At 58.7% G+C, this 43,489-nt stretch carries 39 protein-coding genes and 1 tRNA gene (1 of these 40 only partly in view); 29 read left to right on the forward strand and 11 right to left on the reverse strand.

The features are described 5' to 3' along the window. Nucleotides 1-455 carry the 3' portion of a protein-L-isoaspartate(D-aspartate) O-methyltransferase gene (locus L598_RS10905; protein WP_144862419.1) on the forward strand. The gene continues 199 nt to the left of window position 1, outside the view, so the window shows 455 of its 654 coding nt (coding positions 200-654); the start codon falls outside the window, past its left edge; it ends in the stop codon at nt 453-455. Between the two features lie 166 nt (nt 456-621). Next, nucleotides 622-2,181, forward strand: a complete 1,560-nt coding sequence (locus L598_RS10910) for a LysM peptidoglycan-binding domain-containing protein (protein WP_144862421.1) — start codon at nt 622-624, stop codon at nt 2,179-2,181. 124 nt (nt 2,182-2,305) lie between these two features. On the opposite strand, the gene L598_RS10915 is transcribed toward L598_RS10910, so the two are convergent. Continuing rightward, a complete protein-coding gene (locus L598_RS10915) occupies nt 2,306-3,184 on the reverse strand; it encodes an ATP-binding protein (protein WP_144862423.1) in 879 nt (292 codons plus the stop codon). A gap of 179 nt (nt 3,185-3,363) precedes the next feature. On the opposite strand from L598_RS10915, the gene yajC reads away from it, so the two are divergent. Genes yajC through L598_RS10940 form a run of 5 tightly spaced genes read left to right on the forward strand, consistent with a single transcriptional unit; the run spans nt 3,364 to nt 9,297 of the window. Next, on the forward strand, nt 3,364-3,705 hold the full coding sequence (gene yajC / locus L598_RS10920) for a preprotein translocase subunit YajC (RefSeq protein WP_144862425.1): 342 nt from the start codon (nt 3,364-3,366) through the stop codon (nt 3,703-3,705). 42 nt (nt 3,706-3,747) lie between these two features. Further along, the gene (secDF, locus tag L598_RS10925) at nt 3,748-6,303 is read left to right on the forward strand and encodes a protein translocase subunit SecDF (protein ID WP_144862427.1); all 2,556 of its coding nucleotides are present in this window, start codon (nt 3,748-3,750) and stop codon (nt 6,301-6,303) included. A gap of 3 nt (nt 6,304-6,306) precedes the next feature. Next, nucleotides 6,307-6,714, forward strand: a complete 408-nt coding sequence (locus tag L598_RS10930) for an Mth938-like domain-containing protein (RefSeq protein WP_246658711.1) — start codon at nt 6,307-6,309, stop codon at nt 6,712-6,714. Between the two features lies 1 nt (nt 6,715). After that, nucleotides 6,716-7,558, forward strand: a complete 843-nt coding sequence (locus tag L598_RS10935) for a phytoene/squalene synthase family protein (RefSeq protein ID WP_246658712.1) — start codon at nt 6,716-6,718, stop codon at nt 7,556-7,558. Then, a complete protein-coding gene (locus L598_RS10940; RefSeq protein ID WP_144862429.1) occupies nt 7,555-9,297 on the forward strand; it encodes a DUF4153 domain-containing protein in 1,743 nt (580 codons plus the stop codon). The genes L598_RS10935 and L598_RS10940 overlap by 4 nt, the downstream gene beginning before the upstream one ends. Before the next feature lie 39 nt (nt 9,298-9,336). Here L598_RS10940 and pqqB read toward each other — a convergent pair whose 3' ends face one another. The 3 genes from pqqB to L598_RS10955 all read right to left on the reverse strand — a co-directional run bounded on the left by pqqB (nt 9,337) and on the right by L598_RS10955 (nt 12,215). Next, entirely contained in the window at nt 9,337-10,248 is a 912-nt protein-coding gene (gene pqqB, locus L598_RS10945; RefSeq protein WP_144862431.1) for a pyrroloquinoline quinone biosynthesis protein PqqB, read from the reverse strand. Between the two features lie 227 nt (nt 10,249-10,475). Next, a complete protein-coding gene (gene trmFO, locus L598_RS10950; protein WP_144862433.1) occupies nt 10,476-11,885 on the reverse strand; it encodes a methylenetetrahydrofolate--tRNA-(uracil(54)-C(5))-methyltransferase (FADH(2)-oxidizing) TrmFO in 1,410 nt (469 codons plus the stop codon). Nucleotides 11,886-12,074: 189 nt separating this feature from the next. Further along, nucleotides 12,075-12,215 (reverse strand): DUF1127 domain-containing protein, encoded by a 141-nt coding sequence (locus tag L598_RS10955; RefSeq protein ID WP_144862435.1) that lies wholly within the window; start codon nt 12,213-12,215, stop codon nt 12,075-12,077. Between the two features lie 331 nt (nt 12,216-12,546). Between L598_RS10955 and L598_RS10960 the strand changes: the two genes are divergently transcribed. Further along, nucleotides 12,547-12,631, forward strand: a tRNA-Leu gene (locus L598_RS10960). 90 nt (nt 12,632-12,721) lie between these two features. Beyond that, nucleotides 12,722-14,185: a trigger factor gene (gene tig, locus L598_RS10965; RefSeq protein WP_144862437.1), complete on the forward strand. Its 1,464-nt coding sequence runs from the start codon at nt 12,722-12,724 to the stop codon at nt 14,183-14,185. 51 nt (nt 14,186-14,236) lie between these two features. On the opposite strand, the gene radC is transcribed toward tig, so the two are convergent. From radC to L598_RS10985, 4 genes are read right to left on the reverse strand one after another with little or no spacing between them, the layout of a single operon-like run. Continuing rightward, complete coding sequence (gene radC / locus L598_RS10970) at nt 14,237-14,986, reverse strand: DNA repair protein RadC (RefSeq protein WP_144862439.1); 750 nt, start codon at nt 14,984-14,986, stop codon at nt 14,237-14,239. 52 nt (nt 14,987-15,038) lie between these two features. Beyond that, nucleotides 15,039-15,866, reverse strand: a complete 828-nt coding sequence (map, locus tag L598_RS10975) for a type I methionyl aminopeptidase (RefSeq protein ID WP_144862441.1) — start codon at nt 15,864-15,866, stop codon at nt 15,039-15,041. Beyond that, nucleotides 15,863-16,576 carry a DNA/RNA nuclease SfsA gene (gene sfsA, locus L598_RS10980; RefSeq protein ID WP_144862443.1) on the reverse strand — a complete coding sequence of 238 codons (714 nt, stop codon included), beginning with the start codon at nt 16,574-16,576 and terminating at the stop codon, nt 15,863-15,865. Before sfsA ends, map begins: the two co-directional genes overlap by 4 nt. A gap of 13 nt (nt 16,577-16,589) precedes the next feature. Next, nucleotides 16,590-17,534 carry a hypothetical protein gene (locus L598_RS10985; protein WP_144862446.1) on the reverse strand — a complete coding sequence of 315 codons (945 nt, stop codon included), beginning with the start codon at nt 17,532-17,534 and terminating at the stop codon, nt 16,590-16,592. Between the two features lie 198 nt (nt 17,535-17,732). Between L598_RS10985 and kdsA the strand changes: the two genes are divergently transcribed. The 11 genes from kdsA to L598_RS11040 all read left to right on the forward strand — a co-directional run bounded on the left by kdsA (nt 17,733) and on the right by L598_RS11040 (nt 28,543). After that, nucleotides 17,733-18,563, forward strand: a complete 831-nt coding sequence (gene kdsA, locus L598_RS10990) for a 3-deoxy-8-phosphooctulonate synthase (protein WP_144862448.1) — start codon at nt 17,733-17,735, stop codon at nt 18,561-18,563. 76 nt (nt 18,564-18,639) lie between these two features. Continuing rightward, the gene (gene eno, locus L598_RS10995) at nt 18,640-19,914 is read left to right on the forward strand and encodes a phosphopyruvate hydratase (protein WP_144862450.1); all 1,275 of its coding nucleotides are present in this window, start codon (nt 18,640-18,642) and stop codon (nt 19,912-19,914) included. Nucleotides 19,915-20,018: 104 nt separating this feature from the next. Beyond that, complete coding sequence (locus L598_RS11000) at nt 20,019-20,345, forward strand: septum formation initiator family protein (protein WP_144862452.1); 327 nt, start codon at nt 20,019-20,021, stop codon at nt 20,343-20,345. 172 nt (nt 20,346-20,517) lie between these two features. Next, nucleotides 20,518-21,564: a pyruvate dehydrogenase (acetyl-transferring) E1 component subunit alpha gene (pdhA, locus tag L598_RS11005; protein ID WP_144862454.1), complete on the forward strand. Its 1,047-nt coding sequence runs from the start codon at nt 20,518-20,520 to the stop codon at nt 21,562-21,564. Between the two features lie 15 nt (nt 21,565-21,579). Beyond that, a complete protein-coding gene (locus L598_RS11010) occupies nt 21,580-23,022 on the forward strand; it encodes a pyruvate dehydrogenase complex E1 component subunit beta (RefSeq protein ID WP_144862456.1) in 1,443 nt (480 codons plus the stop codon). Nucleotides 23,023-23,033: 11 nt separating this feature from the next. Continuing rightward, nucleotides 23,034-24,431, forward strand: a complete 1,398-nt coding sequence (locus L598_RS11015) for a pyruvate dehydrogenase complex dihydrolipoamide acetyltransferase (protein ID WP_144862458.1) — start codon at nt 23,034-23,036, stop codon at nt 24,429-24,431. A 66-nt stretch (nt 24,432-24,497) separates the two neighbouring features. Beyond that, nucleotides 24,498-25,136 (forward strand): SGNH/GDSL hydrolase family protein, encoded by a 639-nt coding sequence (locus L598_RS11020; RefSeq protein WP_144862460.1) that lies wholly within the window; start codon nt 24,498-24,500, stop codon nt 25,134-25,136. 15 nt (nt 25,137-25,151) lie between these two features. After that, on the forward strand, nt 25,152-26,597 hold the full coding sequence (gene lpdA, locus L598_RS11025) for a dihydrolipoyl dehydrogenase (RefSeq protein ID WP_144862462.1): 1,446 nt from the start codon (nt 25,152-25,154) through the stop codon (nt 26,595-26,597). 126 nt (nt 26,598-26,723) lie between these two features. Then, the gene (locus L598_RS11030; protein ID WP_144862464.1) at nt 26,724-26,978 is read left to right on the forward strand and encodes a GlsB/YeaQ/YmgE family stress response membrane protein; all 255 of its coding nucleotides are present in this window, start codon (nt 26,724-26,726) and stop codon (nt 26,976-26,978) included. A 124-nt stretch (nt 26,979-27,102) separates the two neighbouring features. Next, nucleotides 27,103-28,068: a lipoyl synthase gene (lipA, locus tag L598_RS11035; protein ID WP_144862466.1), complete on the forward strand. Its 966-nt coding sequence runs from the start codon at nt 27,103-27,105 to the stop codon at nt 28,066-28,068. Between the two features lie 13 nt (nt 28,069-28,081). Next, nucleotides 28,082-28,543 (forward strand): type II toxin-antitoxin system RatA family toxin, encoded by a 462-nt coding sequence (locus tag L598_RS11040; RefSeq protein ID WP_144862468.1) that lies wholly within the window; start codon nt 28,082-28,084, stop codon nt 28,541-28,543. A gap of 7 nt (nt 28,544-28,550) precedes the next feature. Here L598_RS11040 and L598_RS11045 read toward each other — a convergent pair whose 3' ends face one another. Beyond that, nucleotides 28,551-29,036, reverse strand: a complete 486-nt coding sequence (locus tag L598_RS11045; RefSeq protein ID WP_144862470.1) for a CinA family protein — start codon at nt 29,034-29,036, stop codon at nt 28,551-28,553. Continuing rightward, nucleotides 29,033-30,253: a bifunctional 2-C-methyl-D-erythritol 4-phosphate cytidylyltransferase/2-C-methyl-D-erythritol 2,4-cyclodiphosphate synthase gene (locus L598_RS11050; protein ID WP_246658713.1), complete on the reverse strand. Its 1,221-nt coding sequence runs from the start codon at nt 30,251-30,253 to the stop codon at nt 29,033-29,035. Before L598_RS11050 ends, L598_RS11045 begins: the two co-directional genes overlap by 4 nt. A 231-nt stretch (nt 30,254-30,484) precedes the next feature. Between L598_RS11050 and dusB the strand changes: the two genes are divergently transcribed. The 9 genes from dusB to hflX all read left to right on the forward strand — a co-directional run bounded on the left by dusB (nt 30,485) and on the right by hflX (nt 41,851). Further along, a complete protein-coding gene (gene dusB, locus L598_RS11055; RefSeq protein WP_144862474.1) occupies nt 30,485-31,432 on the forward strand; it encodes a tRNA dihydrouridine synthase DusB in 948 nt (315 codons plus the stop codon). After that, nucleotides 31,429-32,568: a nitrogen regulation protein NR(II) gene (locus L598_RS11060; RefSeq protein WP_144862476.1), complete on the forward strand. Its 1,140-nt coding sequence runs from the start codon at nt 31,429-31,431 to the stop codon at nt 32,566-32,568. Before dusB ends, L598_RS11060 begins: the two co-directional genes overlap by 4 nt. After that, on the forward strand, nt 32,565-34,016 hold the full coding sequence (gene ntrC, locus L598_RS11065; RefSeq protein WP_144862478.1) for a nitrogen regulation protein NR(I): 1,452 nt from the start codon (nt 32,565-32,567) through the stop codon (nt 34,014-34,016). Before L598_RS11060 ends, ntrC begins: the two co-directional genes overlap by 4 nt. Before the next feature lie 101 nt (nt 34,017-34,117). Further along, on the forward strand, nt 34,118-36,406 hold the full coding sequence (locus tag L598_RS11070; protein WP_144862480.1) for a PAS domain-containing sensor histidine kinase: 2,289 nt from the start codon (nt 34,118-34,120) through the stop codon (nt 36,404-36,406). Further along, nucleotides 36,396-37,757 (forward strand): sigma-54 dependent transcriptional regulator, encoded by a 1,362-nt coding sequence (locus L598_RS11075; RefSeq protein WP_144862482.1) that lies wholly within the window; start codon nt 36,396-36,398, stop codon nt 37,755-37,757. Before L598_RS11070 ends, L598_RS11075 begins: the two co-directional genes overlap by 11 nt. Before the next feature lie 22 nt (nt 37,758-37,779). Then, a complete protein-coding gene (trkA, locus tag L598_RS11080) occupies nt 37,780-39,156 on the forward strand; it encodes a Trk system potassium transporter TrkA (RefSeq protein ID WP_144862485.1) in 1,377 nt (458 codons plus the stop codon). A gap of 49 nt (nt 39,157-39,205) precedes the next feature. Further along, nucleotides 39,206-40,072, forward strand: a complete 867-nt coding sequence (locus L598_RS11085; protein WP_144862487.1) for a D-amino-acid transaminase — start codon at nt 39,206-39,208, stop codon at nt 40,070-40,072. A gap of 144 nt (nt 40,073-40,216) precedes the next feature. Further along, the gene (hfq, locus tag L598_RS11090; RefSeq protein ID WP_144862489.1) at nt 40,217-40,465 is read left to right on the forward strand and encodes an RNA chaperone Hfq; all 249 of its coding nucleotides are present in this window, start codon (nt 40,217-40,219) and stop codon (nt 40,463-40,465) included. Between the two features lie 84 nt (nt 40,466-40,549). Next, a complete protein-coding gene (gene hflX / locus L598_RS11095; RefSeq protein WP_246658715.1) occupies nt 40,550-41,851 on the forward strand; it encodes a GTPase HflX in 1,302 nt (433 codons plus the stop codon). A gap of 6 nt (nt 41,852-41,857) precedes the next feature. Here hflX and mazG read toward each other — a convergent pair whose 3' ends face one another. Continuing rightward, the gene (gene mazG, locus L598_RS11100) at nt 41,858-42,676 is read right to left on the reverse strand and encodes a nucleoside triphosphate pyrophosphohydrolase (RefSeq protein ID WP_144862493.1); all 819 of its coding nucleotides are present in this window, start codon (nt 42,674-42,676) and stop codon (nt 41,858-41,860) included. Between the last annotated feature and the right edge of the window lie 813 nt (nt 42,677-43,489).

Consider the following 43,489-nt stretch of genomic DNA (forward strand, 5'->3'; position numbering starts at 1 on the left):
ATCTCCAGGCTTTGATGATTGATGCTCTGGAATTGAACGCAGGCCATCGTGTGCTCGAGGTCGGCACCGGCTCCGGCTACACTGCAGCCATTATTGGCCGGTTGGCTGGCCGCGTCCTGAGCCTTGAGCGTTTCCGGACGCTTACGGAACTGGCTCGGCAGCGCCTTGAAGGCTTGGGGATGGAAAACGTCGTCATCCGGCAGGCAGACGGTTCCAACGGCGCGCCTGCTGAGGGACCCTTCGATCGAATCATCGTCTGGGCGGCATTCGAGAGCATGCCGCGTAATTTTGCCGAGCAGTTGTCCAGCGGTGGCATCCTCATTGCTCCGATCGGTCCGGAGGAGGGGGTGCAGACCGTTGCGAAGCTGGTGAAGACCGGCAGCCGTTTCGAGCGTACTGACTTCGAGCATGTGAGGCTGCAGCCGCTCGGCAAGGGTATCGCCGCCGCGATCTAAGATCGGATACACAGTGCCGGGGTGCCAGGATCGGTGCGCATTTAGGGCGACGGCGTCTTCAGGTCAGAAATTTCTTTCCTTTTCTGCTCCGGGCTTAACCGACAAGTAAGATTAACGCGATTTAATCCATACCAGTTCGAGTAACGGGTATGCGCGGGTAGATGACATGCGTTTCAGTGTCCTGAAGCAGTTCAATCGTAAGCTGACGCGCGGAGCGGCAATCGCGTTGGTCGGGGGGCTGGCAGCCGGTTGCAGTTCGGATGTCACGCGCTTCCAGGACAGCATCTTCACCGGTTCGACCAATAGTGGCGGGCAATCCTATCAGAGCGCATCCCTTGATGGCACCTATACGGGTTCTGTCGACCGCGGCGTCCGTCCGAACGGGATGGTTGGCGGCGGGGCTGCTCCGAACGGACAATCGGTTTCCCCGGTCCAGACCGCTACCGCAGCGCCGCTGTCGGATGTCCAGCGTCAGCCCATCGGACAATCCAGTCAGCCGGCTCCAGCGCTTGCGCCGGTTGCCTCCGCTTCACCTGCTGTCGATTCGGGCATAACGAATACTGCGACCCAGCAGCGGCAGGTCCAGACGGCCTCGCTGCCGAGCGGGCAGGAGAGCCAAGCCGGCGGGGGCGGCTCCGGTTCAACCGTGACCATAAGTTCGGGCGAGACGGTCTATAGCCTTTCGCGGCGTTATGGTGTGCCGGTGGATGCGATACTCAAGGCCAACGGCATGAGCGACGCGTCGGGTCTGCAGGCAGGGCAGAAGATTACCATTCCAGCCTATGCTTATTCACGCGAGACGCCTGTATCCACGCCAGACAGCGATCCAAAGGTCGCCAGCGTTCAATCCTTGCCTACCGACACCAAGCTGCCGGCCCAGGATGCGCCTCAGCCGAGCCAGGGACCTGCCGAGCGCATGGCCGTCATTCCCCAAGCTCCGCGCATGGACGAGCGCAAGACGACGATTGCTGCCGGCCAGGACCCCGCCGCGACTAAGTCGACGCAGGACGGCTCCTATACCGTTGCGTCAGGCGACACGCTTTACGCCATAGCCAGGAAGACGGGCGTAAGCGCCGACCGTATCAAATCAGCCAACGGGCTCTCTGACGGCTATCTGCAGGTCGGTCAGAAACTTCAGATTCCTGCCGGGGCCGCGACTGCTTATACACAGGTCTCCAGCGCACAGCCGAAAGCGCCGGATCCTATAGTCACCGATACGGCCAAGCCGGTGCAGGAGCCAAAACCTGCAATCGAAAAGGTTTCCTACACACCGCCTTCCCAGTCCGATAGCACCAATATCGCAGAAGAAGCAGAGCAGGTGGCCGCGCTCCCCCCGGATTCTACCGGCATAGGCCGCCTTCGCTGGCCGGTCCGTGGCCGCGTTGTCTCCAGCTTCGGATCGGGCGTTGGTTCAGCCTCCAATGACGGCATAGATATCGGTGTACCGGAGGGTACGCCTGTCAAGGCGGCAGAGAACGGCGTAGTCATCTATGCCGGCGACGGCTTGAAGGAGTTCGGCAAAACCGTGCTCGTCCGCCATGACGACGGACTGGTGACAGTCTATGGTCATGCCAGCGATATCAAGGTTAAGCGAGGCGACACGGTTCGGAGAGGGCAGGAGATTGCTCTTTCCGGCATGAGCGGAAACGCCGATCGGCCTAAGCTTCATTTCGAGGTGCGAAAGGACTCTGCTCCCGTCGACCCCGTCCAGTTCCTGGAAAAGTAAGAATTTAACGGATTCTCCTAACAAGTTAATAATAAACAAGAAATGCGGCGATCCATCTGACCTCCAGCCGGATCGTCTTTCCTTGCCCGCCATTGCTGGCGGGTTTTCTTCTTTCGAATCCTCGTCAGTCCTTCAATGGTTTGCCAAGCCGGCCCGCCAGATCCTGGATGAATTGCCACGCAACCCGGCCGGAGCGGCTTCCGCGCGTCGTTGCCCATTCGAGGGCCTCGGCGCGCAGGATTTCGGGATCGACGTCGAGTTCGTGATAGCGGACATAGCCGTCGATCATTTCCAGAAATTCGTCCTGTGAGCATTTGTGGAAGCCGAGCCAAAGGCCGAAACGATCCGACAGCGACACCTTTTCCTCGACCGCTTCGGAAGGATTGATGGCTGTCGAGCGCTCGTTCTCGATCATATCCCGGGGCAGGAGGTGGCGTCTGTTTGAGGTCGCATAGAGAATGACATTCTCCGGCCTGCCTTCCACTCCGCCTTCGAGCGCGGCCTTGAGCGACTTGTAAGATGCGTCGTTCTGGTCGAAGGACAGGTCGTCGCTGAACAGGATGAAGCGATATGGTGCCTTCTTCACCAATGTCATCAGCTTCGGCAGCGTCTCGATGTCCTCGCGATGGATCTCGATCAGTTTCAGTGGTGGTCTGCTGTCGTCCTTGGTAGCGTTTACTTTGGCATGCACGGCCTTCACCAGCGAAGATTTTCCCATGCCGCGCGCGCCCCACAAGAGCACGTTGTTGGCCGGCAGACCGGCTGCGAAACGCGCCGTGTTGTCAAGCAGGATATCGCGGACGCGGTCAACGCCACGGATAAGGCTGATATCGACCCTATTGACCTTTTCCACCGGATCGAGCGTGCCGGTATCATCGTTCCAGACAAAGCAATCGGCTACATCGAAGCGCGGCGGGTTGGGCTCGCGCGGCGAAAGCCTGGACACCGCGGCGATGAGAAGATCCAGCTTCTCGTTCAGCACTTCGATTGATTTGTCGGTCATTTTAGCCTTTGCCTTTGTGCGAAACAGTGCGGGCGAGGCTCTAACATGACTGTCAAGCTGCGAAAAGCGGCCGCAGGCAGCCGCCCGCAGTTGCAAACACGATCCGAGCGTCTATATTCCGCGCACCTTTGACGGGGGCCGGGCAGCGGCCTTTTTGCGCATATCGCAGGAGTATCTCGATGTTTGTGACACCGGCTTACGCCCAGGCGGCTACCGGCACCGCGCCGGACATGCTTATCAGCATTTTGCCATTTGTCCTGATCTTTGTGATCATGTATTTCCTGATCATCCGTCCGCAGCGCCAGCAGGCAAAGAAGCGTGGCGAGATGCTGGCCGCCATCAGGCGCGGAGATACGGTTGTTACGGGCGGTGGGCTCGTCGGTAAGGTGACCAAGGTCATCAACGACAATGAAATCGAGGTCGATCTCGGCGGCGGTACCAAGGTTACGGCAATCAGGAACATGATCGCCGATGTGCGCGTCAAGGGTGAACCGGTCGCCAACCAGAACACCCAGAAATAGCGCGCTTACGGCAACCGGCCGCCGCCCTAGGACAGGCACGAAATGTTATACTTCTCTCGCTGGAAAACCATCTCGATCTGGCTGGTCGTGGTGGCTGCCGTAATATTCGCCGCACCCAATCTATTCTCGCAGCAAACGCTTTCCTCGCTTCCGGACTGGCTTCCCAAGCGGCAGATGACGTTGGGCCTCGATCTTCAGGGCGGTTCGCATATTCTTCTGCAGATCGACCGCCAAGACATGATCGAGCAGCGCCTGCAGACGGCCCGTGATGATGTCCGCACGGCGTTGCGTGATGCACGTATCGGTTATACCGGATTGTCCGACATCGAACGCGGCGTTCAGGTGCGCATACGCGACGCCAGTGAGCTGGATGCAGCCCGCGCCGCGTTGGAGCCGCTTACGCAGCCCGTATCTGCCAGCCTTCTTGGAGGAGGCTCGATCTCTGAACTGGAACTAAGCGAGCCGCAGCCCGGTTTGCTGCGTTTGACGCTGACTGATGCGGGCATCAGTTACCGTGTCAGTTCCGCCGTCAGCCAGTCCATCGAAGTTATCGGCCGCCGCGTCAATGAACTCGGCACGACAGAACCGATCATCCAGCGGCAGGGGGATGACCGCATCCTTGTCCAGGTGCCCGGCTTGCAGGATCCTGAACGCTTCAAGGACATTCTCGGCCAGACCGCAAAGCTGACCTTCCAGATGGTTGATCAGTCGGTCCCCGTGCAGGAAGCCATTGAGGGCCGTCCCCCTCCGGGCACAACGGTCATGTATTCGACCGACAATCCGCCGGTGCCTTATCTGATCGAAAACCGAATAATTGTCTCGGGAGAGAATCTCGTCGATGCGCAGGCGACCTTCGACCAGAGGACGAATGAGCCTGTGGTATCTTTCCGTTTCGACGGTAGGGGTGCGACACGTTTCGGCCAGGCGACACAGCAGAATGTTGGCCGGCTGTTCGCCATCATCCTCGACAATCAGGTCATCTCTGCTCCGCAGATTCGGGAGCCCATATTGGGTGGTACAGGGCAGATTTCGGGCAATTTTACCGTCCAGAGTGCCAATGACCTTGCGGTTCTGTTGCGTGCTGGTGCGTTGCCCGCTGATCTGACGATCGTCGAGGAGCGCACTGTCGGGCCAAGCCTTGGTGCCGACTCTATTGCGGCTGGTCAGATTGCCTCGATGGTGGGCGCCGTGCTTGTGGTCGTGACGATGCTTCTCATCTACGGCAAGCTCGGTCTCATTGCCAATATCGCACTGATGGCCAACGTCGCGATGATCATCGCCGTTCTGACGCTGCTCGGCGCGACCCTGACATTGCCCGGCATTGCCGGTATCGTGCTCACCATGGGCATGGCGGTCGATTCGAATGTCATCATATTCGAGCGTGTACGTGAAGAGAGAGCGCAGGGCCGGTCTCTTGTCCAGTCGCTCGATTCCGGCTTCCGACGAGCGCTGGCCGCGGTGGTCGATGCCAATCTGACCACCTTTATCGCCGCGGCGATCCTTTTCTATATGGGCACGGGACCAGTGCGCGGCTTCGCCGTCACCCTTGGGATAGGCATCATCACCACGGTCTTCACCGCCTATACGCTTACCCGCTGGATGATCGCGTGGTGGCTGCGTCGTGAGAGGCCGACCGAATTCCCTTCCGGCTTTGTTCATTATCTGCCGCTCCAGCCGCGCATCCCATTCATGAAAATGCGCAATATCGGCTTTGCATTGTCGGGTGTGGTTTCGCTCATCATTGTCGTGATGATGTTCACGGTCGACTTCAACTATGGCATCGACTTCAAGGGCGGCTCCCTGATCGAAGTGCAGGCCAAGCAGGGAGAGGCGGATCCCGGCCACGTACGCGCACGCCTGAGCGAGTTGAATCTCGGCGATATCCAGGTGCAAACGATCGGGAACGACCGCGAATTGATGATCCGCGTTCAAGGGCAGGAAGGCGACACCGCCGACCAGGCGGCGGTCAACCAGGTTCGTGACGCGCTGGAAGCTGACTATGATTTCAGACGCATCGAAGTCGTCGGCCCAACCGTTTCTAGCGAATTGGCCCGAACGGGAACGATCGGTATCATCCTCTCGCTGGTCGCGATGCTGATCTATATCTGGTTCCGCTTCGAGTGGCAGTTCGGCGTTGGTGCCATCATCTCTACTGCTCACGATATACTCGTGATCGTTGGAGTTTATCTGCTCTTTGGGCTCGAATTCAATCTGCAGAGTATCGCAGCCATCCTCACCGTGGTCGGCTATTCGATCAACGATACGGTCGTCATTTACGACCGCATTCGCGAGACTTTGCGGCGGTACAAGAGGATGCCGCTCGATGAGCTGATAGACCTTGCGTTGAATCAGACCTTTTCACGGACGATCCTCACAGGTCTGACGACGCTGATGGCCTTATGTGCGCTCTATTTCTTCGGTGGGGAAGTCATCGCGTCCTTCGTCTTAGCCATCATTGTCGGTGTTCTTATTGGCACCTATTCTTCGGTGTTCATCGCGGGCCCGATGCTCATCCTCTTCAAGCTCCGGCCGGACATGTTCGATTCCGAAGAGGAAAAGAAGGTGAGCACGCAGGTCGGTGCTGCCGGAAAGGCTTGAGGATTGGCCGTAGGCAAGCGTGGCGAGCACGGGATCGTCATTCGCGCGGCCCATTTCCCGGGCCGTGCGCCCATCGACGCCTATGGCAACGGTGGCTTCCGTTTCGCTGACATGTCTCACAAGGGATCCATCCTCTGCCTGCCATCGGGAATCTATGGCTGGGAACCCGCAAATCCGGCCGCGGTTGCAGCGGAGGATCTCAGCCGTGTCCTGTCCGAGGCCGGGGAAATCGAGCTTCTCCTGATCGGTACCGGGACTATTCTCCGCCCGCCATCCGCGGTGCTGCGCGGGACCTTGAAACAAGCAGGCGTCACCGTTGAACCAATGGCTACGGGACCGGCGGTGCGTACCTTTAACGTGCTTTTGGCGGAGGACCGGGCAGTCGCGGCGGCACTGATTGCGGTCGATTGACATGGACGCCGCACAGCGTCACGCCATGGAGGTCGTGCGGTCCGCCGACCGGGATCGCTATCTCGCGGTGCTTTACGCTCCGGAGGAAAAACGCGGTCATCTCTTTGCTCTCTATGCGTTCAATGCCGAGATCGCGGCGATCCGTGATCGGATAAGGGATCCGCTGGCGGGCGAGATGCGGCTGCAATGGTGGCGCGACGTGCTTTCGTCGAATGGCGAGGCTGCGGCCGGCAATCCGCTGGCCGAGGCGCTTTTGCAGACGATCGAGAAGAACCGCCTGCCGGTCCGATCCTTGCTCGACTATCTGGATGCAAGGGTCTTCGATCTTTATGACGACCCCATGCCCGGCCGCACCGACCTTGAAGGATATTGCGGCGAAACGGCTTCGGCGATCATCCAACTCGCCGCGATCATACTCGATGCTGCGAAAGCGCCCTCAATGGCGAGCCTGGCGGGCCATGCCGGCTGCGCCCAGGCAATTACCGGATTGCTCCGGCTGTTGCCGCTGCATCGGTCGCGCGGGCAGTGCTACGTACCCGCAGACCTCCTCGCCGCTGCCGGGACTTCGAGGGACGCATTCCTTTCCGATGAGGGCGAGGGGGCGGGTGCTGCAGTGGCAGCTATGCTCGCTCTGGCGTACGAGCATCTTGCCGCCTTTGAAGCAGAGGCGGGTGCTATAACAGAAAGCCTTCGCTCCGCTTTCCTGCCCGTTGCACTTGTCCCGGCCTATCTCTTAAAAGTTGCAAGGATCGATCCGCTGCGAGAAATTGCGGACATTTCCGCGCCGCGACGGCACTGGCTCTTGTTGCGCCACGCGATGCGGGGCTGGAGTAGCGCCGGATGACAATTGAACAGGATCACCACAGGGCCACCGGCTGGCGTGCCGTGGCGCTGGAGATGATGGAAGGCACGCGCGAGGCTATCATACGCCTGCCGGTCACCGCGCTTTTCCTGCTGCTGATGACGTTGAATGCCAGCCTCCTCATCGCAGACCGGGGCCTGTTCTCAATTGGCGGCGAGAAGGATTTCGTTCTTCCTTTCCTTGCCGCCGCGCTCGCCTCGCTGGCCGTCGGTCTCCTCTGTGAATCGCGCAATGCCGGACCCTGGCTGCGTCATGGCTGCGGTATTGTTGCCGGCACGATGGCATTCTGTCTGATATGGCTGCACGATGCGACCTATTCCTTGCGCTGGACACTGGTTGTGGCACTGGCTGGCCTTGTCGTCGTGTCACCCTACACGGCGCGCGGAACGGGAGCCGCATTGTGGCTTTTTGCCGTCCGGTTGGCTTTTGCCATCATCCTAGCCGCACTTGCCCTGTTTCTGTTCGCCGGCGGTATTTCGGCGATATTCGCCAGCCTGACCTATCTGTTCGGCATTGAGGTGCCGAATAACCTCTATCTGCATGTCTGGGCGGTCACAGGACTGCTTGCGGCCCCGCTTTTCGGTCTCGGCCAAATCCCCCGCGAATTTGCAGCCGAGCCGGATGCGACTGCCGCCGGCTTCATGGAGCGGGGGATGCGGGCGCTCGGGGATTTTGTCGCTGCGCCGCTGCTCATTGTCTACGCCCTCATCCTGCACCTCTATGGGCTGAAGATATTGGTCACGGGTGAGGTGCCGCAGGGTCAAATCGGCTGGCTGGTTCTGGCCTTCGGCTTCTGCGTCTTCGGCTCCCTGATCGTGATCCACCCGTTTCTCAGCGCGGCAAGGGCGCCGACTAGGCTCCTGCTGCGCCTGTGGCCGTTCATGCTGCCGGTGCCGCTTCTCCTTCTCTTCTACGCCCTTGCGTTGAGGGTCGGACAATATGGGGTGACACCTGAACGGTTCCTGCTCGGGCTTTTTGGCATCGTCGCAGCGATCCTCCTGACGCTGCAGATTCTTCCGCGGACGCGAGGGGATATCCGCTACATGACAGCGCTACCGGTTATCGCTCTGGCGCTTGCGAGTTTCGGCCCTCAGGGAGCGGTGGCGACTGCTTTGCGCAGCCAGAGCGTGCGCTTCCTGACGATCGTCAACAATCCGCCGGTCGAGGGTGAACGTCACGACGAGGCTTTGTCGGCGCTGCGCTATCTCTCGAGCGAGAATGCAGCGCGACGTGTTGCCCCTGATGGATTTGACGATCGCAACGCTGGTGGGAGCGAGTATCGCGCCGTGGCTTTGGCCTGGGGGCTCGATCCCGATCGACCCCGTTTCGACAATGGCGAATACTTTACATTGAACTACCCGCAGTCAGGCGCCCTGGAAGTAGGCGACTTTGATCTGATGGTGCCGAATATCAGCGTATACGGAGGGAACGCTCAGCCGGGAGCCTTGAAACTGCCGGGCGGAGCTGCACTTGGCATTCGTCTGGACGAGAACGCGGTGGTGATTGCGAAAGGCGGATCCGAAACCCGCTTTGTGTTTAGCGCCGACGAGATACGTGGTCTGGTCGATAAGGGCCAGACCGAGACGCCCACCATTGTTCTCGAATCCGATGGCCGCAAGATTCTGCTCGTGCCTACCTTCATCAGCGGACGAGTGCGATCTGACCCGCAACTTACGGGCCTCAGCGGAACCTTGCTCCTGCGTGCACGCGACTGGCGGTAAACCGTGCCTTCGGTTCGCCTTGCATATATTCAGGCAAGCTTAGACCATGATTTCCATGCCGTCTTGCCCGACTTCAAAGCCGGCGCGTTCAACGGCTTCCCGCTCCGGGCCGGGTCGCCAGATCGGATTTGTGTTGTTTATATGGATATAGAGCTTACGCCCGATATCCAGGGAAGCGAGCGCTTGCAGACTACCGTCCGGCCCGTCGATCGGCATATGCCCCATGCGACGTCCCGTCTTTTCGCCGGTGCCGGTGAGGCGCATTTCGTCGTCGGTGAAGAGCGTTCCGTCGAAAAGGACGAGATTCGCGCCGCGGATGCGGTCCGCCAGGGCCTCGGTCATCGCTCCGCAACCGGGAATATAATAGGCGCGGCGTTTCCCGCATATCAGCTCGACGCCCACGGTCTGCTCGCCTTCCTTTCCGACTTCGGGCTCTCCTTCCTCCATGAAAAGGGGAACCTTTCCCGGCACCGGGAACAACAGCGCTTGCATGTCAGGTAGAAGCGAAAAGGGCTCGTTAAGGTGGACAGTTTGTCTTTGAACCAATTCACCATCGAGCACCCGGAAAACCGGGTTGTCATCGATGATCTCCGCCAGAGCCGGTGTCATATAGATATCGAAGGGTTGTTTTTCCCGCAGCGTCAGCAGACCAGCGATATGGTCAATGTCGCCATTGGTCAGTAGTACGCTCCTGATCGGGCTGTTGCGCAAGCGCCGGGGATGGAGTTGCGCGTTAGCGCTAACCTGCTGACGAATGTCGGGTGAGGCGTTGAGGATCGCCCAGGTTTCACCATCGGAGCTGACTGCCACCGAGGACTGGGTCTGCGGAGAAATGCCGGAACCGGCTTTGCGGGCCGCCGCGCAATTCACGCAGCCGCAGTTCCATTGCGGAAGGCCGCCACCGGCTGCTGCTCCTAGAATCAGTACCCGCATGGAAGAAGTGTTCGGCACGCGTCGTCAAAACCTCAAAACAGGATTGCACTATAGCCAGCCGGCGTGAGGCAGTTTACTTCCATGCGACAGCTTACATCGACAAATTTTGGGCACGCGCCCAGCCATGCTCTGCTCCTGCCGGTTAATATCGAACCATAGCGTCCGGCATCTTAGGGAAGGTTCGGTGGCGCCTCAATGCCATATTGGAGGCTGCCCATAACCGGATTCCACACCGAGTAGGGGCTCTATGCGGCTTCCTCGACGTTTCCGCCAAGGCCGAGCCAGCGGCGGCAATCCGCCAGCGCGCGGGCCGTCATGGCGCGTTTCCTGGCTTGCGACTTTTCCTTGCCTCGCAGTCGGCGTCCTTCCGTTTTCGGTGCCTCCACTGGAGGGAAGAGCCCGAAATTGATGTTCATCGGCTGAAATGACCGTTTGCCGCTTTCCTCGTCGGCAAGGATATGACCGCCGGTGATGTGGTTGAGCAGTGCCCCGAAAGCGGTGGTGACAGGAGGCGGTGACACAGGCAAGCCGAGACGCTCGGCTGCAGCGAACCGCCCCGCCAGCAGGCCCATGGAAGCGCTCTCGACATAACCTTCACACCCGGTGATCTGTCCGGCAAAGCGCAAGCCACGGCGTGACTTCAGTTGCAGCGTCCCGTCGAGCAAAGCTGGGGAGTTGAGATAGGTATTGCGGTGCAGTCCGCCTAGCCGGGCGAATTCCGCATTCTCCAACCCCGGAATCATCCGGAAAATGCGGGTCTGCTCCCCATATTTCAGCTTCGTCTGAAAGCCGACCATGTTGTAGAGCGTGCCAAGCGCATTGTCCTGTCGAAGCTGGACGACCGCATAAGGCTTTTCGGAGGGTTTATGTGCATTTGTCAGGCCCATCGGCTTCATCGGGCCATGACGCAGCGTCTCGGGGCCGCGCTCGGCCATAACTTCGATTGGAAGGCATCCGTCGAAATAAGGCGTGCCTTCCCATTCCTTGAAGGCGGTTTTGTCACCTTCGATCAGTGCGGCGACAAATGCCTCATACTGCGCCTTGTCCATCGGACAGTTGATATAGTCCTTGCCTGTGCCTCCAGGGCCGACCTTGTCGTAGCGTGACTGGAACCAGCACACATCCATGTCGACCGTGTCGAAATGCACGATCGGCGCGATGGCATCGAAGAAGGCGAGCGCGTCTGCCCCGGTCTCGGTGGCAATTGCTTCGGCAAGCGACGGCGCGGTCAACGGGCCGGTGGCGATGATTGCCTGGTCCCAATCGGCCGGCGGAAGGGCGGATATCTCCTCCCGCACGATCTCGATGAGCGGATGGGCTTCGATCTCTCGCGTTACCGCAGCGGAGAAGCCTTCGCGATCGACGGCAAGGGCGCCGCCCGCCGGAACCTGGTTCGTATCCCCGGCGCGCATGATCAGAGATCCCGCAAGGCGTAACTCTGCATGGAGCAAACCGACGGCGTTGAGCTCCGCGTCGTCGGACCGGAAGGAATTCGAGCAAACCAGTTCGGCCAGCCCGTCGGTCTTGTGCGCATCGGTGCCGCGAAGCGGCCGCATCTCATGCAGGATGACGGGGACGCCAGCCTGGGCGATTTGCCAGGCTGCTTCGGAGCCGGCCAAACCGCCGCCGATGACGTGAACGGGCTTTGTACTCATGGAGAAAGGAGATAGTCCGCCGGATGAGCGAATGCAACGCGCGGTTTACGGATGCACGTGCAGAAAAAACAACACCCGCCGGGGGAGGAGGTCCGGCGGGTGTCGTTTTGGCCGACTGACAATCGGGAGGAGGAGAATGCCAGCCGTATCCGTCGAGGTTTGGGAGGAGGAAAACCCCGACGAAATTCCTTAAAGAGACTTGCGAGCGACGAAGGGAATGTCGCCGCGATTGATGCCGAGATCGTTCAGCTCCCGGTTCGAAAGGCGGCTCAGCTCATTCACGGTTTCCCGGTAGCGCCGCCAGTTGCGATAGTTGCGGATCAGGTTCATTGCAGTGCTCGTTTCTTTGTTTTGTTCGTGCCGACCAATGTCGTTGCGACCGTGAGATATGAGGCTTCAGAGCTTTTTTGAAGTGATGATGTTGCATGGCAGCAATGCGTTTTGTGCATTGCAACATTAACAATATGTGTCCCGGTATGAGGGGCTCGATTCGAGTGTAAAGAGCCGAGGAGCGGAAGCTCGCCGACTTCCTGTCGGCCACGGCAAGTTGCAGCATTCGTTATTCGACCAAAAAACGCCGAATTTGTTGGCATTTTCGCTTTGATCCACTAGGTCCTAATGATATAGAACGCCGCGCTTTCGGGGGCCTGAGGCTTTCGAAGCGGGTGTGGTGGAACTGGTAGACACGCAGGATTTAGGTTCCTGTGGCGCAAGCCGTGGGGGTTCAAGTCCCTCCACCCGCACCAGGAAAGCCATTCCCGGCAAGACATTCCCGGCAGGCTGAGCGGTGATGCGGCCGTCCAGGAGGACGGCCCAAGTGAACAAAGGTTTTATTGATGCAGGTAACCGAGACGCTTAATTCAGGGCTCAAACGCGAGATCAAGGTCACCGTTCCAGCCAAAGACATGGAAGCCCGCCTTATGCAGCGGCTGGACGAAGCCAAGGGCAAGGTGCGCCTCAATGGCTTCCGTCCCGGCAAGGTGCCTGTGCAGCATCTGCGCAAGATCTACGGCAAGTCCTTCATGGCCGAGGTCGTGAACGAGATCCTTTCCGATTCTTCCTCTTCGATCCTCAGCGATCGCGGCGAAAAGCCGGCCATGCAGCCGGAAGTCAAGATGACGGAGGATGAGAAGGAAGCCGAGAAGATCCTCGCCGGCAATGCCGATTTCGAGTTCTCACTCTCCTATGAAGTCATTCCTCCTATCGAGCTGAAGGACTTCTCTGGCATCAAGATCAATCGTCCAGTCTATGACGTACCGGATACGGAAATCGAAGAGCAGGTGCGCCGCGTCACTGCCGATGCGCGCGAATACGAGCCAAAGAAGGGCAAGGCCGAGCTGTGGGACAAGGTGGCGATCGACTATGTCGGCAAGGTCGATGGAGAGCCTTTCGAAGGCGGTTCGGCAGAGGATTCGAACCTCATCCTGGGCTCTGGACAGTTCATTCCCGGCTTTGAGGATCAATTGGTCGGCGTAAAGGCAGGTGAGGAAAAGACCGTCACCGTGACCTTCCCCGAAACCTATCCGGCGGCGCATCTGGCCGGCAAGGAAGCGACCTTCGATGTGAAGGTGAAGGAAGTTTCCAAGCCGGACGGCGTCGAGGTCAACGATGACGTCGCCAAGAAGCTTGGACTGGAATCCGCCGACCAGTTGCGCGAAATCATCCGGGGACAGCTCGAAAGCCAGTTTGGCAGCATTACCCGTCAGAAGGCGAAGCGACAGCTTCTCGACGCGCTTGACGAGGAATACAAGTTCGAGACCCCCTCCAGGCTGGTGGAGGCAGAGTTCGAGAATATCTGGGGTCAGGTAACGCGTGACCTTGAGCAGGCTGGACGCAGCTTCGAGGACGAGGACACGACTGAGGAGGAGGCCCGCGGGGAATATCGTCGGCTGGCCGAACGTCGTGTGCGGCTCGGGCTGGTACTGGCCGAAATTGGTGAGCAAGCCGGCATTCAGGTCACCGACGAAGAGATGCAGCGCGCGCTTTTCGACGCGATCCGTCGCTATCCGCAAAACCAGCAGCAGGAGATCTACGAGTTCTATCGTAGCAATCCCCAGGCGCTCGCCAGCATCCGCGCGCCGATCTTCGAGGAGAAGGTGGTAGATCATCTGCTGGAGAAGGCCTCGGTCACCGACACCAAGGTGACACGCGAGGAACTGATGGCCGACGACGAGGAAGAAACCGAGGCCAAGCCGGCAAAAAAAGCCAAGTCAACCGCAAAGAAGACTGAGGCCGAACCCAAGAGGAAGACTGCACCAAAGAAGAAAGCAGCCGAGAAGAAAGAGGAAGCCGGCGAATGACCGGCTAACGCTCTGATGTCAAAAGGCCGCTCCACCGAGCGGCCTTTTTCGTTAGATCAGGAGCAGGCCCTTCATGCTCACATGGCCGCTCTTGCCGATGATCACATGGTCATGCACCGAAATGCCAAGCGGCTTCGCTGTGTCGATAATCGTTTTCGTCATCTCGATGTCGGCGCGGGAAGGGGTAGGGTCGCCGGAAGGATGGTTGTGGACCAAAATGACCGCTGAAGCCGACAACTCGAGCGCACGGCGGACCACTTCACGCGGATAGACCGGCGTATGGTCGACAGTTCCAGTCTGCTGCACCTCGTCGGCGATCAACGTATTCTTCTTGTCGAGGAACAGGATGCGGAACTGCTCGCGCGTTTCGAACGCCATCGCAGCCCGGCAGTAGTCGACGACGGCACTCCAGGAGGAAAGCACCTGTTTCCGATGCACTTGGCTTTTCAGCATGCGCTGTGCCGCTGCGGCGACGATCTTGAGGTCAAGGGCCGCCGTCTTTCCGATGCCGGGGACCTCTGTCAGAAGATGTTCAGGCGCGCCGAGGACCTCGGCAAAAGAACCAAACCGCTTGATGAGAGCCTTGGCCATGCCCTTGGTGTCCGCTCGGGGAATGGAGCGGAAAAGCAGGAGTTCCAGCATCTCATAATCGGTGAGGGAATCGCTGCCTGATTCTGCAAACCGGTTGCGCAAGCGTTCCCGATGGCCATGATAGTGAGGTTTTTCGGGAGTCTTCGTTTTCTTATGCAGAGCCGGAAAGGGCGCCTCGCCGAAAAATCCACGCTCGTCATCGCTATTCATCGCCCCTCCCGCTGTTGTCAGCGAGGTCCCAACCGCTCACCGTAAGCGAATATTAAGTAGGAAGGCCCGGCCGGTCGAGCCCTGCGAGTGAAAGCGTAAAGATTTCGCAGCCCGTTTCAGTCACACCCACCGTATGCTCGTATTGCGCCGAGAGAGAGCGGTCGCGGGTAACTGCCGTCCAGCCATCGGAAAGCACCTTCACATGCGGGCGGCCAAGATTGATCATGGGCTCTATTGTGAAGATCATGCCGGGGCGCATTTCGATGCCCTCATTCCGGCTGCCGTAATGCAGGATGTTCGGCGCGTCATGAAACAGCAGACCGACACCGTGCCCGCAGAAATCGCGTACGACGGAACAGCGCTCGCCTTCCGCATAGGTCTGGATCGCTGCGCCGATGGCGCCGGTGCGCGCACCGGGCTTTACGGCGGCCACACCGCGCATCAGACATTCATAGGTGACTTCCAGCAACCGTTCAGCGGCGCGTTTGATCGTGCCGACCGGATACATGCGGCTCGAATCACCATGCCAGCCGTCGAGAATATAGGTGACGTCGATATTGACGATATCCCCATCCCTGAGCGGCTTGTCGTCAGGGATGCCGTGGCAAACCACGTGATTGATCGAAGTGCAGGTGGACTTGGTGTAGCCGCGATAGTTGAGTGTCGCGGGCAGGGCGCCATGGTCCATTCCGAATTCGAAGACGAAACGGTCGATGGCGTTGGTCGTCACTCCCGGAGCGACCAGCCCCGCCAATTCGTCGAGGCAGCGGGCGGTAAGCTGACAGGCCTTGCGCATACCCTCGAAAGCCTCCTCGCCATAGAGCCGTATCTGACCGGTATTGCGAAGAGGGGCTGTTTCGGCATCGAGATAAGTGGTCATGGACTGGTCCAGGGTTCGATCTCTATGAGGCACTCGGGCGTGATGGCGCGGCTACTGATTTGGCATCGTATAGCATAAGCTTCAACCCCGAGGGCCCTGGCGCGCTCGAAGGCAACAGCATAGGCGGGATCGAGGTCGCCGCAAAGTCCGAAGCGGTCGCAATCGCCGCGCTGGATGATGAACAGCATGACGGCGCGGAAACCAGCCTGCCGCATGCGTCCGAGCTCGTCGAGGTGGCGTGCGCCGCGAACGGTCACGGAATCCGGGAACTCCGCCAGACCCGTGGAGCGTATGAAATGGACATTCTTCACCTCGATATAAGCGGGCGGGCGTTCCGGATGCTCCAGCAGGAGGTCGATGCGTGAGCGTTCCCCATAGCGTTGCTCGCGCCGAAGCAGAGGATATTCGGCGAGATCAGCCACCAGCCCTTTCAGAATCGCTTCCTCGGCGAGCCGGTTGGGCAGGCCGGTATTGATACCCACCAGCGTGCCGTCTGCCTCAACGATTTCCAGCGTGTGGCGGTATTTCCGCTTCGGGTTGGCCGACAGTGACAGAAAAACGCGTGAGCCTGGGGCGGTCAGACCGAGCATGGAGCCGGTATTCGGGACCGCGACCGTCTCCTCACTACCATCAGGAAGGATCACATCGGCCAGGAAGCGCTTGTAGCGGCGCACGAGCCGGGCTTCGATTAAAGGGGAGGCAAAATCCATTGCAGCACGATCTTTATCGACGAAGACTGACGGGAGTGCCCGGCCTGTAGAAGCGATGAAGAAGAACCGGCGTCAGATACATAGGGATCTGATAGCAGCCGATGAACAGAAGCAGCGGGTCGGTCACGGTCACCGGCAATGCTGCCAGGAAAAGTGCCATGTTGCGGTTTCCCGCCACGACGGCGAAAGGCACCGCGACGTGATCTTCCCCAACGCGGCGCAGCAGGCTAGCAGTTGCGATTTGAAGGGCGAAGTTGGTGGCGAAAACGACCGCCAGATTGAGCGCAAGCTCGCCTGGCGCTTCGAATAGAGTCGGTCCGACAGCAGACATCAGCCCGATTACGACCACCCCCATCAAAATCGCCGACAGGCCGTCGATGGATTGGACGGCGGATGGTTGCAAGTCGCGCAGAAAAAGAACGCGGATTGCAAAGGCCAAAGCGACGGAGAGTGCGATGACGCCCAGCAGGCGCGCCGCGGCGGCAAGAACATCAGAGCCGCTTCCGAGCGCAGGCACCAGCCAAAATACCGGCAGGACGGTCAGCGGAAGCAAGGCGGTTCCCAGAGTCAACAATCTGAGTGCGGGAGCGGGGTCATGACCCGCCATGATCGCCAGATTGGGGCTCCCCGAAATCGGAGCGGCAGCAGCCATGAGCACAAGAGCGGTGGGCAATATGCCGGTCCATCCGAAGCCTAGGAAAGCCAGAGCCAGCAGCACAGGCAGCAGCAATTGGAATATCAGCACGCCTGCCACCGTATGGCTTATGTCGCGCGCCACGCCGACCATCTGTTGTGGTCCTATGCGCAAGGCGGAGAGGAACAGCAGGGCGGCAATCATCTCCTGGATCCAGGGCTTTGCCGCGACAGCCAGATCGGGACTGAAAATACCGAGAACGAGGCCGAGTATCAGAAGAATCCGACCATATGCCGCTGCCGCGCCCAGCAATCCGGTCAGCATTTCCCCCAAATGAACCATTCTTCTTGAAAGACCTTCGGATGTGTCGATGACGACGAGATATCCTGCCGTAGCCCTTCGCTACCGTCGCTTCAAGCTTTGCCTGCTCTTGAAGCAGCGACGGTTTTGGGGCACATGCCGCGGATGAAAGCTTGGCGCGCCAACCCGCAGGATCGTGCCCCCCAGGAGAAGTGATTGTCGATGAAGCCAAATTCTCATGTCACGGTCGGTTCGGTCACATTCGACAACAGTGCACCGCTCTCCCTGATCGCAGGTCCGTGCCAGCTTGAATCGCGTGATCATGCCTTCGATATGGCAGGCGCCTTGAAGGAGCTTACGGCTTCGCTGGGCATCGGCTTCGTCTACAAGTCCAGCTTCGACAAGGCGAACAGGACTTCCCTCTCCGGCAAACGAGGCGCCGGATTGGATGCGGCGCTGCCGATCTTCGCCGATCTCAGGCGGGAACTCGATATACCGGTGCTGACGGATGTCCATACGGAGGAGCAGTGCCGTATGGTCGCTGATGTGGTCGATGTGTTGCAGATTCCGGCTTTTCTCTCCCGCCAGACCGATCTTTTGATTGCCGCAGCGAAGACGGGCCGCGCCGTGAACGTCAAGAAGGGGCAGTTCCTGGCGCCCTGGGACATGCGCAATGTGCTTGCCAAGGTCGTCGACTCCGGCAATCCCAACGTGCTTTTGACAGAGCGCGGCGCCTCATTCGGTTACAATACGCTGGTGTCGGACATGCGTTCATTGCCCATTATGGCCGAGACGGGCGCTCCCGTGATCTTCGACGCGACTCATTCGGTGCAGCAACCGGGCGGGCAGGGGAGTTCGACCGGTGGTGATCGGCGTTTCGTCGAAACGCTTTCGCGTGCTGCCGTCGCGGTCGGCGTCGCCGGTGTTTTCATAGAGACGCATCAGGACCCGGACAATGCGCCGTCGGACGGCCCGAACATGGTACCCCTCAAGGACATGCGCGCTCTGCTCGAATGCCTTATAGCCCTTGATAAGGTCGCCAAGAAAAGCTGATCGCCGTCGTCATTGTCTTTTCTCGCGCTTTCGTTAAGACGGGCGCGGTTTCCACAACGAATGACAGGATGCACCCATGACCGCTATCATCGATATCGTCGGACGCGAAATCCTCGACAGCCGCGGCAATCCGACCGTGGAGGTCGACGTAACGCTGGAAGACGGGTCGATGGGCCGCGCGGCGGTCCCGTCCGGTGCCTCCACCGGCGCTCATGAGGCTGTCGAACTGCGGGACGGTGGCAAGCGCTATCTCGGCAAAGGTGTCACCAAGGCCGTCGACGCGGTCAATGGCGAGATCTTCGAGGCGATCGGCGGGATGGAGGCCGAGAACCAGATCCATATCGACCGGACCATGATCGAACTCGACGGCACGCCTAACAAGAACCGGCTCSGCGCCAATGCCATTCTCGGCGTATCACTTGCGGTCGCCAAGGCKGCGGCGGAAGCCTCAGGTCTGCCCCTCTACCGCTATGTCGGCGGCGCTTCCGCCCATGTGCTTCCCGTTCCGATGATGAATATCATCAATGGCGGCGCTCATGCGGATAACCCGATCGACTTCCAGGAATTCATGATCATGCCGGTCGGCGCCGAAACTTTGCGCGACGCCGTGCGCTGGGGTTCGGAAATCTTCCACACGCTCAAGAAGAGCCTCAAGGAAGCTGGCCACAACACAAATGTGGGCGACGAGGGAGGTTTTGCGCCTGATCTGAAGAACGCTCAGGCGGCGCTTGATTTCATCATGACTTCAATCGAGAAAGCGGGCTACAAGCCTGGTGACGATGTCGCGATCGCTCTCGACTGTGCGGCGACGGAATTCTTCAGGGACGGTTCCTATGTCTATGAAGGCGAAAGGAAAACGCGCAACGGCAAGGCACAGGCGAAATATCTGGCCAAGCTCGTTGCCGACTATCCTATTATCTCCATCGAAGACGGCATGGCCGAGGATGATTGGGACGGCTGGAAAGCCCTGACCGACCTTTGCGGCGACAAGGCACAGCTTGTCGGCGACGACCTGTTCGTCACCAATTCGGCCCGCCTGCGAGACGGCATCAAGATGGGTGTCGGCAACTCAATCCTCGTCAAGGTCAATCAGATCGGCACACTGACGGAAACCATGGAGGCCGTGGATATGGCGCATCGCGCGCGCTATACTGCCGTCATGTCGCACCGCTCCGGAGAGACCGAGGACTCGACCATCGCTGATCTGGCGGTCGCAACCAATTGCGGGCAGATCAAGACGGGTTCGCTCGCCCGTTCGGACCGGCTTGCCAAGTACAACCAGCTTATCCGCATCGAGGAAGAGCTGGGCACGCAGGCACGCTACGCGGGAAAAGCGATCTTGCGCGCTTAAGAGAAGCGCCAGAACTGAGACCGAGGGCGGGGCGGCAGATTGACTTGCTGTCCTAACCGTCCATTAAGCATGATATGGTCACATTGGCGGAAAGGAATTTCGCCATGTGGACACGCCAGTACAAGAGACGCAATACCGGCCGTCTGATCGTGCCTGCGATCACGGCCATCTTCCTCGCCTATTTCGGTTTTCACGCCTATCACGGCGAATACGGCATCTATTCCAAATACAGGCTTGAGGATCGTGCGAAGGATCTGCAGGCTCAACTCGATGCCCTGAAGGACAGGCGTGCTCATTTGGAGCATCGGTTGCAGCTTCTTCATGATGGAACGCTCGAGAAGGACATGCTTGACGAACAGGCCAGACGCGCTCTCAATCTGGCCCACAAAGACGAGGTAATAATCTATCGATCGATGCAGAAGTCAAATTAACTTAATTCTAGTTAATAACTGATATAGACAATATTTTCAGTAATTTATGCGCGTACGGACTATGCATTTTTCGCATGGTCGAACGTGCTGACCCGTGCTAGCTTCGTAGTGAAATTGGAAGGGCAGTATCTTCTTCCAACATCCACCATAAAGAGGCAGCAGGGAGTGAGGCATGGCGACTGCCGCCAGAAAATCTCCGTCATCCAGAACCCGATCGACCAGCAAATCCACCAGTTCCGTGAAGACGCCGCCCCCGGCGAAATTCACCAAGGACGAAGAGCTTGCCGCCTATCGCGACATGCTCCTGATCCGCCGTTTCGAGGAGAAGGCCGGCCAGCTTTACGGCATGGGCTTCATTGGCGGCTTCTGCCATCTCTATATAGGCCAAGAAGCTGTTGTCGTCGGCATGCAGATGGCTCTCAAGGAAGGCGATCAGATCATCACCGGCTATCGTGACCACGGCCACATGCTAGCGACCGGCATGTCCGCGCGCGGCGTGATGGCCGAACTCACCGGTCGGCGTGGTGGCTATTCCAAGGGTAAGGGTGGCTCCATGCACATGTTCTCGAAGGAGAAGAACTTCTTTGGCGGGCATGGCATCGTTGGCGCCCAGGTTCCGATAGGTACCGGGCTGGCACTCTCCAACCGCTATCGCGGCAACGACAACATTTCGCTGACCTATTTCGGCGACGGTGCGGCCAATCAGGGTCAGGTCTATGAGAGCTTCAACATGGCTTCGCTATGGAAGCTGCCCGTTGTCTACATCATCGAGAACAATCGCTACGCTATGGGCACGTCCGTGGCGCGGTCGTCGGCGGAAACTGATTTCTCCCATCGCGGCCTTTCATTTCGAATCCCCGGCATCCAGGTCGACGGCATGGATGTCCGCGCCGTCAAGGCGGCGGGCGACATGGCGGCCGAATGGTGCCGCGGCGGCAACGGGCCAATTATCCTGGAGATGCAGACCTACCGCTATCGCGGCCATTCCATGTCGGATCCGGCGAAATACCGAAGCAAGGACGAGGTGCAGAAGATGCGCTCCGAGCACGACCCGATAGAGCAGGTGAAAAAACGACTTGTGGAAAAGAAGTGGGCCAACGAGGACGACCTGAAAGCGATCGACAAGGAAGTGCGCGACATCGTGGCTGATGCAGCTGATTTCGCACAGACCGATCCCGAGCCCGACGTTTCGGAGCTCTATACGGACATCGTGCACTGAGAGGGCCCATAGAACATGCCGACAGAAATACTCATGCCGGCCCTCTCGCCGACAATGGAAGAGGGCAATCTTTCCAAATGGCTGAAGAAAGAAGGCGACACGGTTACCGCGGGTGACGTGATCGCCGAGATCGAGACCGACAAGGCGACAATGGAAGTCGAAGCCGTGGACGAAGGCACGCTCGGCAAGATTCTCGTCGCCGAGGGTACCGAGGGAGTAAAGGTCAATACGCCCATCGCGCTCCTGTTGGGCGATGGCGAGAGCGTTGACGATATAAAGGAGAGCGCCGCACCCAAGTCGGCCAAATCCGAAACGACGGCTGATGAGGCCGACAAGGGCGGAAAGCGCGCCGATGCAAGCGAGGAGGGCAGCAAGTCCGTTGCCCAGGATCAGGGCGAAAGTTCCAGTTCCAAAGCCCCCGCGGCTCCGAAAGCGGAAATCGCTGCCGACCCCGACATTCCGGAAGGCGCCGAGATGGTGCAGATGACTGTGCGCGAGGCTTTGCGCGACGCCATGGCCGAAGAGATGCGCCGTGACGAAGATGTCTTCATCATGGGCGAGGAGGTGGCCGAATATCAGGGCGCTTACAAGGTCACGCAAGGCTTGCTGCAGGAATTCGGCGACAAACGCGTGGTGGATACGCCCATCACCGAGCATGGTTTCGCGGGCGTTGGTGTTGGTGCAGCCTTTGCCGGTCTGAAACCTATTGTGGAGTTCATGACCTTCAATTTCGCCATGCAGGCGATCGACCAGATCGTCAATTCGGCGGCGAAGACGCTCTACATGTCTGGTGGTCAGATGGGCGCTCCGATCGTCTTCCGCGGCCCCAACGGCGCCGCGGCGCGCGTGGCGGCCCAGCACAGTCAGGATTATGCTGCCTGGTACAGCCATATTCCCGGACTGAAGGTGGTCATGCCCTATACGGCTGCCGACGCGAAAGGTCTGCTCAAGGCAGCAATCCGCGACCCGAATCCGGTGATTTTTCTCGAAAACGAGATCCTTTACGGTCACACCTTCGATGTGCCGAAGCTCGACGATTTCGTGCTGCCGATCGGCAAGGCGCGCATCCACAAGCAGGGCAAGGACGCCACCATCGTCTCCTTTGGCATCGGCATGACCTATGCAGTCAAGGCCGAGGAGGAATTGCGCGGAATGGGCATTGACGCAGAGATCATCGATTTAAGGACCATCCGTCCGATGGATCTCGATACCGTGATCCAATCGGTCAAGAAGACCAACCGGCTGGTAACGGTTGAGGAAGGTTTCCCTCAGTCGTCGGTGGGCGACCATATAACAAGCCAAGTGATGCAACGTGCTTTCGATTGGCTCGACGCGCCTGTGATAACCGTGACCGGCCGCGATGTGCCGATGCCTTATGCGGCCAATCTCGAAAAGCTTGCGCTGCCCAGCGTGGCTGATGTGGTGGATGCCGTGAAGGCCGTCACCTATCGCGACTGAGGAGGGACGTCATGCCGATAAACATCACCATGCCGGCCCTGTCGCCCACGATGGAGGAAGGCAATCTCGCCAAGTGGCTTGTCAAGGAAGGTGACAAGGTTTCCCCGGGTGACGTCATTGCCGAGATCGAAACTGACAAGGCGACCATGGAGGTCGAGGCCGTTGACGAGGGCACGATGGCCAAAATTGTGGTTCCCGAAGGAACCGAAGGCGTCAAGGTCAATGCGCTGATAGCTGTCCTCGCCGAAGAGGGCGAGGATGCAGCCGCGGCAGCGAAAGCTGCCGGCAGKGATGGAGGCGCGAAGGAGGCAAAGGCCGAAACCTCGGTGAAAAAGGAAGAGGCGGCAGAACCACCAGAGGAATCCAAACCAGCCGAAAGGCCGGCCGTGCAATCCAGCGGTAATGGCGCCGCAAAAGCGGATGCTGTCGGCACAGCGGACACTGCACCGAAAGAGGACGGCGCGCGCCTCTTCGCCTCTCCACTTGCCCGCCGCATCGCCAAGGATGCGGGCATCGACCTGGCGCAGCTCAGCGGTTCTGGTCCTCATGGTCGTGTCGTGAAGGCTGATGTGGAAGCGGCGGCAAAAGCCGGCATGCGGGGGCAGGCTTCAACGGAACAGGCTGCAATGGCGGCTGCTTCCACGCCTTCGGTAAAGCCGATGTCGGATGACGCGATTCTCAAGCTCTTCGAAGAAGGTTCCTACGAACTCGCGCCGCATGACGGCATGCGCAAGACAATCGCGCGCCGGCTGGTTGAGGCCAAATCGACCATTCCTCATTTCTATCTCACGCTCGATTGCCAGATCGACGCGTTGCTGGAGCTGCGCAAACAGCTCAATGCCGCCGCGCCCATGGTCAAGACCGAAAATGGCGAGGCTCCCGCCTACAAGCTTTCGGTCAACGACATGATTATAAAGGCAATGGCGGCCGCGTTGATGGCGGTTCCGGAGGCAAATGTCTCCTGGACGGAGGCCAACATGGTCAAGCATAAACATGCCGATGTCGGAGTTGCGGTTTCCATACCGGGCGGGCTGATTACGCCAATCGTGCGCAAGGCGGACCAGAAGACGCTTTCGGTTATCTCAAACGAGATGAAGGATCTCGCCTCGCGGGCACGAAGTCGGAAGCTCAAGCCCGAGGAATATCAGGGCGGTACGACGGCCGTTTCCAATCTTGGCATGTTCGGCATCAAGGACTTCGCCGCGGTTATCAATCCGCCCCACGCTACCATTCTTGCGATCGGTGCGGGTGAGGAGAGGGCTGTTGTGAGGAACGGTCAGATCGAAGTCGCCAATATGATGACCGTGACGCTTTCGACGGATCATCGTGCCGTGGACGGCGCACTCGGGGCCGAACTTCTTGCTGCCTTCAAGCGCGTGATCGAAAACCCGATGAGCATGCTGGTCTGATATTGCTCTTCCAACAGGCAGACATCGCTTCCGGCTGCACAGCCCCTGAACCGAACGGCAAGAAATATGAAGACCATCCTCTGCTACGGAGATTCGCTGACCTGGGGATACAACGCTGAAGGCCCTGGCCGTCACGCCTATGCGGATCGTTGGCCGAGTGTACTGCAGCAGGCGTTGGGCGAGAATATCCGTGTCATCGCGGAAGGGCTGAACGGACGGACCACGGCATTTGATGACTATGCAGCCGGTGCTGACCGCAACGGCGCCCGCCTCCTGCCGACGATCCTGATGAGCCATGCTCCGCTCGACATGGTTATCGTCATGCTCGGCACGAATGACATGAAACCGTTTATCTGCGGCCATGCGATCGGCGCGAAACAGGGCATGCGGCGGCTTGTCGACATCATCCGTGGGCATGATTACCCGGTTGAACAGGCCAAGCCGCAGATCATTCTCGTTTCGCCCCCGGTAATTTGCGAAACCGGAAATCCCGATTTCTCGGCATTGTTCGGCGGCGGCATAGCGGAATCGCGAAAGCTCGCCGGCCTCTATGCCAGCTTGGCGGAGGAGATCGGTTGCGGCTTCTTCGACGCAGGCTCGGTCGCTCAGACGACATCGCTCGACGGTGTGCATCTCGATGCGACCAATACCCGTGCCATTGGAGAAGCGCTGGCACCGATCCTGCGCGGCAGTCTAGGACTTTGAGTGAAGGAGAGCAGTGTGGCTGAAAATTACGACGTCATCATCGTCGGCTCCGGTCCCGGGGGTTATGTGACGGCCGTGCGCTCCGCACAACTTGGTTTCAAGACCGCGATTGTGGAACGCGAGCATCTGGGCGGCATCTGCCTCAACTGGGGTTGTATCCCGACGAAGGCACTGCTGCGTAGCGCCGAAATCATGCACTATGCTGAACACGCCAAGGATTATGGCCTGAAGATCGAGGGCAAGGTCAGTGTCGATACGGCTGCCGTGGTTGATCGCTCACGCAAGGTTTCAGGACGGCTGAACAGCGGCGTCGGTTTCCTCATGAAGAAGAACAAGGTTGACGTGATTTGGGGTGAAGCAAAGCTGACGAAGCCCGGCGAGATTGCTGTCTCGAAATCCTCCAAGAAACCGATGGACCCTCAGCACCCCGAGCCGAAGGATGCAAAAAGCGATGGCACCTATACCGCAAAGCACATCATACTGGCCACGGGCGCGCGCCCGCGTGTGCTGCCGGGGATCGAGCCGGATGGCAAGCTCATATGGACTTATTTCGAAGCGATGGTGCCGAAGGAAATGCCGAAATCGCTGATTGTCATCGGCTCAGGGGCCATCGGCATCGAATTCGCCAGCTTCTACCGCACAATGGGCGCGGACGTGACTGTGGTCGAAATGCTGCCGAACATCCTGCCGGTAGAAGATGCCGAAGTCTCCAAATTTGCCAAAAGACAGTTAGAGAAGCAGGGTATCAGGTTTCACGTCGAGGCCAAGGTCTCCAAAGTGGAAAAGTCTGCGAATTCAGTGATGGCCCATGTGGAGACAAAGGGCGGCAAGGTCGAGAAGATCACCGCTGACCGTCTGATCTCTGCGGTAGGAGTGCAGGGAAACATCGAAAATCTCGGGCTCGACGCCTTGGGCGTGAAGACGGAGCGCGGCTGCGTCGTCGTGGACGGTTACGGCAGGACCAATGTCGCTGGCGTCTATGCCATAGGTGACGTTGCTGGCCCACCTATGCTGGCACACAAGGCCGAGCACGAAGGCGTGATCTGCGTGGAAAAGATAGCAGGTGTGCCCGGCGTCCATGCCTTGGACAAAGGTAAGATTCCCGGCTGCACCTATTGCCAGCCGCAGGTGGCATCGGTTGGCCTGACAGAGGAAAAGGCCAAAGAGGCCGGTCGTGATATCCGCGTCGGCCGCTTCCAGTTTGGCGCCAACGGCAAGGCTATTGCTCTTGGGGAAGACCAGGGCTTCATCAAGACGATCTTCGACAGGAAGACCGGAGAGCTTTTGGGTGCTCACATGATCGGCGCTGAGGTGACGGAGCTGATCCATGGTTTCGTCGTTGCGATGAATCTGGAAACAACCGAGGAAGAGCTTATGCATACGGTCTTTCCTCATCCGACGCTTTCGGAGATGATGAAGGAGAGCGTTCTGGATGCGTATGGCCGGGCGCTGAATGCATAAGCGGCCAGATGTCAGCGCATTCATCCGTCCTCAAGGCGCAACCATCGGTAGTGTTGTGCATTGAGCATGCAGTGCGTGGCGGTATTTTATGCCATGTATCAATTCTGATTGGAGAAGGAGGTAGGAATGACAGGCGTTGGTTGGATAATGACGATCATTCTCGGCGGGCTCGCCGGATGGATTGCCGAAAAGATCATGAAGGCCGATATGGGCCTCTTGGCGAATATCGTCGTCGGTATTCTGGGGGCAGTCATACTCAATGCAATTCTTGGCCTGCTCGGCGTCATCCCGCCCGGCGGATGGCTCTGGCAATCGATTATCGCCATTATCGGTGCCTGCCTCCTGATCTGGATCTATCGGCTGGTTCGCGGGCGGACCTGAGCCAAGCCATTCGACAGATGCAGCCCGGGCGTGCAGGCGGCCGGGCTGTTTTTGTGAGCCAGAACCTATATATGCAGAAGTGGCCGGGCTCGATAATCCCGGTCAGATTCGAGGAAACCCGCCAGTGGTAACCGTTCTCGACAACGTTTCCCGGCCTCCGCGGCCGCGGCATCCGGAGAAGGCACATCGGCCCGATCAGGAAGTCCTGCGCAAACCGGACTGGATCAGGGTCAAAGCCCCAACCTCGCGGGGCTATCTCGAGACCCGAGAGATCGTGAAGTCGAATCGCCTGGTTACGGTCTGCGAGGAGGCCGGCTGCCCCAATATCGGCGAGTGCTGGGACAAGAAACACGCCACCTTCATGATCATGGGCGAGATCTGTACGCGTGCCTGCGCCTTTTGCAATGTGGCGACCGGCATACCCGGTCCTCTGGACGAGGAAGAGCCGGCTAATGTGGCGAAAGCCGTGCGGCAGATGGGGCTAAATCATGTCGTCATTACGTCGGTGGACCGTGATGATCTTGCCGATGGCGGCGCGGAGCACTTCGCCAGGGTGATCCGTGCGATTCGAGAGACTTCGCCCGATACCACGATCGAGATTCTCACGCCCGACTTCCTGCGCAAGGAAGGAGCGCTCGAAGTGGTGGTGGCGGCAAAACCTGACGTCTTCAACCACAATCTGGAAACAGTACCGTCCAAGTATCTGACGGTGCGGCCGGGAGCCCGCTATTTCCATTCCATGCGGCTCTTGCAGCGGGTCAAGGAACTCGACCCCTCCATGTTCACCAAATCCGGCATTATGGTCGGCCTGGGCGAGGAGCGGAACGAGGTTCTGCAACTCATGGACGACCTGCGCTCGGCCGATGTGGATTTCATGACTATCGGCCAGTATTTGCAGCCGACACGAAAGCATCATCCGGTGAAGAGATTTGTGACCCCCGAGGAATTCAAATCCTATGAAACGATCGCTTACACCAAAGGCTTTCTGATGGTTTCATCCAGTCCACTCACACGCTCTTCCCATCATGCGGGCGAAGATTTTGCGCGGCTCAAAGCTGCGCGCGAAGCGCGCCTGAAGCTTTCCGCTTAACCGGCTGAGTTTCATGCCCAAATACGAAACCGTTCGCCATGTTCGCCACTCGGCCGAAAGGATGTTCGAGCTGGTCGCGGACGTGGAAAAGTACCCGGAATTCCTTCCCATGTGCGAGGCGTTGACGGTCCGTTCGCGCAAGGAACGTGACAGTGTCACATTCCTGGTGGCTGATATGACCGTTGGCTACAAGGCGATCCGCGAGGCCTTCACAAGCCAGGTGATCCTCAAGCCGGCGGAAAACGTCATAGATGTGCGTTACGTTGATGGCCCTTTCAAGCGCATGGAAAACCGCTGGCGCTTCGATCCGACGGGTGAGGGCGGGTGCGACATCCACTTTTTCATCGATTACGAATTCAAGAGCCGGATATTAGGCGCCCTAATGGGGGCAATGTTCGATCGCGCCTTCCGCATGTTTTCGGAGGCTTTCGAAAAACGAGCCGATACAGTCTACGGCTCGAGTGCCGCTGTCTGATCGATCGCTATTCCAGCATCTCTATGCCAAGCTGCAAGGCAGTCCTGACCGTTTCCCGCCGTACATAGTCACGTCCGCGGTTTTCAAAAAGACGCCTCTCGGCGAGAGGCGGTCTGCCTGTACAGGCCAAGCCAAACCATACGAGCCCCACAGGTTTTTCGGCGCTACCACCATCTGGCCCTGCAATGCCGGTGACGGAGAGAGCAATTCCGGCTTTCGACCGTTCCAAAGCACCTGTTGCCATTTCAAGGGCCGTCTCCTTCGATACCGCCCCGTATAGGGAAAGCGTCTTCTCTTTGACGCCTAACATGGTCATCTTGGCGTCATTGGAATAGGTGATGAAGCCGCAATCGACCATAGACGAAGAGCCGGGAATATCCGTCAGAAGGGCGATAATCATGCCGCCCGTGCAGGATTCGGCAGTCGCCGCGAGAATTTCGCGGCCTCTGCAGGCCTTCAAAAATCTGTCAGCCAATTCCGGCAATTCGCTCATTCCGGTACCTCTCCGGGGAAAATGACCGTTGCGGTTGCAATTCCGGCAATGCCTTCCTTGCGTCCTACAAAACCGAGCTTTTCATTGGTTGTTGCCTTTACCGAAACCCTGTCAGGAGAAATGCCGAGCATGGCCGCTACTGCCGCGCACATCGCTTCCCGATGAGCCCCGATGCGCGGCGACTCGCAGATCAGCGTGATGTCGGCATTGGCAATCCTGCCGCCGCGTTCCCGCACCAGTCCTGCCGCATATTCAACGAAGATGCGTGATTCTGCGCCTTTCCATCGCGGGTCGGAAGGCGGGAAATGCGTACCTATATCGCCTGCTCCGCAGGTCGCGAGCAATGCATCGGTGAGGGCATGCAGGCCGACATCTGCATCCGAATGGCCCGCAAGACGTTTGTCATGGGGAATCCTGACACCGCAGAGCATGACGTGATCGCCTTCAACGAAGGAGTGTACGTCATATCCATTGCCAGTCCGCACGTCCGGATACGCAACTCCGGTAAAGCCAAGCCGTTCATTGACAAGTGCGATATCGCGGGCCCAGGTGAGCTTCACATTGTCCGGAGAGCCCTCGACGATCCTTACCGGGATGCTGGCCCATTCGGCGATCGCGGCATCGTCCGTGAAGTCCGTACGGCCTTCGGCATATGCCTTTTCATGCGCATTGAGGATCGGGGCAAAGGGAAAGCCTTGGGGCGTTTGCGCGGCAAAGAGTCCATGGCGCTGCATGGTAGTCTCGATCATGCTGTCGGAACGCACTCTTTTCAACGTGTCGGAGACTGGCAGGGCAGGCAGCACCCCTGTTCGGCCATCGATGGCGTCGATAACGCGATCGATCAGAGCATGATCGACAAATGGCCGCACAGCGTCATGGATGAGGACAGTGGCCGGCGCGTATTCGCTAAGCGCGAGAAGACCGAGGCGCGTCGAAACCTGGCGTGAAGGGCCACCATGGACGGCCCTCACGCGGTCACCCAGACCCGCAGCAGCTTTCGCGAAAAGCGCTTCGTCTTCCGGATGGATCGCTACGACGATGTGGGAAATCCGGGGATGAGCCAACAGGGCATCAAGGGTGCGGCGAATGACCGGCCTGCCGCCAATCCGGCGATATTGCTTCGGTCCTTCGGCGGCCTGGCCAGCCCGTTCACCCCGACCCGCCGCGACGACCACAGCGCCGACCGGCGCATGCGCCGGAATATCCCGTGAATCCATATCTTCCTTCATCCGGGGAGGCTTACTTGCCGTCGGTTGCAAATACCAGTGGAATCCTGATGGCTTCCCATCTGTGACAGAATCGCTGTTGCCTGTTCACGAAAAAATGTCTAATGATTGGGCAAAAGCAGCGAGTGCTTTGTTTTTGTGCATACACCAATCTTGAAACAGCTTGCCAAGCCTCTCGCCATAGGACCGGTTTCGTTACGGAATCGGGTCCTTCTGGCACCTATGTCCGGCGTGACGGACGAAGCTTTCCGCATGCGGGCCTATGCTCATGGAGCAGGGCTCGTCGTATCCGAAATGGTGGCAAGCGGCGAGTTGGCGCGCGGTCGCACGGATTCAAACAGACGAATACGCCGTCCGACGGTTGATGTCCATATGGTCCAGCTTGCCGGGCGTGAGGCTCGTTGTATGGCGGAAGCCGCACGCATCGCGGTAGGCGAGGGGGCCGATATCGTGGATATCAATATGGGTTGCCCTGCCAAAAAGGTGACGGGCGGCTATTCCGGCTCTGCCTTGATGCGGGATCCTGACCATGCCTTGTCGCTCGTTTCGGCGGTGGTTGCCGCGGTCGATGTTCCGGTTACCGTCAAGATGCGCCTGGGCTGGGACGAAACCATGCTCAATGCGCCGCTGATTGCGAAGAAGGCTGAGGATGCGGGCGTGCGCATGGTGACGATTCATGGCCGCACGCGCTGTCAATTCTATAAGGGCAAAGCCGACTGGAGAGCAATTTCGCAGGTCAAGCAGGCTGTCTCCATACCAGTAGTGGCGAATGGTGACGTCTTTGATGCCCATGACGCGGCGACGATCCTGGAACAATCGGGCGCTGACGCAGTGATGATCGGCCGCGCTCATTATGGTGCCCCCTGGCTGGTAGGGTCGATCGCCAGGACGGCAGCCGGTTTTGTGACAGACACGCCGGAACCGGGTGGAGAACTCGCCGACTATGTGACAGCGCATTACGAAGACATGTTGAGCCTCTACGGCATGGGACCGGGCGTTCGTCATGCCCGGAAACATCTCGGATGGTATCTTGATCTCCATGCTCCCGAGACGCCGATCGATATCCGGCATCGGATCATGACCGGAACCGAACCCGTTATTGTAAAACGGCTTCTGCGGGACGCCCTGATTGCGGGTTGTGAAAATTCGATGGCAAGGAGGGTCGCATGACCGTGTCGGCGCCGGCCCGTCCTCTCACTGATCTCGCCCAGATGGTGCTCAACGCCATTCCGCATCCTGTGATCATGGTTGATCCGGAGGGAATGATCACTTTCGCAAATGCCGATGCAGAAGACTTCTTCCGGTCCAGTTTTTCTTTTCTTTCGCGCAATACGCTTTCGAAGTTCGTACCTTTCGGCAGCCCGCTTCTGACGCTCGTCGAGCAGGTGCGGGAGCGGCATTCTCCTGTCAACGAATATCGTGTCGATATCTCCTCGCCACGGCTAGGGCCGGACAAGATCGTCGACATCTATGTGGCCCCAGTCACGGAAAGTCCCGGCTCGGTCGTCGTCATGTTCCAGGAACGCTCCATGGCGGACAAGATCGACCGGCAAATGACGCATCGTGGTGCAGCGCGCTCGGTGACCGGGCTTGCAGCCATGCTGGCGCATGAGATCAAGAATCCGCTTTCGGGGATACGTGGTGCAGCGCAGCTTTTGGAAAGCGTGGTGCCGGATGAGGACAGGGCACTAACGCGGCTCATAACCGATGAGACGGACCGGATCGTTTCGCTCGTTGACCGCATGGAAGTCTTTTCGGACGAGCGCCCGGTCGATCGCTCACCCGTCAATATCCATGTGGTGCTCGATCATGTGAAGGCGATTGCCCAGAACGGATTCGCAAATCGCCTGCGGATCGTGGAGGAGTATGATCCATCCTTGCCACCCGTATTTGCAAACCGCGGTCAGCTTATCCAGGTCTTCCTCAATCTTGTGAAGAATGCCGCCGAAGCCCTTGCTGGCATTGAAAATGGCGAGATACGGCTGTCGACCGCCTTTCGCCCTGGCATTCGGCTTTCGGTCCCCGGTACGCGCGATCGCGTATCACTGCCGCTCGAATTCTGCGTCCATGATAACGGGCCGGGCGTGCCGGAAGATATCCGGCCAATTCTCTTTGATCCCTTCATCACAACGAAGCAGAATGGCTCCGGCCTGGGGCTGGCGCTCGTCGCCAAGATCGTTGGCGAACATGGCGGTGTCATCGAATGCGATTCCTCGCCGCGCGGCACCACTTTCCGTATTCTTATGCCTGCCTGGCGCGAAGCCGCCGGGCAGGAGGAAGCCAGTGACAGGGAATCCTCGCGATGAGCATGCATGGCAGCATTCTGGTTGCCGATGATGACGCCGCGATCCGCACGGTGCTCAATCAGGCACTGTCGCGGGTCGGGCACGAAGTGCGCGTTACCTCCAACGCATCCACACTATGGCGCTGGATATCGTCGGGCGAGGGCGATCTGGTCATCACCGATGTGGTGATGCCTGATGAGAATGCCTTTGACATGCTGCCGCGCATTCGCAAGACGCGACCGGAACTGCCCGTGATCGTCATGAGTGCTCAAAACACCTTCATGACGGCGATCCGTGCCTCGGAGGCGGGAGCTTATGAATATCTCCCGAAGCCGTTCGACCTGACGGAACTTCTCAACATCGTCAACCGCGCGCTCTCCGAACCGAAACGCCCCGGTACAGATCCTCATCATGAGGACCAGCCGGAGGCGATGCCGCTTATCGGGCGTTCCGCCGCCATGCAGGATATCTACCGCATGCTGGCGCGCATGATGCAGACCGACCTGACTGTGATGATCAGTGGCGAGTCGGGAACCGGCAAGGAACTGGTCGCCAGGGCTTTGCATGAATATGGACGCCGTCGAAACGGGCCTTTCGTGGCCATCAACATGGCTGCCATTCCGCGCGACCTGATCGAATCCGAATTGTTCGGTCACGAGCGCGGTGCCTTCACCGGTGCGCAGCATCGCTCTTCAGGCCGTTTCGAACAGGCGGAAGGCGGCACGCTTTTTCTGGACGAGATCGGCGACATGCCAATGGAGGCGCAGACGCGTCTGTTGCGGGTGTTGCAGCAGGGAGAATACACCACCGTCGGCGGACGCACTCCCATCAAGACGGATGTGAGAATCGTCGCTGCTACCAACAAGGATCTGCGGACTCTGATCAATCAGGGCCTTTTCCGCGAGGATCTTTTCTACAGGCTGAATGTCGTCCCGCTGCGCCTGCCGCCTCTACGGGAACGGACTGAAGACATTCCGGATCTCGTCCGCCATTTTTTCAAGCAGGCCGAAAGCGAGGGGCTGCAGTCGAAGCGGATAGCTCCGGGCGGCATCGACGCGATGAAACGTTATCAATGGCCCGGCAATGTCCGTGAGTTGGAGAATTTGGTCCGGCGGCTTGCCGCCCTTTATCCACAGGAAGAAATTTCGGCCGAGATCATCCAATCGGAACTGAGGACCGCCGTTTCGACGCCCGCAGGTGAATCAGGCTCACTCCCGGAGGATCTGTCGATCGGTCAGGCTGTCGAACATTATCTGCAGCGCTATTTCTCTCGGTTTGGCGGTGAACTGCCGCCGCCAGGCCTGTATCACCGCATCCTGGCAGAGGTGGAGTATCCGCTGGTTCTGGCATCCATGACGGCCACGCGAGGAAACCAGATCCGGGCTGCGGAATTGCTCGGCGTTAATCGCAACACTTTGCGCAAGAAGATTCGCGAACTGGGCGTCAACGTCTATCGCGCCTCGAAATAATCCGAGTTGCCTGCCAGAGCTTGCTCCTCTGGAGCTTTGTTGCGAAATTGCCACAATGCGTTGCATACATGCAACGCGACTGGCGCATTTCAAGCGACTCGATGACGACGCAGATACAGCAACCTGCCCAACGGCTTTTGTCGAAGCCTGGTCCCATTGAGGGCCGGAAGCTTCTGGCACTGCCCGGTATAATCGTTGTTGTCAGTGCTCTGCTGACGGCCGCGGTTTCCTTCGCGATCCTGCTCGGCCTGACGCCGTTGACGCCGGATGCAAGGATGACGCTGACGCTGATAGCCATCAACGTCGCCTTTGTATTCCTGTTGATCGCATTAGTGGTGCGCGAGGCGCATCGGATCTATGCGGCGAGGAAAAGCGGCAAGGCAGCCTCCCGCCTGCATGTGCGGATTGTGGCGATGTTCTCGCTGGTTGCCGCCGTGCCCGCGATCCTCGTTGCCGTTGTGGCGTCAGTTACGCTCGACCTGGGGCTTGACCGATGGTTCGAGCTCAGGACGAAGGTGATCATCAATTCGTCGCTGTCGATCGCGGAAGCTTATGTGCAGGAGAACGCACGTAATCTCCAGGGCACGACGCTTTCGATGGCTTTCGATCTCGATCGCTTTCGGGCGCTCTACAATCTCGATCGGACCGGTTTCCGCAATCTGATGACCGAACAGGCCGTCGGCCGGGCCCTTGCGCACGCCGTCCTCATGCGCGCTGACGGCTCCGTCGTCATGGCGGCGCAGATGCCGCGCGAGATAGAGATCCCCGAACCCCCCGTTGGTGCTTTGCAAACCGCCGCTGAGGGCAGGCCGGTGCTGATCCAACCGCCCCAGAGCAATATGGTGGGCGCGATCGTCAAACTGCGTGAGATACCGGACGTGTATCTCTATACGTCACGTCTTCTTGATCCGGAGGTCATCAGGGCGCGTCAGATTGTGCGTTCCAATACAGAGGAATATCGCGGCCTTGAAGCCAATCGCGTGAATACGCAGGTCGCCTTTGCCTTGCTCTATCTGATCGTGACGCTTGTGGTGGTTCTGGCAGCGATCTGGACCGGCATTGCAGTCGTCGATCGGATCGTGCGGCCAATCCGCCAGCTTATAGGTGCCGCCGACGAGGTTTCCACAGGAAATCTCGACGTGTCCGTCCCCGTCCGCGCCTCCGACGGCGATGTCGCATCGCTGGGTGCCACCTTCAATACGATGATCCAGCAGTTGAAATCGCAACGCAATGAACTGATCACCGCCAAGGATGTCATCGATGAGCGGCGGCGTTTCTCGGAAGCGGTGCTGGCCGGCGTGACGGCGGGAGTCATCGGCGTCGACGCGCAAGGCACGGTCTCGATCGTCAACCGATCCGCCGAGACGATGCTTGGCATCTCTTCTTCCGATACGGTTGGCCGCAATCTTTCGAGCGTTCTGCCGCATATAGGGCGCGTCTTCGAGATAGGGCGCAACTCTGGCCGCCAGGTCTATCGCGACCAGGTCACCTTCTATCGCGGCGGTACAGAGCGCACCTTCAACGTGCAAATCACGATCGAGCAGGGCGAGAGCGAGATTGACGGCAAGTCCTACGTCGTGACAGTGGACGACATTACCGATCTCGTGCAGGCTCAGCGCTCCTCTGCCTGGGCCGATGTCGCGCGCCGCATCGCCCACGAGATCAAGAATCCGCTGACACCGATCCAGCTTTCCGCCGAGCGTATCCGCCGCCGCTACGGCAAGGTTATCACGGAGGATCGTGAGATCTTCGATCAATGCACGGACACCATCATCCGGCAGGTCGGCGATATTGGCCGCATGGTGGACGAATTTTCGGCTTTCGCGCGCATGCCGAAACCGGATATCCGCCTGCTCGATCTGCGCGAACCGCTACGCGAGGCATCGTTCCTGGTCGAGGTCAGCCGCAGCGACATCAAGTTCGAACGGGATTTCGGTTCCGAGCCGCTTATGGGCAGGTTCGATACCCGTCTGATGAGCCAGGCATTCGGCAATGTCATCAAGAATGCCGCCGAGGCGATAGAGGCTGTCGACAGGGAGAACAAGGAACCCGGCGCCATACGTGTCAATGCCAGGCGCGAGGACGCTTTCATCCATGTCGATGTCATTGACAACGGCAAGGGATTGCCTCGCGAGAACCGTCAGCGGCTCCTCGAGCCTTACATGACGACGCGCGAGAAGGGGACAGGGCTCGGCCTTGCGATCGTCAAGAAGATTGTCGAAGACCACGGCGGAAAATTGGAATTGCACGATGCGCCGGCAGATTTCCACGGTGGCGGGGGTGCCATGATCCGCATGATCCTACCGGCGGTCGCCCAGGCGGGTGGCCCGGAGAATGAGGCGGCGGAGAAAAATCTGAAAGAAAGTGAGAAGGTCAACAATGGCGTCTGACATACTTGTCGTCGATGATGAGGAAGACATTCGCGAGCTTGTTGCCGGCATACTGAGCGACGAGGGTCATGAAACACGCACGGCGCATGACAGCGACAGCGCTCTGGCTGCAATCGCCGATCGGGTGCCGCGGCTCGTGCTGCTGGATATCTGGCTCCAGGGCTCGACGCTCGACGGTCTTGCCCTGCTTGACGAAATCAAGACCCTTCACCCGCATCTGCCGGTGGTGATGATTTCCGGTCATGGTACGATTGAGACGGCAGTCTCCGCTATCCGCCGTGGTGCCTATGATTTCATCGAAAAGCCGTTCAAGACGGATCGCCTGATCCTGGTTTGCGAACGTGCACTCGAAACCTCCAAGCTGAGGCGCGAGGTTTCGGATCTCAAGAAGCGAACCGGCGAAACCTTCGATCTGATCGGCACGTCACCGGCAATGAATCATCTGCGCCAGACGATCGAGCGCGTCGCACCTAGCAACAGCCGCGTCATGATCATGGGACCTTCCGGATCGGGAAAAGAGCTGGTGGCGCGCGCGATTCATGCGCTTTCAGCGCGCAAGAACGGCCCTTTCATCTCTCTCAATGCCGCCACAATCACCCCCGAGCGCATGGAGATCGAGCTTTTCGGAACCGAATCGAACGGCAGTGAACGCAAGGTGGGAGCGCTGGAAGAGGCGCATCGCGGTACGCTGTATCTCGACGAGGTTGCCGACATGCCGCGCGAGACTCAGAGCAAGATCCTGCGCGTACTTGTGGATCAGCAGTTTGAACGGGTAGGGGGGACCAAGCGGGTGAAGGTGGATGTCCGGATCATTTCTTCCACTGCCCAGAACCTGGAAGCCATGATCGCCGAAGGACGTTTCCGAGAGGATCTTTATCATCGCCTTGCCGTTGTACCGGTCATCGTGCCGCCGCTGTCGGAACGGCGGGAAGACATTCCGCTTCTGGTGGACCATTTCATGAAGCAGGTGGCCGTTCAGGCCGGCATCCGGCCGCGTCGGCTGGGTAACGACGCCTTCGCGGTTCTGCAGGCGCATAACTGGCCGGGCAATGTTCGGCAGTTGCGCAACAATATCGAACGCCTGATGATTCTGACGCGGAGTGAAGATGCGGACTCTCCCATCACGGCGGACCTGCTTCCCGCCGAGATCGGCGACGTCATGCCGCGCGTGCCGACCCAGTCCGACCAGCATATAATGGCGTTGCCGTTGCGTGAAGCTCGCGAGCTTTTCGAAAAGGAATATCTTCTGGCGCAGATCAACCGATTCGGCGGCAACATATCGCGTACAGCCGAATTTATCGGCATGGAACGGTCGGCCCTGCACCGGAAGCTGAAATCGCTCGGAGTATAGCCGCCATTTCGCGAGGCGAGAAATGAGAGTGATCATATGCGGCGCCGGACAAGTGGGCTTCGGCATCGCCGAGCGGCTTGCTGCCGAACAGAACGACGTTTCGGTGATCGACACCGCGCCGGAGCTTATTCGTTCGGTGCGTGACACGCTGGACGTGCGTGGTTTCGTCGGTCACGGCGCGCATCCCGATGTCCTGGCAACTGCAGGCGCCCAACAGGCGGATATGATAATCGCCGTTACTCTCTACGACGAAGTCAATATGGTTGCCTGTCAGGTGGCTCATTCCCTGTTCGATGTACCAACCAAGATCGCACGCATCCGATCGCAATCTTATCTGCAAACCCACTACATGGACCTGTTTTCGCGAGATCATCTGCCGATCGATGTGATTATTTCACCCGAAGTCGAGGTGGGCGAGATGGTGTTGCGTCGCATTGCGCTTCCCGGCGCTGCCGATGTCGTTCGTTTCGCTGACGGTAATGTGGCGATGGTGGCTATTGAATGCCTGGAAGAATGCCCGGTCATCAATACGCCGCTTGCTCAGCTCAGCGAGCTTTTCCCCGACCTGCCATCCACCGTTGTCGGCGTTTCGCGCAACGGCCGGCTTTTCATTCCCCATTCTGCCGACCAGCTCATTGCAGGCGATATGGCCTATGTGGTGACCACGAAAGAGCAGGTGCGTCGCACTCTTGGCCTGTTCGGGCATGAAGAGACGGAGGCGACCCGCATCGTCATCGCCGGTGGAGGCAATATCGGGCTCTATGTCGCCAATGCGCTCGAACGCAAGCAGAGCCGCACCAAGGTGAAGATCATCGAGAGCACCCGCGAACGCGCGGTGGCGGCCGCTGACGAGTTGCGGCGCACGGTGGTGTTGCACGGCAGCGCGCTTGACCAGAAGCTTTTGCTCGAGGCGGATATTCAGGACGCCGATCTGATGGTGACATTAACCAACGACGATCAGGTCAACATTCTCTCGAGCGTGATGGCGAAACGGCTTGGCTGTAAATCCAACCTCGTCCTGATCAACAATCCAACTTATCACGAATTCGCCAAAACGCTTGGCATTGATGCCCATGTCAATCCGCGTGCAGTGACGATCTCGAAGGTGCTGCAGCATGTCAGGCGAGGGCGCATACGCGCTGTCCACAACATTCAGCGCGGCGCTGCCGAGGTGATCGAGGCCGAGGCGCTGGAGACATCGCCGCTGGTCGGGCCGTTGCTCAGGGACATCGAATTTCCGGATGGCATGCGGATCGGCGCGGTCTATCGAGACGGCGTTGTCATCAAACCGAGCGGCTCGCTGCGGATCAAGCCAAAGGACCGTGTGGTCATCTTTGCAATGGAAAACGCAGTCCGGCATGTCGAACAAATGTTCCGGGTGAGTCTGGAGTTCTTCTGAACTGCTCTGTCGGGACAAGTTTCATTGCCGCATTTTAAGGAGGGAATTGATGCCTCGCATTGCTTACGTAAACGGTCGCTATATTCGCCACGCCGAGGCAGCGGTCCATATCGAGGACCGAGGCTATCAGTTTGCCGACGGCGTCTATGAGGTCTGCGAGGTCGCCCGCGGCTTCATCATCGACATGACGCGTCATCTGGATCGCCTCAACCGTTCATTGAGCGAGTTGCGGATCGGCTGGCCCATGCATCGGTCGGCGCTGGAATTGGTGATGCGCGAGGTGGTACGCCGAAACGGTGTGCGCGACGGCCTTGTTTATCTGCAGGTCACGCGCGGAGTGGCCAAGCGCGATCATTTTTTCCCTACGTCGGATACGAAGCCGGCGATCGTGGTGACGGCGAAGCGGGGCGATCCCGATGCTGCGGCAAAGCGCGCGGAAACCGGAATCAAGGTGATCACGGTGCCCGAGAATCGCTGGGAGCGTGTCGACATCAAGACCGTGGGGCTGCTGCCGAACGTGCTCGCCCGTCAGCAAGCCAAGGAGGCGGGAGCGCAAGAAGCATGGTTCATCGATCCCGACGGTACGGTAAAGGAGGGCGCAGCCACAAATGCCTGGATCGTGACCAAGGACGGCAAGCTCGTTACGCGTCCGGCTGATTTCGGCATTTTGCGCGGAGTCACGCGGGCCACCGTAATGGACGTAGCTGCCAAACTTGGTCTGGAAGTCGAGGAGAGGGGGTTTTCGGTCGAAGAGGCAAAGGCCTCACGCGAGGCATTCATTACAGCGGCCTCGACGGTTGTCATGCCGGTCGTAGCGATCGATGAGGTGCCCGTGGCGAATGGTCATCCCGGGTCCGTTACGCTTTCACTGCGGCGGATGTTTTTTGACGTTGCGGAAAAAAGTCCTGCCTGTTAACCACATCGGGTCGGCGGCCGCGTATCCGAATTGATAGCCGGGTTTCTCCGGCGGGACATATCGGGTCTGTCTCCTTGACAGAAGCCGTCGTTTTTTGCGCTACTGCATTTCGGAGTTGCAGGGGGATCGGGGAAAATCAAAAAAATGGCCGAACGATCACAAAATCTGCAGGATCTGTTCCTGAATTCTGTTCGCAAGAACAAGAACCCACTCACCATCTTCCTCATCAACGGCGTCAAGCTGACGGGTGTCGTCACGTCGTTCGACAACTTCTGCGTGCTTTTGCGCCGTGATGGTCACTCGCAACTCGTCTACAAGCATGCGATCTCGACCATCATGCCGAGTCAGCCAGTCCAGTTGTTTGAGGCAGAGGAAAGCAACCGGGACGCCTGATTGGCAAAAAAACAACGGGCAAAGCACGATGCTTCGGCCTCCGCGGAGGGTGCGCCGCAGGATGTGACGCGCGCCGTGGTGGTCGTGCCTGTGCTGGCTCGTGCAGGTCGAAACGAGGCAGAGGAGGGGACGGCGGGTATTCGTCCCCGTTTCTCCCGTTCGCCGGAAGCACGGCTTGAGGAAGCGGTAGGGCTGGCTGACGCCATCGATCTACACACCATCCATTCCGGTATCGTTTCGGTCAACGATCCCCGTCCGGCTACGCTGATAGGAAGCGGAAAGCTTGAGCAGCTTGCAGAAATCGTCCGCGAAGAGGCGGTTGAACTTGTCATCGTGGACCATCCTCTGACGCCTGTGCAGCAGAGAAACCTGGAAAAGACGCTCAATGCCAAGGTTCTCGACCGCACTGGCATCATCCTGGAAATTTTCGGCCGTCGAGCCCGTACGAAGGAAGGGCGGCTGCAGGTCGATCTCGCGCATCTGGAATATCAGCGCGGCCGGCTCGTCAGAAGCTGGACCCACCTGGAACGCCAGCGCGGCGGCGGTGGTTTCATGGGCGGCCCAGGCGAAACGCAGATCGAGGCTGATCGCCGGCTTCTGCAGGAACGGATCATCCGCCTCAGGCGCGAACTGGAAACCGTCCGCCGCACGCGCGACCTGCATCGGGCAAAGCGCCGGAAGGTGCCGTTTCCGGTGGTTGCAATCGTCGGCTACACAAATGCTGGCAAATCCACTCTCTTCAATCGGCTGACCGGGGCAGGGGTTGTCGCTGAGGACATGCTGTTCGCCACACTCGATCCCACGCTTAGACGTGTGCGATTGCCCCACGGCACTGAAGTGATCCTTTCCGATACGGTTGGCTTTATTTCTGATCTGCCCACGCATCTGGTGGCAGCTTTCCGTGCCACGCTTGAGGAAGTGGTGGAGGCTGATCTCATCATCCATTTACGTGATATTTCCGATCCGGATGCGGCTGCCCAGGCCGAGGACGTGGAGAGGATTCTAGCCGATCTCGGCATAGAAGCATCCGACACCAACCGCATCCTTGAAGTCTGGAACAAAATCGACAACCTCAATAACGGCGACTGCGAACGGCTTTTTGCTGCGGGCACGACCAAGCGTCCACCGGTTGCCGTCTCAGCCGTAACCGGGGAGGGGGTCGACAATCTCGTGACCTTGATCGAAGCTCGGCTTTCCGGTGAATTGCGTATGATCCAGGTGTTACTACGATCGGATCAACTTGCCTTGCTGGATTGGCTTTACAGCAATGGTGAGGTTACGCAACGCGTTGATCATGAGGATGGAAGCGTTACCCTGAGTCTCCGCGTAACGGATGCTGCCGGCAAAGAAATCAACGACCGTTTACGCAGTAATATCAAAGGGTAGGGTGCCCTACTTCACCTTTTTCGATTGCTGCCAGATCGCTTCCATTTCATTCAGAGATGCATCCTCCAGTTTTTTGCCGGCGTCCGCCAGGGTGCGTTCGATGAAATGGAAACGATGGCGAAACTTGTCGTTGGTTCCGCGCAAGGCGGCTTCCGGATCGAGCTTCAAATGCCGTCCGAGATTGACGAGCGCAAAGAGAAGGTCGCCATATTCGCCTGCCGCGGCTTTATCGTCATTCCTGTCCAGGGCTTCACGCAGCTCGCCGATCTCTTCCTCGATCTTATCGAGAATAGGCCTGGCTTCGCCCCAGTCGAAGCCGACGCGCGCGGCTTTCTGCTGCAGTTTCAGGGCGCGTGTCAGGCTAGGTAGAGCAAGCGGTATATCATCCAGAAAACCCGAAGCGACATTTGCCTCCGGCGCATTTCTTCTTTTCGTCTGACGCTCGGCCTTTTCCTCGGCCTTGATCTTCTCCCACATGCCTTTAGCCATTCCAGCCTCGCGAGCGTCCTTGTCGCCAAAAACATGCGGATGGCGGCGGATCATTTTGGCCGTGATGGCTTCCACCACATCGCCGAAAGCGAAACTGCCTTCTTCTTCAGCCATCCTGGCATGAAATACGACCTGCAGCAGAAGATCGCCCAATTCCTCGCGCAGATCCTCCATGTCTTCACGCTGGATGGCATCCGCAACCTCATAGGCTTCCTCGATGGTATAGGGAGCGATGGAAGCGAAATTCTGCTTCACATCCCACGGGCAACCGGTTTTCGGCTGGCGCAGCGCAGCCATGATCTCGAGAAGGCGAGAAATGTCTTTGGAAGGATGCATTGGAATAATGACGCTACCCGACGTTGCCAATGAAGCCTGCTGCACCTGGATCAGCATAGGCCCTTTGCACAGCTATCGCATTTCTCAAAGCCATGCCAGCGTTCGGCCACCAGGGCGGCAGCGCCTTATCAGGGCTATGGTAGCTACACTCCTAATCAAGATCGCATAAGATAGATTATGGAACTATATTTAGCTGGGAAACCACAATCTCGAAGGCCTCGTCGGCCGTTGGGATGAGCCGACGAGGCCCGGATGTAAGCTGCTTGGTGGTGTGACTTACATCCAAGAATGCGAAGAACATGCAATCAGGTCGCTTTTCAGGAATACGGTATCAACTTTGATTTCGCGCATGCAACATGGGTTGCCAAACTGTTCTGCGTGGAACGCGTGGAACGATCTCGCGCGTTGAGGGCCGCTGAGCGCGTACCAGTCAAATGCCGTCGGCTGCCTTGGCGGAGCCCAGATACAGCCGACGGCTTTGCACCACCAAGCAATTTACTTGATGGCTATCCTTAGTACAAATCGTGCGGGCAAAAAGATGACAAAAGTCATGTCTCCCAAAGCCGTTATGGCTATGACAATGCGCTGAACCAATTTCTGCAAACGCAAAAAGTCATTGATGGCCGAGAGATCTGCCTGCTTCGCCTCATTGTTGTCTTCGTCGTTTTGGTTTTTTGGAAGACGGTATTACGCGGCGATGTCGGCTGCCACGGCTTCGGCAAACAAGTGCTTTGGTTCGGCCGCGAATACGGCGTCGTGCGCGCCAGCGGCCGCCCATACAACTGGATGCTTGAGCAGCGACTCGTCCGCAAA

Source organism: Mesorhizobium sp. J18, assembly GCF_007829525.1.
GTDB lineage: Bacteria > Pseudomonadota > Alphaproteobacteria > Rhizobiales > Rhizobiaceae > VLJP01.

Bases quoted from the DNA above. Each gene is read 5' to 3' on its own strand.
- L598_RS11040 (WP_144862468.1), top strand. From the start codon at position 28,082: ATGCCCAAATACGAAACCGTTCGCCATGTTCGCCACTCGGCCGAAAGG.
- L598_RS11020 (WP_144862460.1), top strand. From the start codon at position 24,498: ATGAAGACCATCCTCTGCTACGGAGATTCGCTGACCTGGGGATACAAC.
- L598_RS11075 (WP_144862482.1), top strand. From the start codon at position 36,396: ATGGCGTCTGACATACTTGTCGTCGATGATGAGGAAGACATTCGCGAG.
- hfq (WP_144862489.1), top strand. From the start codon at position 40,217: ATGGCCGAACGATCACAAAATCTGCAGGATCTGTTCCTGAATTCTGTT.
- trkA (WP_144862485.1), top strand. From the start codon at position 37,780: ATGAGAGTGATCATATGCGGCGCCGGACAAGTGGGCTTCGGCATCGCC.
- L598_RS11050 (WP_246658713.1), bottom strand. From the start codon at position 30,253: ATGGATTCACGGGATATTCCGGCGCATGCGCCGGTCGGCGCTGTGGTC.
- L598_RS11085 (WP_144862487.1), top strand. From the start codon at position 39,206: ATGCCTCGCATTGCTTACGTAAACGGTCGCTATATTCGCCACGCCGAG.
- trmFO (WP_144862433.1), bottom strand. From the start codon at position 11,885: ATGAGTACAAAGCCCGTTCACGTCATCGGCGGCGGTTTGGCCGGCTCC.
- L598_RS11030 (WP_144862464.1), top strand. From the start codon at position 26,724: ATGACAGGCGTTGGTTGGATAATGACGATCATTCTCGGCGGGCTCGCC.
- radC (WP_144862439.1), bottom strand. From the start codon at position 14,986: ATGAATAGCGATGACGAGCGTGGATTTTTCGGCGAGGCGCCCTTTCCG.
- L598_RS11060 (WP_144862476.1), top strand. From the start codon at position 31,429: ATGACCGTGTCGGCGCCGGCCCGTCCTCTCACTGATCTCGCCCAGATG.
- L598_RS11070 (WP_144862480.1), top strand. From the start codon at position 34,118: ATGACGACGCAGATACAGCAACCTGCCCAACGGCTTTTGTCGAAGCCT.
- map (WP_144862441.1), bottom strand. From the start codon at position 15,866: ATGACCACTTATCTCGATGCCGAAACAGCCCCTCTTCGCAATACCGGT.
- L598_RS11045 (WP_144862470.1), bottom strand. From the start codon at position 29,036: ATGAGCGAATTGCCGGAATTGGCTGACAGATTTTTGAAGGCCTGCAGA.
- L598_RS10935 (WP_246658712.1), top strand. From the start codon at position 6,716: ATGGACGCCGCACAGCGTCACGCCATGGAGGTCGTGCGGTCCGCCGAC.
- kdsA (WP_144862448.1), top strand. From the start codon at position 17,733: ATGAAGCCAAATTCTCATGTCACGGTCGGTTCGGTCACATTCGACAAC.
- L598_RS10940 (WP_144862429.1), top strand. From the start codon at position 7,555: ATGACAATTGAACAGGATCACCACAGGGCCACCGGCTGGCGTGCCGTG.
- L598_RS11010 (WP_144862456.1), top strand. From the start codon at position 21,580: ATGCCGACAGAAATACTCATGCCGGCCCTCTCGCCGACAATGGAAGAG.
- L598_RS10910 (WP_144862421.1), top strand. From the start codon at position 622: ATGCGTTTCAGTGTCCTGAAGCAGTTCAATCGTAAGCTGACGCGCGGA.
- L598_RS10985 (WP_144862446.1), bottom strand. From the start codon at position 17,534: ATGCTGACCGGATTGCTGGGCGCGGCAGCGGCATATGGTCGGATTCTT.
- yajC (WP_144862425.1), top strand. From the start codon at position 3,364: ATGTTTGTGACACCGGCTTACGCCCAGGCGGCTACCGGCACCGCGCCG.
- secDF (WP_144862427.1), top strand. From the start codon at position 3,748: ATGTTATACTTCTCTCGCTGGAAAACCATCTCGATCTGGCTGGTCGTG.
- L598_RS10955 (WP_144862435.1), bottom strand. From the start codon at position 12,215: ATGAACCTGATCCGCAACTATCGCAACTGGCGGCGCTACCGGGAAACC.
- L598_RS10915 (WP_144862423.1), bottom strand. From the start codon at position 3,184: ATGACCGACAAATCAATCGAAGTGCTGAACGAGAAGCTGGATCTTCTC.
- mazG (WP_144862493.1), bottom strand. From the start codon at position 42,676: ATGCATCCTTCCAAAGACATTTCTCGCCTTCTCGAGATCATGGCTGCG.
- dusB (WP_144862474.1), top strand. From the start codon at position 30,485: ATGTCCGGCGTGACGGACGAAGCTTTCCGCATGCGGGCCTATGCTCAT.
- tig (WP_144862437.1), top strand. From the start codon at position 12,722: ATGCAGGTAACCGAGACGCTTAATTCAGGGCTCAAACGCGAGATCAAG.
- sfsA (WP_144862443.1), bottom strand. From the start codon at position 16,576: ATGGATTTTGCCTCCCCTTTAATCGAAGCCCGGCTCGTGCGCCGCTAC.
- ntrC (WP_144862478.1), top strand. From the start codon at position 32,565: ATGAGCATGCATGGCAGCATTCTGGTTGCCGATGATGACGCCGCGATC.
- L598_RS11000 (WP_144862452.1), top strand. From the start codon at position 20,019: ATGTGGACACGCCAGTACAAGAGACGCAATACCGGCCGTCTGATCGTG.
- pdhA (WP_144862454.1), top strand. From the start codon at position 20,518: ATGGCGACTGCCGCCAGAAAATCTCCGTCATCCAGAACCCGATCGACC.